Source organism: Microcoleus sp. S36a_B3 (assembly GCF_036700745.1).
Classification (GTDB): Bacteria; Cyanobacteriota; Cyanobacteriia; order Cyanobacteriales; family Microcoleaceae; genus Microcoleus.
This window is the reverse complement of record NZ_JAUBPN010000012.1, coordinates 115,344-173,014: the sequence shown is the minus strand read 5'-3', so window position 1 is coordinate 173,014 and position 57,671 is coordinate 115,344. Positions and strand designations below refer to the sequence as shown.

Here is a 57,671-nt window from a genome sequence, read left to right as displayed (position 1 = left end):
CCGTCGCCAAATAATTTTGTCTTTCCGGTTGCGCCGCCCAAGAACTTTGTGTTTCCGATTCCCTCGCCCAAGAATTTTGTATTTCCGGTTGGGCTACCTCGATTTCCTCTGCAACTTGTGAATTTTCTACAGGCTTTGCAGTGTCTACAATTATCTGAATTTCTTCGCCGTCTTTCTCTATTTTTCCACCAATTAGCAAAATCGCATTATCTACAATGTAAGGTTTCAGTTGTTCGTAAGCCTTGGGAAATACCACAGCTTTGATTTGATTAGTCAAATCTTCTAATTGCAAAATTGCCATCGCATCGCCCTTTTTTGTCACTACAAGTTTGATAGCGCTGATCATGACAATAACCGAAACTTTCCCTTTTTTCTCCGCCAACTGTGCCAGAGTCACAACATCTGGATCTTGATTAGATTCAAGCAGAAACTTGAGGGGATGTTCTGATACATAAAAACCCAGTAATTCTTTTTCTAAACGCAATTTTTCCTGTGTATCAAAATTTTTGACAGTCTTTGATTTTGGTGCAGACTCAAATTTATTCGCCGAGTTCCCAAAGCTATTCCCACCCAACAAGTCAAACAGATTACCTTGACCACTTTCTCGATCTTTCTTGCGGTCTTGAGCCCATTTCATCACCCCTTCGAGGTCGTTTACCAATTGCTGGCGGTTGGGATCGATTTTGTCAAAAGCACCACACTGAATCAAGGCTTCTAGGGCACGGCGGTTGACAGAATGTAGATTTACGCGATCGCACAAATCCGGCAGCGACTTAAACTTACCCCCTTCTTGGCGCGCCTCCAAAATATTTTCAATAGCCCCCTCACCCACATTTTTAACCGCCGAAATTCCAAACAAAATTTTATGTCTTTCGGCCTTTGTCATCTCTGTAGGAAGCGGCGTAAAAGTAAGTTCAGAGCCATTAATATCAGGGGGCTCAACGTCAATCTTCAGCTTGAGACAATTAGCAATATATCTCTGTACCTTCTCCTGATCGCCTCTGTTAGCAGTCAGCAGTGCAGCCATGTATTCTACAGGAAAATTTGCCTTTAAATAAGCAGTTTGGTAAGTGATATAGGCATAGGCCATTGAATGGGATTTATTAAAACAATATTCGGCGAATTGTAGCATTTGTCCGAACAACTCTTCGGCAACTCTTTGAGTGACACCATTTTTAGTTGCCCCATCAATAAATGTTTCCTTTTGCTTCTGCATTTCATCAGCCTTCTTCTTGCCCATTGCGCGGCGCAGCAAGTCAGCTTGACCTAAAGAATAGCCCGCCAAATCTTGAGCCATCCGCATAATTTGCTCTTGGAAACAAAGCGTTCCATAGGTTTCTTTTAAAATTGGTTCTAACAACGGATGGTCATATTTAACCACCTCTCTACCGTGTTTGCGATCGATAAATTGTGGAATCAAACCAGCATCCAGCGGGCCGGGACGATAAAGCGCCAGAATAGAAGAAATATCATCCAGACAGGAAGGTTTAATTTTTTTTACTACATCCAGCATCCCAGAAGATTCTAGCTGAAAAATACCTTCCAAATCTCCTTTTTCTAAGAGTTGATAAGTTTTTGCTACATCACCTGGTAACTTGTTGTTCCTAGTAAATGTCTCTTGAGCTCTGCGTTCAATATCAGAAGGTAAGGCTTCGGCATCGATAATTATATCTTGCGTTTGCTTAACATACTCGACTGTTTTTTGGAGAGTTGTTAAATTTTTAAGTCCCAGAAAATCCATCTTCAGCAACCCCAAAAATTCCAAGTCTTCCATGAAATATTGGGTAATCACAGCACCATTGTCATTTTTTTGCAATGGTACAATTTCATCAAGGGGTTGGGAAGAAATGACCACACCGGCCGCGTGAACGCCATAGGTTTTGTTAGTTCCTTCAATGCGAATTGCCATGTCAATCCACTGACGCACTGGAACTTCGGTGCCAGTTTCTGCATTTATGCAAATTGTATTTTCGTAGTTGTCTTTAAAATCCTGTGCCGGTGTTCCCTCGGAAATCATCACTTTGAGTTTTTCCGGTTTCCCCCGCGACACGGGAATCATTTTTGCCATTTCGTCGGCTTTTTTGTAGGGAATTCCTAGCACTCTAGCAACATCTTTCAAGACAGCTTTTGATGTCATTCTGTTGAAAGTAATAATTTGTGCTACGCGGTCTGTGCCATATTTTTCCGTAACATATTTAATCATATCGTCGCGTCTTTCTATGCAAAAATCGCTATCGATATCTGGCATAGATTTACGTTCGGGATTGAGAAATCTCTCGAACAGCAATCCGTGGTGTACGGGGTCTATGTTGGTAATGTTGAGGACGTAAGCAACTAAAGAACCTGCCGCAGAACCACGTCCTGGCCCGACGGGAATATTGTTATCTCTAGCATATTTCATGTAGTCCCAAACTACTAAAAAATATTCAGAGAAACCCATCTGCTGAATCATTTTTAGCTCATATTCTAGTCTTTGTTTGTAGACTGGGGGGATTTCGTTTTTGGTGCGGCTTTTGAGGCGTTCTAATAGTCCTAGCCAAGATATTTCTTCTACATAGGTATCGGCGGTATGTTCTGGGGGAATTGGAATTGTGGGAATCCGAGCTTCTCCTGTTAGCTCGTATCTTGATACTTTGTTTGCTACTTCTAGGGTAGTTTCGATCGCCTCTTTGATGGTTTCGTCGTCCAAATGGTCTCGAAACAGTTGCGCCATCTCGTCAGCGGACTTAAGATATTCTGTACCGCTGTAGCGCATCCGCTTGTCTTCTTCAATCAGTTTGTTGGTGTTGATGCACAGCAAAGCATCGTGGGCTTCTACGTCGTTACAAGAAATATAGTGAGAATCGTTAGTGGCGATTATTTTTATATTGAATTCGCGGGCAATTTTGACGATTTCCACATTTACCATCCGGTCTTCTTGGGAACCGTGGTCTTGAATTTCTATATAGTAGTCATCCCCAAATACTTCTTTATACCATTTGGCAACTTCGCGCGCTGTATCTAGCTTGTTTTGTAGAATCATCTGGGGAACTTCGCCACCCAAACAAGCACTGGTGACAATTAAACCTTCGGAGTATTGTTTGAGTAGGTCTTTGTTGATGCAGGGGCGGGCAAAAATACCTCGTTCTGGCATTCCCTTTAAGTGGGAAATTGTGGTGAGTTTGACGAGGTTTTTATAGCCTTGGGTATTTTTGGCTAAGACAACTTGATGGTATTTTCTTCTACCTCTAACTTTGACTTCGATGTCGCCGTTGACTACGTACATTTCGTTGCCAATTATGGGCTTGATGTTTTTATTTCGGCAAACTTTGATGAGTTCGATCGCGCCGTACATCACTCCGTGGTCTGTAAGGGCGATCGCGGGCATCCCTAATTCCACCGCCCGTTCGGCGAGCTGCTGTAGCTGAGAAGCGCCATCTAGGAGGCTGTAATCGCTGTGAATGTGCAAACCAACGAAGGACATGGCGATTTGAGATTTTAGCTTTTAGTTTTTAGACTTTCGATTGTACACTATTGCCGTTGAGAAAGATAAATTGATTTTTTATTTTACAGCATCGGCAACGTACAAAAACTGGTTTTTTGAACGGAATATATAGGTTTGAATGCTATATTTTAGATCGAAAAACCGATTTTTACCACAGGTGCAACATCTCACAGAAGAAGTCGGTAATTTAATAGCTAATTCGGTAGATTTGCTTACAAATTTGCTTGTTTCAAATAATCTTCTAAATCTTTAACGCGCTGCTGTGTAACTTTTGCTCTGCAAGAAATGTATACAGGAGCCGCCAAAGTACCGCCTTCAAAGTGTCCGGCTTCATAGCTGCAAGTTTCATCGCGAAACTTGAGCCAACTACGCTGTGCAACCGTCAATCTTTGCTGCTGTTTGCTGTTGAGTTTAGGCCGAAGTTGCTGATATAATTGATTGAGCTTGGTGTCTGCTGCTTTGAACTCTTGACTAGAACACATATTCATGTCTAGCGTGGTTTGAGGACTTTTACAGTTAGGCTGTTGGGCGACTTCCTGGAAATTATTGCTGGCTTTGCTCTCCTGCAATAATCCGCCTGCTAACACGATGGAAATTGTTGTAAATGTTGCCCAAAAAGTGCTATTTTTCATTGACTTGATACCTCTTTTAATCTTGAATTTTCTGTGCTGGTTGAGCCGATCGCCAAATCCACCAAGCCGCCGCCCACAGAGTAAAATTGCCGATCAGAGTCATCGCTGCTTGCAGGGTAACGATCCATTCTAGGGCTGGGGAGTTGTCAAAATAGTGCCAAGTGCAAGCACACATGGCGCTGACTAGGGCGGGCAGCATTCCGGCGGAAAGGGCCCACCAAGCTCGGTTTTGAGTGACTTCGCCGTAAGTCCAAATTAACCAGATGGCCGCAATCCACTCGACGACGCTAGAGATGTGAATAATCCAGGTGGGAATTGACAAAACGTGCATTTTTTGTATTCTAAAATAACAGAGAACGGGGAAGATAAAATATGTATTTATTTGTTTAAGATTGTTAACTGTTGACTGTTGACTGTTAACTGTTAACTGTTGACTGTTGACTGTTAACTGTTAAAATATTTTACGGATCGACCGCAAAAATTAGATATTGTAATACTTAGATTCCCCATTATAAATCAAGAGTAGAAATGCGAGCAATTTTGTGCGGCTATTACGGTAAAGGCAACGGTGGCGACGAGGCGCTGTTGGCATCGCTACTGCAAATGTTACCAGATGGCGTGACGCCGATCGTCCTGTCTGGCAATCCTGTCGAGACAAATCAGCGGTACGGGGTAGCTGCGCGCGATCGGATGAATGCGTTTCAAGTTCTCGAAGCACTCCGCACCTCCGACGCGCTAATCTGGGGAGGCGGCAGTTTAATGCAAGACGCTACCAGCACGATCAGCCCTTTCTATTATGGGGGTTTAATGGGACTAGCGCAACAAATGGGCTTAAAAACTGTTGCCTGGGCCCAGGGAATTGGGCCTTTAAATCGAGAGATTACCCGCAAATTATCTCAGCGGTGTTTTGCTGGATGCACCGCCGTCAGCGTGCGGGATAAAGGCTCAGCTACTTTACTTGCTGACTGGCAAATTCCCTTTACTTTAGCGCCCGATCCCGTGTGGGCTTTAGAAAATTCCCCCGTCTCCGGTTTGTGGAATTTACCAGCGCCCAGAGTTGCAGTTTGTTTGCGTTCCCATCCTACATTAACTCCCGCCCGTTTGTCAATATTAACTAAAGCTTTAGTTGACTTTCAAAAAGCAACTCGCACCTTAATTTTACTGCTACCTTTTCAAGCATCTCGCGACTTAGAAATTGCCAAGCATTTGCACGAAGCTCTGCCGAAACGAAGTGAGATACTTAGTTTAGACGATCCGAGAAAATTGAAAGGAGTATTCCGGGGAGTCGAAATGGCGATCGGGATGCGCTACCACAGTTTAATTATGGCAGCATCGGAAGAATGCCGCTGTTTTGCCCTCAGCTACGATCCCAAAGTCACTCAATTGATGGATGAGTTAGAAATGCCGGGATATGTATTATCAGAATTGCCAGAAGATCCCTATTTAATCAGCAAAACCTGGATCGAACACTACGCCAGCGGCGATGCACTATCGCCAGAAAGGATAAAATTTATTGTAGGGCGATCGCTCTTTCATAAAGAAGTATTGCAAACCGCACTCCAGCAGTCTTAGCAAGAGGTAAAATACCGTGACAGTCAGTACAGCCGACTTAAAAATTACCTGGGAAAAATTGCCAGACGATTTCATTTTAGACGAGGAACCTGTGGGAAATATCGACCAACCGCTACTCGCCGCAGCCTTGCGCGAAATCCTAGAAATCGCGGGATTAATTTTAGAACATATCTTAATTGCCTCAAATATGGGTGTTTGCGCTACATTAAACGGCAAGCTAGTTATCAAAGCCCCAGATTGGTTTTATGCCCGCAACGTCCAGCCGTTGGTGGCTCCAGGAATTCGTCGCAGTTACACCCCAAACTTAGAAGGAGAAATACCCGATATCGTCCTAGAGTTTTTATCAGCTAATCACTACGACGAATATTCAAGTAAACCAACTTTACCCCCCGGAAAATGTTTTTTTTACGAGCAAATACTTCGAGTACCAATCTATGCTATTTTTGAACCTGCGGCAGGATTGTTAGAAGTGTATCGGCTGAATTCATCGGGAAGATATGAAGTACAGCAGCCGGATACAAACAATCGTTATTGGATTGCAGGAGTTGGGTTATTTCTGGGCGCTTGGTACGGGACAAAAGCCGAAAGAACCGGATATTGGTTGCGCTGGTGGGATGAAAGCGGAGAGATGCTATTGTGGGGAGCAGAGATGGTAGAAAGGAAAAGGCAGCGATCGGAAAGACTAGCCGCACAATTAAGAGCAGTAGGGATTGAACCAGAAGCCTAATGCAATAATGAGCAATTAAAAATAGTCCCTCTGCAATTTTTAATCGCTCATTAATTAAAAAGTATTAGACAAGATCGCAAAAATCAATATTTATCTGCCTTCATCAACGGTTAAAAACTACATTCAGGAGACATCAAAATTGGGAAGAGTTAGAGTTCGGGAACACGTAAATCCCCTATCCATGAGATATCGAACATCCGCCACTGCGCCGGACTGGACTAAAATCTATGCGGACTTAAATTTACCGCTGCATCTAGATATCGGCTGCGGTAGAGGAAGGTTTTTGTGGCATATGGCGCAAATCCAAACAGATTGGAATTTTCTCGGATTAGAAATTCGGGAACCTCTGGTAGATGAGGCGAATCTGTGGCGCGATGAAAAAGGCTTGACAAATTTGCACTATTTATTTTGCAATGCGAATAGTTCCCTGAAGCCAATTTTAGAAACTTTACCCGCTGGTATTTTGCAGCGAGTCAGCATTCAATTTCCCGATCCGTGGTTCAAGAAAAAGCACCACAAACGGCGGGTAGTACAGCAGGAATTAGTCAGCGAGTTGGCTACTTATCTGGCTGTTGGCGGTGAAGTGTTTATTCAATCGGATATTGAGGAAGTAGAAGTCGAAATGTGCGATCGCTTTTCATCTCATCCCAGTTTTCAGCGTCAAAATGGCGGGGAATGGCTAGCAGAAAATCCCCTACCCGTTGCTACGGAAAGAGAAATTGCTACTCAAAAACGAGGCGAACCAGTTTATCGAGCACTGTATCAAAAATAATGCTATCTTATCTCATCGCTAAGTAATCTACTCTATGAAAATCGTAAGGTGCGCACTGCGCACCCTACAAAGTAGAATCTGTGGGTAAATCCTATTAAACCCAAGACGGCAGCCACATTCTAATTTTCCATTCCATTTGCGACAAAGGCAGTCCCAAATAGATAGGCATCCAGAAAATAAAAGCAGCCAAAACCAGAAAAACAATTGTTACCCCCATCCCTCGGAGTCGAGTTTGAGGGCTGTGCAGCCACCTGTCAACCCACCAAGCAAGTGTTAAGGCTCCAAACACAGAACAGCCCATATAATGATACAAAAATACGCAGCGACTCACCTTCATCCAAGGCAGCAAATTAGCAGCCCAATTAACTATCAAATATAACACCATCCACATTTGGGCAGTCGGCGGAAACAAAATCGGCTGCTGTTCGAGGCTGTCAACAGAAGCCACTTGGCGCGTTTGGAACCACACCACAATCCGGTGAATTAAAACTCCTGCTACTAATATTAAAGCTAAAGTGGAAAACCACCAAAGGAAAGGATTTCCCATCGCGTGAACGTCAAAAATCGTCTCAGTTGCACCGCTGGGTAAAGGTGGCAAAACCGGATCTGGTTGTGCATTGTTGCTAGCAGTTTTGTAGAAGTAAACTATGGGGCGGAGCATCAAAGGCCAACTGTACCACGTCGAACAGTAAGGATGCACGCTAGGGCCACTTTTAATGCGTTCGTGATAAGTTAAAATTTCCGTTTGCATCTGCCAGAAATTGGGAGTTGGATTGAGATGCAGGTGAGGAATCCAGCAGATGCTGTAAACTAAAATAGGAATTACAGCTAGACTCCAGCATACTTCCACAAAAGTTAGCTCAGTCAATTTTTGTACTGGACTTTCGGGCGGAAGCAGAGCGGAATTTATATCGCGAATTGGTTCTTCATTTCCTCTGTTTCCCTGAATTAAACGCACGGCCCAAGCGCAGATCAAAATGAGATAAGCCCCAAACAAGAACCACAATCCGTTCCATTTGACAGCGGCAGATGCACCGAATCCTATCCCAGCTAATACTAGCCAAAGCAAGCGCTTTTTGCCTTCAGCTTCTACGGTTTTGAGCAGAAATAATTGACCAAGTATTCCGAATAAAACTAGATAAATGTTATTGAGTGCGTAGCGAGATTCAACTAAAAATAAACCATCGCAGGCGACAAATAAAGCAGCAAGAAAAGCAAAGGTGCGGCGGCGAAGGAGCTGATAGCCGAGGGCTCCGACAACTAGGGGAATAAAGGAACCTGTGAGAGCATTTAGCCAGCGGTAATCCCAAGGGGAAAGCATTGAGCCTGTTAGGCCGTTGACGGCGGTTTTTCCGAAGGGTAGGTGAGTGCCGATCGCAATTCCGATCGCAATTATATACTGGCTCAGGGGCGGGTGAGCGTTGAAAAAAGAAGTTCGGGTGAGATAATCGTTGGCAAATTTGGCGTAATAAACCTCGTCAAATACTAGAGTGTTAAATCGCTCTAATTGCCAAAATCGGAGAGTTAAGGACATGAGGAATACGGCGAACATTCCTAAGTAAAAAATCCAAGTAGATCTGTTGAATTGTTTTTTGTGGAGTTTCATAAAGTGCACCGGAATATCGTAGATTTGAGAACCTTAATTTTAAAATACTGAGTTAAGAATTGAGAATAGCGTAAAAATTACCAAGTTGCTAAAAATATTTTTTTACGTTTCTACTGCCATTCTCTTCATTGCCTTTGAATATCTTCTAGTTCAAAATAGGTGCGTCTTGCGGTACTCGTATTACTCACTTTTCATCTCACAATTAACTGCTTCATCAAGTTTCTGAATTGAATTTGAAATGCGATCGCCCATTTAAACTAATTTCACATCATACCAAAAAAAAGCGGCTCCGCTTCCTGCAGAACCGCCGTAATAGAGGATGAAAAATCAAAACTTAACGCACTGCACCTTGAACAGAAGGCGATTCGATCGTCTTCATCAAATACAGCTTCAACAACTGCCAGCCGTTCGACAAATACAGAGGTAATTTTTGGAAGAATTGCAAGAATTTTGGAGTTTCAGAAGCAACAATTGCGGTCAACTGCTGATTGTTTTGGAGACAAACATCCAACCGTTCGTAAAACTCAGGATTGTTCACGTCTAGCATGACGGGGAATACACGGCCTGCTGTTTCGTTGGTTTTTTTGATCACTTCGATGTCGTATTCGCGAGCATCTAGACCGAGCGATCGATAAAAACCACCGCGCTGGATATCATTGAGATACATTGTCGCGAATACCGACAGCAAGAAGAAACGGCACCACAGCTTAGCGCGCCAATCGTTCAACATTTGAGGCTGAGCTCTCATCACCGCATCGAAGAAATCTCCGTGGCGGTTTTCATCCTGGCACCAATTTTCAAAGAATCGGAAAATTGGATAAATCTGGTCTTCAGGATGCGCTTTCAAGTGTTGGTAAATCGTGATGTAGCGCCAATAACCGATTTTTTCGGATAAGTAAGTGGCGTAGAAAATAAACTTCGGCTTAAAGAATGTGTAACTGCGGCTCTTTGTCAAGAAACCTAAATCTAGGGACAAACCAAAGTCCGACAGCGCTTTATTCAGGAATCCGGCGTGCCGGGCTTCATCGCGGGACATCAGCAAGAAACCTTCGGCGAGTACCGGGTTTTTGTCTTTGAGCTTGCGTGCTAATTCTTTGTAGAGCAAGAAGCCAGAAAACTCAGCGGTGCAAGAGCGTTCGAGGAATTCAATGAACAACTTGCGCTTTTCGCCGTCGATGTGTTCCCAAGATTGATCGAACTCGGCATCCCGCACGAAGTGGGTTTTGTTGTAGTCAACGCGGAACTCTTTGATAATTGCTTCGAGCTCGGCTTCATTTACCGAGATGTCCATTTTGGCCATCTCGTCAAAGTCTGTTGTGTAAAATCTCGGCGTGAGAATAGTTTCTTTGGCTGGGGTTTTCCCTTCTTGCTGTTGAGCAAAAGCGGGTTTTTTGAGAGAATCTACCATATGTTTATTGGATTTTTTGCTTATAACAACTTGCTTGTTTCGGGTGTCGGGCGGGTGAGGTCGATCGCTCTCGGTTAGTCCGGCCAGCACCGGTAGCCCGAACCGCGTGGAATCCAACTCAAAGCTGGTGTAATTTCCACGCCCTCCAGTGTACCAAGTTCTCGACCCCGAAAATATGTTGTTGGCGTTAAGAATTGCTACGCACAATTACTTATGGGCATGGAGCATGGGGCATGGAGCATGGGGCCTGGGGCCTGGGGAATTGGTAGTAAATAACCAATAACTTCGGAGAATGCACAAATATCTGCTGGTGTCAAACTGTTCAAACACCAGATAGAAAGTACAAAATGTATAAAGGGACTCCAATTATTAGAATAACCAGACAGGACGGTCATAAAATGAGCAATTTAGGTGTTAGTTACCTGTTATGGGCTGCTTGTTTTTTCGGCCCCTTCGGACTCCACCGTCTCTACAACGGCAAGATTGGCACGGGTTTGCTGTGGCTGTGTACCTTTGGCTTGTTTGGGTTCGGGCAATTGTTTGACTTGTTGCTGCTACCGAACATGGTGGACGAACACAATGCCAGTCTCAGGGGCAAACTCGGCGTATCTCCCCAAGGTATACCGCTATCTTCCACCAGCGGGGCGATCGCCTCGACATACACCAAGCAAACCTCCGAACAGTTAGGGATTAAACTGCTGAGGGCTGCTTATAGCAGGAACGGCAGATTATCTGTTACCCAAGGCGTGATGGCAACCGGCGCTACTTTTGTCGAAGTGGAAGAAGCTTTCACCGCCATGCTCAAAACCGGTTATGTCAGCATTGAGAACGACCCAGTAACTGGCGTCGTGCTCTACCACTTTCACGAACTCTAAGCAGCAAACAAGCGGAGATTTAAATGTAGGGTGCGTCAGCAGGGGGATTTGGCGTGTTGTTAGAGAAGCTAACGGCTGACCCACCCTACGGGAATTTGGCCGCTGCGAGTGCGCCAGCCGGGGGATTTGGCGTGTTGTTGGAGAAGCTAGCGGCTGACGCACCCTACTAATGAAACATTTGTTGTTACAGAGTCGAGCAAGCGAGCAAGGCAAAATCGGCTAGAATGTTTGTTTGTCTATACAATCTCAAAGTATTTAGCGTCATGGCAGTCCCTAAGAAGAAAACCTCCAAATCCAAAAAGAATATGCGTAAGGCCACATGGAAGCGCAAAGCTACTGTGGCAGCTCAGAAAGCTCTGTCCCTAGGCAAATCGGTTCTGACTGGACGTTCCAACAGCTTCGTGTATCCCGGCAATGAAGAGGAGGAGGAAGAGTAAAGCGACTAAAAATTAACAACTGGCATTTCTGATATTTTGCATCATTCTCGGTTAACAGGCCCGATGGCTGTCCCACAACACATAAATTGGGTTGTGGGGCAGCCGCGGATGGCCCGCCCCTCAAGGAAAAGTTGAGAATGGTTTGACATACTCACCATCTTGAAGGAGTGGTGATTTTTGACGGTTCACAGCGATGTGCTACCGCAGTAGTCTGACATAAGCTCCCCGGTTAGAGTCGTGCCGATGCCCCATGCCGACTCAAATCAACTTCTGTGGCAATTTAATTCGTGTATCAGTGCATTCAAGGTTTGACTCTGCCATTGCCTTACATCTGCTTCAGGCTCGGTTTCTTGCTTAAGACTAAGCAATATAGACTGCAAAGTTGGGCGGGTTGTTTAGACGACTCACATCGAAAGCACAAGCCGTCCTAGAAGGACGGGGCTTGAGACTCATTTCTTCGGTCAGATATCAGTTAATCCTTCTTTGCAGCCGGTAAGATCAGCATGGCATCGCCAAAGGAATAAAAGCGGTACCGATGCTCGATCGCTCTTAGGTACAAATCCAACAGCCGAGGCCTTCCAATCATCGCGCTTACCATCATCATCAAAGTAGAGCGCGGCAAGTGAAAATTAGTAATTATCCCGTCTACAACCCGCCACTTGTAGCCCGGATAAATAAACAGACTTGTCGGGCCGCAAAAAGGCTGCAACGAAAAATCGCCGCTCGCGGCAACCGCTCCCTCTAAAGCTCGCACTGCTGTTGTACCTACGGCAAAAATCCGCCCGCCTCTAGCTTTAGTTTCGCGGATTTTCTCCACAGTAGCGGCGGATACTTCCACCCATTCGTTGTGCATTTGGTGAGTCGTCACGTCTTCCACCTCCACCGGGCGAAATGTCCCTACCCCGACGTGGAGGGTAACAAAAGTTTTTTCGATGCCCCGCTGCTTCAAGCGGCTGAACAATTCTTCGGTGAAGTGCAAGCCGGCTGTGGGGGCTGCCACTGCCCCCGGCCGATCGGCATACACAGTCTGATACTGTTCTGGCGCAGCTTGGGAGTTGTCGATGTAGGGCGGCAGGGGTACGTAGCCGTATTCGTCAAAAAACTTCGCCAGAGTCGCATCTGTGGGGATGTCAAACTCCAACAGCCGTCCCCCGGTTGCCTCGTCCCTCTCTATAACTGTCGCAGTCAATCGCCTCGCGAGGTCATCCCCGTGGGGAAGGCAACAACAAGGGCCTGCTGCTGCGGAGTCATTACAGTGCGGATCGAACTCAATTTTTGCTCCCAACTTTAAGCGTTTCCCCGGTTTAACCAAAGCCAGCCAGCAGTTGTGCTGCCGTTCTTCCATCAACAATATCTCCACAGCCGGGCCGTTGGGTTTGTGCCCGTAGAGCCTCGCCGGCAACACGCGGGTGTTATTGAGTACCAGCAAGTCTCCCGGTTCCAACAAGTCGGGCAAATCCCGGAAAATCCGGTGTTGGTAGCTGCTGGGAGAATCTACAGCCAGCAAGCGAGAACTATCCCTCGGTACTGCGGGATTTTGGGCAATGTACTCGGGCGGAAGTTCGTAGTCGTAGCCGTCCAAAGACCAGTCAATCTCTGTCATCGGGTAAATTCCTGTACGATCGATCTGTCAACTGGGTAACAAATTGGGTAAAAACCCCCATCCAAAGTCGGGTGCTTTTCCCCTTGTGGTCGCGGGTAAAGCCCGCGAGGATAGAGGTGTAGCATCAGCTTTGCTCGAAGGATAGTTATGGAATACCTCTACTACATCGCCAATACTAGCCTCACTCTGAGAGTGGTGGATTACCTGCGCGCGGCTAGTCATCTTCCCTTGCAATTTATCACTGTTATTCACCAAATTGACGGCTGGGTGGTGAAGGTAAAAATGAGCCAATATCTAACTCCCCAAATGCACGGGGATTTTCGGGCTTTTATGAACGAACTCGGGATTCCTTACGATCCTGAAATTCGCTTGCAAATGGCGCTGTGGAGTTTGGAAACCGGACAGTCGCCGCTAGGCGTGATGCGCCGCTACCAGGTGGCGGTGGTTTGTCACGGCAGCCCCGACCGTAAAGAAATTGAAGCGTTTCGCCAGCAATTTGTCAAGGGTCTGGGATATTGCCCGGAAACTCTCGCCTAGATTGCTACGCATATAAATTAACTGTGATGACAGAACAGGAGAGGGAGAGAAGGGGAAAGCGGGAGAAGATTTAACGCTTTTTTCAGCTCCGTTAAAGCTCAAGAGAGAAATGCGCGACAGCCTAGGCAAGTTAACAATTAAAAATTACCTAGTGGCATTGCTTTGAGATTTTACCCTCTAAATTTTAATTATATATTTTTAATTGCTAAAAGCGGAGCGAATGTATTCTTGCAGGGTGAGTCGGTAGTTTCCTGCAACGGCGGATTGAGAGTTCGCTGCTGTTAATGGTGGTAAGATTTGCTCAGTTTTTTGTTGTGAAGGTTCGCACCTGACTAGGGCGACATCAAAGCGACAAGAATTATTTGTTAAATCTGGACGAGTGCTTAAAAATATTTCGGCTGTTTGCCAAAGTTTGGCTTGTTTTGTGGTGGTAACAGCCAGCATTCCACCAGCATCCCAATTTCCCCGGCGGCGAGTTTTTACCTCTACAAATGCTAATGTTTGGGAATGGGAAATGGGGAATGGGGAATGGGGAATGGGGAATGGGGAATTTTCGTTACCTCTGTTGATTTCGCTTTCTTCATCTCTTCCGAGGGCGATGATGTCAATCTCTCCCCAGCGACAGTGCCACTGCCGGTGCAAGATTTCCCAGCCTTGCTGCTGCAACCAGTCGGCGACTAAGTTTTCTCCCAATGTGCCGATATCCCTAGAGTTGGGGGATTCGGGGGAATTGGAGTCAACCGTCGCGATCGGGCGATTCCCTACGGGATAGCTACGCTTGACGCGCTTTCTGGTAGAATTCAATTCTGAACTGTCACGGCTGCCCATTAGCTTTAACTTATGAATTCTCGAATTCGCCAACATCGCAAAAATATTTATACTTTCTTGCTGAGTTTTGTTATTTTAGCAGTAATTGTCGCTGGGGCGATCGGCATTAATCCGGCACCTGCTTTTGCTTTGGATCACGACAAAGAAATCCTAGTAGGCGCTGATTTTACTGGTCAAGTTCTGACTGACGACAGCTTTAATAAAGCCAATCTTCGCAATAGCAATTTTACTAATGCAGATTTGCGAGGTGTCAGCTTTTTTGCTGCCAATATGGAAGAAGCAAATTTAGAAGGGGCGAATTTCACGGGTGCTACTTTAGATTTGGCTCGCATGATGAAAGCAAATTTAACTAATGCTATCCTTGAGGGTGCTTTCGCTTACAATACCAGGCTGGAAGGAGCTATCATTGACGGTGCTGATTTTACAGAGACACTGCTGCGAGACGATATGATAGAAAAACTTTGTAAAGTGGCAAAAGGTACTAATCCCGTGACGGGTAGAGATACTCGCGAAACTCTTTTTTGCGATTATTAAAAGGCTAATTAAACAAAACTTACCCCGCCTGCGGGGTAAGTTTCATGTAAACTCTCTGGCAGTCGGGCGATCGGGCTTGCTCCACGGCCCGATACATGACTACAATATCAGCGAAACCCCCAGCCAATAGAAGGCTTTATATGGTTTTTGGTCAAAGCAAATCTCAGGACGCTGAGCACAATGGCGAAATCCAGGTTAACGAGTCGATAGTCGCAGCGCTGTCAGATTCGGATACTGAGCCCATTAACGCTCCAGTGTCGCTTCGGAGTAACCTCGTAGAATTAGAATTAGATTTGTAATTTGTATTAAGAGTGAGGAAAATGGGTTTCGATACTTTGATCCAGCAAACAGAGAAAGGTAGAGGCGTTTTTGCCAGCCGAGGCTTCCGTAAAGGTGAGACGGTGGTGGTTGGACGCCGAGTCGATATCTTGCCCGAAAGAACTACTCACTCGATTCAGATGGACTTTGACCTGCATATAGAATTAGATGAACCGGCATTATTGATCAATCATTCTTGTAGCCCAAACACAGGGGTTCGGAATAATCAATTCGGAGCCTACGATTTCGTGGCATTGGTTGATATTCCTTCGGGAAGCGAGATTACATGGGATTACTCTACAACAGAGTACACTTTCATTGACATTCCCAAATGTTGTTGTGGCTCCGCCGAATGTCGATCGAAGATCCTTGGATATAAATTTCTCCCTGACGAAATCAGGAAAACGTATGGTGAGTTTATCGCCGATTACCTCAGAGTAACGGCATCTAAAACCGAACTTCCCCCGCGCGATCTTAAAGTTCCTAGTATTGCCCCCACCAGTAGGGCGATCGGGCTTTAGCCCCCCCCGGATACATGACTAGAATGTCAGCGAAACCCCCAGCAAATCGAAAGCTTTATGCTGTAAAGGAGTTGGGGTCGTCAGGTCGAAACTAACTGAAACACCCGCTAGTTTAGGCTGCACTCGATTTTTAGCGATGTCGATAAATTAGTCACTAACGTCCGAAAACTTTGAACGGGAAACTTCTCCAAAGTACGCTTTGTTGAAGCTTTCCGTTTCGCCGGATTGGCAGACAAAACCTTGACAATTACCGAACCCGACTCAGAAGCATCTAATATCAAATCCGCGCTTCATCCTCCTGGTAAAATCGAGTTAACATTCAACACTCAACCATGATTCAGTTTTTTGACCCCGAGTTAACTCAAATCCGGTAGCATCGGAATAATAAAATCGAGTCAACAGTTAATACTCAACAATCCTATCAAATCCGGTAGCATCGGAATTAATATTACCACAGCTTTCGAGACCGCGAGTGCCTCGTGTCCCTACAATTAATCGCGGTAGGGACACGGCACTGGGGTGTCCTCTATATAATTCCGGTGCAACCGGAAACGATATCAAGTCCTAGATTTTTGATTGTTCCTAACAAGGACTTTAGTCCTGAACTTCTAGAAATTTACCCCCCAAGGTACGGATGTTAAATCGTAAAAATTAACTTGACGCAGCCGCTCTAATTCCTTGAGCCATTCTTGTTCGGCACAGAATTGTTGGTGATATTCTATAGCCTCTTCGCCACTGCTAGCGGCCTTGGCTTTTTCCCACATATTGAGTGCAATCCGGCGGCGCTTCATGCTGATAATTTGCTCGATACAGGCGAGGGCTGATCTAATTACTAGAGGTGCGCGATAAACGTTTCTTTCTGAGAACTCATTTAAGTGAAATAAATGGGAGATTTGATTGAGCTGATTGGGATATTCAATGAAACTATCTTGCAATTTTAATATTAACTCTGAAGGTGCTACTTGTAAAGACATTTTGTGCAATATTTCAGCATTCACAATCTGGTGCCACAAAAATCTGTGGTGAGAAAGGCTAAACTGCACGTCTCTAGCTTCTATTGCTTCTCTGACATCTTGGCGGTATTCGGGACAGTGCAAATAAATCTGCAATAATTGCGCTTCTGCTTCTTCTAAAAGACTGCGGGCTACGGCAGATAAGCTTGATTTTGAGCTTTTGTTTTCGCCGCTTGCACGCTGCTTTTTATATTGTTTGTTCGGCTTCAGCTTGTTTCTAATTAGCAGGGGCATTGTCAAAGATTCGTCTTGACTCTGCCGCTTTGCCCAATCGCTGACTACTTGATTGAGCAAGTTTTCAGCAATCATTTTTGTGAGTCTAAAATCTCCTTTGCTGAGAATTTCGGCGCACTTTTGCAGGTAATGTGCTAGCTGATTGTCGTCTGTGATATTGGTTAATAAATTAATAATTTTTTTTGTGACTTGCTGGGAAATATCGGCTTGCTTCAAATCTTGATTGACGAGCATTTGTTGCAGTTGCCAGTCGAGCCACAACGGAGCATTTTCCAGCAATTCTCGATATTGTTCTGGGGAGTATGTTTTGAGGTATTCGTCGGCATCTTTGCCGTCGGGAATGTTGAGTACCCGCAGTTGCACTTCTCCTTGATAAGCGAGTTTTTCTATTTCTCCAATAGCGCGTTCTGCTGCTTGAGTTCCTGCTTTGTCGGCGTCGAAGTTGAGGATAATTTGTTTGGAGTCAGTGTAGCGCAATAACTGCCGCACTTGGTTTAAACTTAAGGCTGTGCCAAGGGAAGCGACGGCGTTGGAGATGCCGGCGGCCTGAAGTGCGATCGCATCAAAGTACCCCTCTACAACCACTGCGCGATCGGCTTTGCTAATGGCTGTTTTCGCCGTATCTAAGGCGAATAAAGTCTTGCCTTTATCGAAGAGTTCTGTTTCGGGAGAATTGAGGTATTTCGGCTGTTCGTCGCCGAGAGCTCTGCCGCCGAAACCGATGACTCTGCCTTGGGTGTCGCGAATGGGAATCATAATGCGATTGCGGAAGCGATCGTAATAGCCGCTGCCGCCATTTTTTCGGGGTACAATTAATCCAGCTTGTTCTACTAATTGCGCCGGATAGTTTTTCTGTTCTACTAAATAACTGTAAAGTGCTTCCCAACCTTGGGGTGCATAACCTAATTGAAATTGTTGGATAGTTTCTTCGCTTAGCTGGCGCTCTGATTTGAGATATGCTAAGGGTTCTTCTCCTTGGGGTTGTCGCAAAGCGTGTTCGTAAAAGTTAGCTGTTAGTGCTGAAATTTCATAGAGTTGTTCCCGCAGAGAAATTTGCCGCTGCAATTCTTGTCGGTGTTCGGGTTCGACTGTTTTGACGGGGACTTGATAATTTTTAGCTAATTCTAATACTACTTCGCTGAAAGGCCGTTTCTCCAATTCCATGAGGAACTTAAAAGCATTGCCGCCTGCACCGCAGCCGAAACAATAATACATTTGTTTGCCGGGACTGACAGTAAAGCTGGGAGATTTTTCGTCGTGAAAAGGACACAAACCTACAAATTCTTTGCCGCGTTTTCGCAACACGACGCGACCGGAAATAACGTCTACTATGTCGGCTCTTTGTTTGACTTCTTCGATTGTTTCTGGATGCAGCCGGGGAACTTGCATAGGGCTATTTTAGGCAAATTGAAAGTATAGCGGAAGGAAGAAGGAAGTTCGGCAACGGATTATGTAACGGATGTGAAGAAGGAAGAAGGAAGAAGGAAGAAGGAAGAAGGAAGAAGGAAGAAGGAAGAAGGAAGAAGGAAGAAAAGCCAGGGTTTTAGCAAGTGAGAAAGTGTTAATTGTCTTAGGGCTTGCTATATGTTTATTTTGAGCGATCGCACTTTAGTAAAGCACAAAACTGACTTTCAGGAATTGCACAGAAAAAATCAAGCGTTCCGGTTTTTTGTACCAGGGCTGATCGCTGCTAATATGTGTTTTCTTAAAAAGCCAGGTTTCTCCGTAAGGCATAACTTTATTGTAAGATATTTACACTAACTGTAAGGAGCATCGAAAATAATGCGAATTTTAATGATGGGCGGTACTCGGTTTATTGGGGTTTATCTTACTAAGATTTTAGCAGCACAAGGGCATGAAGTGGTGTTGTTTAACCGGGGCAACAAGCCTGTACCGGTTGCGGGCGTGAAACAGATTCAGGGCGATCGCACAAATGTCGAACAACTAAAAGAAAAGTTATCGACGGTCGAGTTTGACGCTGTTTTTGACAACAACGGCCGCGAACTCAGCGATACAAAGCCTTTAGCTGAAATATTTAAAGGGCGGGTGCAGCACTTTGTTTACATGAGCTCTGCGGGGGTTTATTTGAAGTCGGATCAAATGCCTCATATTGAAGGGGACGCTACTGATCCTAAAAGCCGGCATTTGGGTAAATGCGAAACCGAAAATTACTTGGCCGAGTCCGGTTTGCCTTGGACTTCGATTCGCCCAACTTACATTTACGGCCCCCAAAATTATAACGATTTAGAGGCTTGGTTTTTCGATCGCATTGCGCGCGATCGCCCGATTCCGATTCCCGGTAACGGAATGCACTTCACGCAGTTGGGGCACTGTCAGGATTTGGCTAAAGCAATGGCGGCGGTTTTGGGCAACTCTAGGGCGATCGGGCAAATTTACAACGTTTCGGGCGATCGATTTGTCACCTTTGACGGTTTAGCCCGCGCCTGCATTCAAGCGGCAGGCAAATCCCCTGATGCTATTAAGATTGTACACTACGATCCGAAACAATTTGACTTCGGCAAAAAGAAAGCTTTTCCGATGAGATTACAGCACTTTTTCGCTTCAGTTAATAAAGCTGTCACCGATCTTAACTGGCAGCCGGAATTTGACTTAGTTTCTGGATTAAAAGATTCTTTTCAGAATGATTATGTAGTTTCGGGGCGGGACAAAGCTGAGATAGATTTTTCAGTCGATGACGAGATTTTGAAAGCAGTTTGAAGTTAAGTTATAGTGGGAGCATCTCACTAGCAAAAATCTAGCACCCGCCCTAACCCTCCCCTTAGTAAGGGGAGGGAACAAGAAACATACCAAACAGACTGTCACAGTAAGGTTTGCAGCCGTGTTAATTCCAAATCTCTCAGGAGAAAAATAACATGAGATTTATCAATCCCAAAATAGATTTTGCATTCAAGAAAATATTTGGCTCCAGCCAAAGTACAGAGATTTTGATTAGTTTCTTAAATGCCATACTCTATGAAGAAGAATCGATCATTAAAAGCTTAGAAATCCTCGATCCTTATCTTGGCCCTCAAGTAGCCGGAGCTAAAAATAGTTACTTAGATGTCAAAGCGCTACTTAATGACGGCACATTTGTGATTATTGAAATGCAAGTTTTGAAGGTACAGGCATTTGGCAAGCGAGTTTTGTACAATGCAGCAAAAACCTATGCACTCCAATTAACAAGAGGAGAACTATACAAGCAATTGCGACCTGTGATTGCTTTGACTATCACTGATTTTGAAATGTTTCGCGGCGAGCAAGATGTGATTTCGCATTTTGTCTTCAAAGAAAGAAATCGCTTGTCTGATTATCTACAAAATGACATTGAGTTAGTATTTGTAGAGTTGCCAAAATTTAAGAAAGAATTGGATCGACTGGAAACTCTTACGGACAAGTGGATTTACTTTATCAAAACTACTGGCACTTTGGATGAAGTACCTCAAACAATGATCACAGTCCCGGAAATTCAGAAAGCCTTTGAAATTGCCAATCAAGTTAGTTTGACACAGGAGGAATTTAACATATTACAACAGCAAGAGTTTTTTGCTCAAGATCAAGAGGGTTCAGTGGCTTTAGGTCGGGAAGAAGGCAGGGAAGAAGGCAGACAAGAAGGCAGACAAGAAGGACAAGTAGGGTTAATTATGCGTTTGCTAAGTCGCCGTTTAGGTCAAATAAACCCGGATATTGAAAGCCGCATTCGCCAATTGCCGATCGACAAATTAGAGAATATTGCAGAAGCCATGTTAGATTTTTCTAATGCCGAAGATTTAACAGCTTGGTTGGAAGCTAATTCTCCAAAAGACTAGGAATATTAGGTAAATCTCATGCTTGGAATCACACTCGGCAATCGCTACAGTATTATCCGTCACTTGGGAGGCGGCGGATTTGCTCAAACTTATTTAGCTGAAGATAAACAGCTACCAGGCAATCACCTCTGTGTCGTCAAGCAGCTTAAACCTCAAGCAACTGATCCGCAAACTCTACAGGTAGCCAGACGTTTATTCGATACCGAAGCACAAGTTTTGTACAAATTGGGAAATCACGATCGCATTCCCCGACTTTTTGCTTATTTTGAAGAAAATCAAGAGTTTTATCTCGTTCAAGAATTTATCGAAGGTCACGATTTAAGTCAAGAAATTACGCCCGCTTCTCCGGGAAATGCCGGAGGGATGAAAGAAGATCGAGTCATTTGTATATTGGAGGAACTTCTCGAAATCTTAGATTTTGTACACCAGCAAAATGTGATTCACCGCGATGTCAATCCCCGCAATATCCTCCGCAGAGATAGAGACGGAAAATTAGTTTTAATTGACTTCGGCGCCGTCAAAGAAATTACTACTCAAATCACCACGTCTCAGCCCAAAAATAGCTTGAGTGTCAGCATTGGTACTCCCGGTTATATGCCCAGCGAACAAGCTCACGGCAACCCCAAACTCAGCAGCGATATCTATGCCGCAGGTGCGATCGCAATTCAGTTCCTCACTGGCATAAATCCTCACCAAATGCCAAAAAACCCCGATACAGAGGAAATTATTTGGCAGGACAAAACATCCGTCAGTCCTGAATTTGCAAACATTTTAGATAAGATGGTAAAGTACGATTTTCGGCAACGTTATTCTAGTGCAGGCGAAACGCTGCAAGCTATTAAAGAATTGAAAAATTCTTTCAGCGGTACAGTTCCTGTATTGCCTCCGGTTGCTGCTGCGAATAAGACTGTAAAATCCCGAAAAAAACTGTATTTAAAAATATTGTCGATCGCGAGTTTGATTGGCATCAGTATTATAGCATCTATTTATGGTGTAAACACTTTTAATTCTGCCAATGCAACTGACCTGTACAACCGAGGCAATACTCTTTACAATTTAAGCCGATTTGAAGAAGCTCTTGCCGCTTACGAGCGAGCAATAAATCTCAGGCCAGAGTATGCGGAAGTCTGGCAGGAAAAAGCAAAAACTTTGTACACATTAAAAAAATACCAAGAATCACAGGCAGCTTATGATCAAGCCATAGAATTAAAGCCGGAATACTTAGAAGCTTGGACGGGACGCGGTTATGCTTTGGATAAGTTGCAACAGTCTCAAGAGGCGATCGCATCTTTTGATAACGCTTTGAAAATCCAGCCCGACTATGCCGCCGCCTGGGAAGGCAGAGGCGATAGTCTGTTAGATTCGCAGCGGTACGAAGAAGCGATCGCATCCTACGAAAAAGCGGTACAGTTTCAGCCCAATTTGTACGGTGCTTGGTACAATCGGGGACAAGCTTATCAAAAATTAAAACAGTACGATCGAGCCGTAGAATCCTATGAAAAAGCAGTTGAAATTAAATTCGATAATTCTGAAGCTTGGTACAATTTAGGCAATGTTTTTCTCGAATTAAACAAAAACCAAGAAGCTTTTGAAGCCTACGAAAAAGCCGTGCGGTTTCAGCCCAATTTTTATCAAGGCTGGTACAGTAAAGGCATCGCTTTGCTGAAAATGCGCCGACATGAAGAAGCGGTAGAAGCTTACGAAAAAGCTGTTAAATTAAAACCTGATTATTATCAAGCCTGGTACAGTTTAGGTTGGTCGTACCACGAACTACGCAAGTACGAACAAGCAATTCAGTGTTACAGCAGAGCCTTAGATTTAAACCCGAAAGAATCTCAAGCGTGGTACAATAGAGGCAATGCTCAGTACAATTTGCAGCGGTACGAAGATGCGCTAGTCTCTTACAATGAAGCCGTCTATGTCAAGCCTGACTACTCGGAAGCCTGGTACAGCCGTGGCAATGCACTTGTGGCGGTAAAAAGATACGAAGATGCGATCGCCTCCTATGACAAAGCAATTCGCTACAAACCGGATTACGGAGCCGCAATCGAAGCAAAAAAGCGGGCCGAAAGTCAGCTAGGAAACGATGCCCAACAGCTCAAACAACAATAATTAATTCTTAAGTAAATTTGCTATTACTTCTTAGTCCGCGAAAGCGGACTTTGTTTGACAAGAAGCGATTTCAATCGCCGAATGATAATGGAGATAGGTGAACTTTCACCTAACAGCAGGACTAATTACCGTAACGCGGCGGCTGTCTACCAACATCGGCCAAAAACCTCGATCGCTCAATGCTTTTACCGCAGCAGTAGCGGCATTTTGATCCGTGGTATAAGCGACGAATAAAAAAGGACGCTGGCCGTAGGAAGCCAACCCTACTTGCGTGCCCAATACTTGCTTGACTTGGGTGGCTAATTCCGGTTGATTGAAGTAATCCACTAACACTGCATAACCGGGGCCTAGGGCTTGGGGATTGAACCCAATATTGCCAGTTTGAGGATTGGCGATTGGTTCAGAACCTGTTGCTGGTTCAGGGTTGTATACGGGCAAATTTTGAGGAAGTGCCGCTGCGGGCGATCGTACTACATAAGCTTGTAATCCGACAACATCTTCGATATATTTAACCCAATCGCTAGCAATTTGCGAGTCGCGAAAGCCACCAATTCGCGTCACCGTATCGTTGATGTACCGACAAACTGTATTGTCAGTATTTCCGGGAAAAGAGCGTTTGGCTTTTTCTTGCTGTTCTGGTGTTCTGGTGACAATTAACAGTAGATATTCGTCGGACAGCGGCGGTTCGCAGCTCGACTGAGCTTTAACAGAACTCGATAAAATTGTCAAGGTCAAAATAGCGATCGTCGTAGCAGAAAATAGGGGAAAAAAGACAAAGAAATTGTACAATCTTCCCGTTAATTTTCCTAGCTTCTCTGTAGATTTTTTTGCTAGTTGATTCATGCTGTCTGTAGCGAGGCGAGGGCATCGGGAATATTGGCTGACGGTGCTTGAAACTCACCTGTCAGTACATATTCTAATCGGAGTTTCAACCAGGTAATGAAAACAGGATCGATGGAAATAATTGCTGCAGCGGGTTGAGGGCATTTTGCTTTGACTTCTGCCATTGTCGGCGCTTCTAGAAAAGCTGGCTGTTTGACCAACCAGAAGTCTATTTGTTTTTCTTGTTCGTTGTAGTTACGAATTCTTTCTTTAAACACTTCATCAAGGGCTTCTTCTTCTAGTAAAAAGCGTTGGCTGGCTAAAACGTAGTAGTAGGTTTGCATTTTTGTCGGTTGTTAGGGGTTAGCTGTTAGCGGTTAAAGTCGCCCGTACTGGCCAGTTTTGCTGGTCGGGGCGGGTTTGCCGAGTTGCGGCAGTTTGAGAGTTCTAAACTCTTGTGCCGTTTACTTTACCTTATTTGTTGTCATCTTGGGTAGGTGCAGAGCAAGTCGCCTCATAAAAATCTTTGGTGGTGAGAGTTCGGGGAGTTGTGAGAGTTGCGAGAGTTGCTGGTTTTTTGGGGATTTGGGCGATTATTTTTCGGGCTGGTGATTTTCGGGAAAATTTAGGTGACAATAGGAAATTAGATGGAATTGCACGTTGAATAATTACCAATTATTCAGGCAATCTGGGAGTTGTTCAATCTGATTGGGAGTGCTTTGCATATAAAAACGCTTGAAAGAGTTTTTGATTGTGAGCCCTAAAAAAAGGCTTTCATGGCGAGCGAACTGCTTGCGGGAAAATCAAGGGTTTGTGACTACTACCTAAAAACAGTCCTGACTATTGTATTAAAAATGTAAAATGTGTGGATTGATTTGCTCTGACCGAAATAGCGATCGCCCCGCTGTCACTTCCCCCATCCCACCAAAAGCGATCGCCCTCCGCCCCTGCTCAAATAAGCTCAACAAATCAGCTAAATTTGTTGCCCAGGGAATGCAGCCAAAGGCTAAACTAATCTAAGTTTTACCATAAAATTTTCTCCCCGTTCATGAACATCGCCTATCTAGTCAACCAATACCCCAAAGTCAGCCACAGCTTTGTCCGCAGAGAAATACTCGCAGTGGAAAAATGCGGCATAAAAATCGCACGTTTTTCGATCCGATCCTGCGAATCAGAACTCGTTGATGAGGCCGACAAACTAGAGCAAGAATTGACTAAAGTAATCTTAGGAGTTGGTGTACAGGGGTTAGCGTGGGGTTTGCTGCGCGTTGCCGCAACTAGACCAATTCGATTCATCGAAGCTGTGCGGTTAATGTTCCAAGTTGGCTGGCACTCGGAACGGGGGATTTTGCTGCATCTAGCTTATTTAGCAGAAGCTTGCATTCTTTTAAATTGGTTTGCAGAATCCGGTACAGAACACGTTCACGCTCACTTCGGGACAAATTCCACAACTGTTGCCATGCTGTGCCGCGTGCTGGGCGGCCCGACTTACAGTTTCACCGTTCACGGCCCTGAAGAATTTGATAAAGCGACTCTTCTTTCCTTAGACGAAAAAATTAAACGATCGACCTTTGTAGCAGCAGTTAGTTCCTTCGGTAAAAGTCAGCTTTTTCGGTGGTGCGATCGCACTTTTTGGTCAAAAATCCACGTCATACACTGCGGCGTAGATGCTGCATTTTTAGCTGCACCCTACGTCCCGATACCCGCAGCACCGCGCTTAGCTTGCATTGGCCGCCTCAGCGAACAAAAAGGTCATTTGTTATTGCTAGAAGCTGCTAGCAAGTTAGCAGTTCAAGGCTTGGAGTTTAAATTGGTATTTGTTGGAGACGGGCCGCTGCGAGCTGAAATTGAACAGCAGATTGCACAACTAAATCTGCAAAACCATATAGAAATTACCGGCTGGGCCAGTGGCGATCGAGTTCAGCAAGAAATTTTAGCTTCACGGGCAATGGTATTGCCTAGTTTTGCTGAAGGTTTGCCCGTCGTAATTATGGAAGCCCTCGCTCTCAATCGGCCCGTAATTAGCACCTATGTTGCTGGCATCCCGGAACTCGTAGAACCCGGTGTTTGCGGTTGGTTAGTTCCTCCCGGTTCCGTAGAAGCATTAGCGGTGGCGATGCGCGCAGCATTGGAATCACCTTTAGAAAAGCTAGAAGAAATGGGGAAAACAGGAGCAGAACGGGTAGCTAAACAACACAATGTCGATTTAGAAGCCAAAAAATTAGTAGCGCTGTTTCAAGGATCTATTGAACAATCATTATAAGATAAAAATACCAGGCGGTTTTAACCGCCGTCTTCTCTTTAGTCGGCGTCCGGCGGACATTGTTTGTATAGGATCGGTTTCAACCGCCGTCTCCGATCGATGATCCGATCGAGGATTTGTAACTTTTTAAGGAATAGGAACAGATTTCAACAACTTATCAACAATCGCCTTAGCCCTCCTTCCGCCCGCCGGAATCAACCGGTGAGAAAGTACGTGCGGTGCCAAATCCTTCACATCATCCGGGGTAACATAATCCCGCCCGGAAATAAACGCCAAAGCCTGGGAGGCCCGGTGTAAAGCCACCGCACCCCGGGGACTCACTCCCAGAGTAATCTCTTCATCCTCGCGGGTCGATCGCACCAAATCAACAATATACTGCTTCAAAGAGCCTTCTACCTTCACCGCAGCACACAAGCGGCGCAATTCCTGCACCTCAGATAAAGAAATACAAGGCTGCAAATCCTCAACTGCAAAAGTATCAGACAGCCGTTCCAACATTTGCAACTCTTCCAACGCTTCGGGATAGCCCAAAGTCAAAGACAAAGTAAACCGATCCATCTGCGCTTCCGGTAGCGGAAAAGTGCCTTGATATTCGATCGGGTTTTGAGTAGCAATCACAAAAAACGGTGCCGGAACACTCCGAGAAATTCCGTCTACTGTCACCTGCTTTTCTTCCATCACTTCCAGCAAAGCTGACTGAGTTCGCGGTGTCGCCCGGTTGATTTCATCAGCAAGCAAAACATTAGCAAAAACTGGCCCGGGCAAAAATTCAAACTCTCCGCTGCGGGGATTCCAAATATTAGTACCAGTGATATCCGTCGGCAACAAATCGGGAGTGCACTGAATCCGCTGAAACTTCCCATCGATCGATCGCGCCAAAGACTTCGCCAGCAGAGTTTTTCCTACACCAGGCACGTCTTCCAGCAGCGCGTGCCCGCCCGAAAGCACGGCTACCAGCACCAAGCGAATAGCATCGGCTTTGCCAACAATAGTTTTGCCTAGATTTTGTTTGAGCCGCTCAATATGTTGTCTCATATCCCTGATTTCTAATTGTTAATTGCGAATTGCTAATTGCTAATTGTTGAAAAGATATCAAGATTGCCAAAATCTTGAGTCTTTGCCTTGCGGACTTCGTATTTGTACAACTAGAATTTAGTCTGACTCATCTTGCACCATTTTTAAAAGCGATCGCCTGTTCTAGATCACATAATTATTAGACTTTAGCAGTTAAGAGGCTTCTAGCAATATCGCAATCTGCCTGAATTTGAGTTTTGAGAGATTCCAGAGAAGCGAATTTTTGTTCGGGTCGCAAAAACTCTACCAAACTCGCACTCAAGGTTTGACCGTACAAATCCCCAGACCAATCTAACAGGTGAACTTCCACAGTGGGTTGTAGGCCGTCTACTGTCGGGCGGCAGCCAACATTCATCACCCCATTGACAAAAGATAAATTTGATGCTGTGCCGGGAATTAGAGATTTGGGATTTTCCTGCTGATAGGAAGAACTTTCCTCATTCATCTTTTCCCATCCATGCTTCACCGAGACTCGCACCGCGTACACGCCAAAACGTGGCAAAAATTTTTCCGGCGGCAGTTCGATATTAGCAGTAGGAAATCCGATCGTCCTGCCGAGTCGCTGTCCTCCAACCACAGTCCCGACTAAAGTGTAGGGTCTGCCCAGCAACTGATTGGCTTTTCTGAGGTCGCCGGATGCCAGACCTTCTCGGATGGCAGAACTGCTGATCCGATCGCCCTCACCGCAATTATGCAGCGGTACAAGAGCAACATCAATACCGTAACCAGAGGCGATCGACTGCAAATCCACAGCCGTCCCCGCGCGTCCCCGCCCGAACCGAAAATCAACCCCCACGCTAATTCGACTCGCTTGCAGTTGTCGCACCAGAATTTTTTCGACAAACTCGTCAGCAGTCAAGGCCGCCAGTTCTCGATCGAACGGCAGCAGTACCAGTTGTTCAACACCCATTGCTGCGAGCAATTCTACCTTTTGGGCCAGAGGTGTCAGCAGTTTTCTGGGTTTACCTGTAAAAAATTCTTGCGGGTGCGGATCGAATGTCACTACAGTGCTGTAAAGCCGATCGACCCCATTAGAATCGATCCCACAGAAGCTGTTACCCACAGCCTGACCGAGGGCGATCGAACCATTGAAATTAAGGCCGCTGTCGGCTGTATCGGGCGGTGCTGCTGAGTCGTTATCCCAGCTTGCCGGAGGTTTGCTTTCCAAATTTGCATCTTGGCCAGGGTTTGAGCGCGAGGATTGCGCCGACACCGAAACAGTCGCAGAATTTGATTTAGGCGATCGATTTAAAATTGGCTGCACGACTTGTCGGTGCCCTAGGTGCAAACCATCAAAGTTTCCCAAGGCAACGGCAGTTGGAGTCAGAGCAGCGGTACAGGAAGAAGTTAGCAACACGCTTTACATTTTGACATAATTAGCCCGCGTGCGATCGAAGCGTAGATTTGAGATTAAAGATTAAAGAATTGAGGCGTTGCTGAATATAGGTATGAATTCAAGATCTCCCAATTGCTATAAGCCAAGTATGGTGAATTTTGTAACTCCCTAGAAAAGTTGATTCATACCGTGAATCAGCAACGCCAGAATTGACTCTCGCGCTGCGAGAGTCTCGTAGCTCGTCTTTAGGTAAGTAAGGTCAGCCATAACTTTGAAATTTCCGACCTCAAGATTTCAGAACTTGCAGGCCAATCTCAAATCCCTCAGACAAGCACTTTAGGCGCTTGCACCGACTTCTTCAGATATCTCACCCGGAGGCAGCAACTGTAACGACAAACCTTCCCGGGCCATCAAACTGTTCGGGAACCTTTGAGCCACCTGCTCTCCCACCTTGTCTAAAAACTCGTCATTGTGTAGCGGGTCGTGGTGAAAAATCACCAGCTTCTTGACATTAGCAGCCTTTGCCACCTTCACCGCTTCCTGCCAAGTCGAATGTCCCCAGCCAACCCTGCTAGACTTTTCCGCATAATACTCCTCATCAGTATAAGTAGCATCGTAGATCAGCACCTCAGCATCCCGAGCCAAATACAGCACATTTTCGTCTAAACGATCGGGAAAATGTTCGGTATCAGTCACGTAAGCCGCCGCATAGCCCCGCCAGTTCACCCGGTAGCCCATAGCTTCCCCCGGATGGTTCAACAAAGCAGTTTCCACCTTGATGTCTCCGATTTCCAGCGGTTTGCCCACTTCTATATCGTTAAATTTCAGGTCGGCCCCCATAATTTGCAGAGGCACGGGAAAATTGGGGTGAAGCATCTGGTCGTTTAGCCGCTGCTGGATCGTAGCCTTATTAGGAGCCACTGCCCCATAGATGTGAAAACAATTACCCTTAAGAAAAGCGGGGACAAAAAATGGGAATCCTTGAATGTGATCCCAGTGGGAGTGAGTAAAAAACATATGAGCTTCTACGGGCATCTGCGACAGGAGAGTTTGTCCCAAAACCCGCAATCCAGTACCGCCATCAAAAATTAGGCGGCTCTCACCCACTCGCATTTCTATACAGGGTGTGTTGCCCCCGTAACGTACTGTTTCGGCTCCGGGAGAGGCTATGCTACCTCTAACGCCCCAGAAGTGAACCGTGAATTGGTTTTGCATACTAGACATGGGTTTTCCTGCAAGATTACTCCGGCGAGCCATCGGTAAAATGTTTACATATTGGTAAGGGCTTTGCCGTCAAACCTCTGTTCTTTGACTGTCGAGTTTTGCACGATCGGTGTCAAGCATTTCGTTTGCCAGAGAATCTAAAACTGTTGAGCTTGACGACAGGATAAGAAATTACAACGTAGACTGATGAAGTCTCGATCGCAACTATTATTTTCTTTTCTTCACTAGCCTAACCCTTGCAGACACAATTTGAAGCAGAACTTGGGCCTGAGTCTGGTCTTGCAGTCTATATTTCTCCTGCTTCCGCCCTTGCCGGTACAAGCTGCTGCAGTCGGTTTTGGCGCTGCAGGTTTACGGGCTGGAACCAGGGGAAGCGGCTTGGATGCTATCATTATTACGGTCGATCGACCGTAATATCGAGATATCGGGGTTGGTTGGCGATCGGGCGCGACGCTTCCTGCCCCATACTAGAATTACGGCTAATTTACCAGACTTGATTTTTTCGGATTCTTATTCAAAAATCTTAGCAGTTTAGGAACGATCCTGCTATGGGTTTTCCCACAAGACTGTTGCAATTCTGGGGTTTCACCTGCGGCTGTCGATCCAAACGCTCAACCTGCGAACACAGCCCGATTGGACATCCGGGCACAGCGACGATTTCTCGGGCCCAGGCCCCAAAGGCTAAATTTGCGTCGCGTATTTTTTGGGAGACTGCTTGTCGGCCCGCGGCGCGGTGCGATCGCCCGCACTGTCTCAAAAGTGAGTCAGAAATATTCGCTGTTGACCTGTATTCGTACTTTTTTTAACAATCTGCAATTGCTGGATTTTTTGTAATGATGGCTGGGAATTCAGCGCAGTTGAGGTGTTCACCACGACGGGTTTTAATTTCCGATGATATCATAAAGGAGACCAAGATTGCATCAATATTCGATCGGTTAACGCCAGATTTCAACCGGATCGACACCGACCGACGCAGATCGTTCAATATTGTCTGCTATTGAGTGCAACTCAAGTCTAGTGTCAGAGTCTTGTTTTCCGAGCATTTGAATCCGTGCTAAAAACGCCGGGATAAATGTAAGTTACTTATCAAAAAAGTTACTATGAATCAAGTTAAAAAAACTACAACCAAGCTGAATAGATCGCCAGTGCAAATATCCGATCGCACTTGGCAACTCAGTCAGCTCCCCCCCCTCGACCTGTCTGAGGATATCACTGATGCGCGAGGTTTGAGAGAACTCAGTCTGGACGATCGCTCTAGAGGATTCCCAGAGACTGCCCAAACAAGATATTTCCGGGCTGAGGCCAAGACCGATCGGGCCCGATCGCCTGTGGGTTCTATCGGCTTTGTCAAGTGGTTGCTAGATCGTTTGACTCGATCGAAAGGTTGGCTGACAGTTATCACCCTGGCAGCAATTTGGGCGTTGTCGAACAGTCAGTTACTGTTTTCGACAGGGCTCGGAATCGCAGCCATGATGCTGGTTTACCGAGGAGAGTCGCGGGAGTGGCAATGGCTGCGATCGCAAGTCGAGCAATTTTGGGATAGCCCGAACCGTCGGTTTATTTTAGCAGCGGGCACCGGCGGCATTGCTACCTTGGGCGCTTACATGAGTTTGGCGATTTGGGCGGACTCAAGCAGCCACTGGATGGCTGCGAGCCTGATTTTGCAAAACTTTGGCACGATCGCCATTGCAGGGCTGCTGCTGCGGCAAGCGCTGAGTATGGGAGCCTCAAAAGATGAAGCCACGGTCGATCGCATCCTGGCAGATTTGACCGATGCTGACCCCGTGAAGCGTTTGATTGCAGTGCGGCAAATGACCGATTTGGTAAATAACGGTGGGTTTTGCCATCGGAGTTTTGTCAAAAATCAGCCCGCCAAGCCAAGGAACAGGATAGCCCTAACCCGTGCTGCCGAGTGCTTTCGCCTGATGCTGAGTCAAGAACCGGAAGCTTTAGTCCGCAATGCCCTTCTCGAAGGTTTGCAGACTTGGGATGATACCTATAGCACCAGTTCAAAATCCAAAAATAAAGTCATCGACTATTAGCTGACCGTCAAAAGCATAAAAAGTAATTCGATGAATATTCGGAGCTTTGACACGCAGGGGTGTGCTAGGGGCGATCGGAGAATTAGAGCCTACCAGATTCGGTGCAGGCATTTCATCCTGAACAATTGGGTGTCCGTCAATGTCGCAAGCCGATAAAACAGTTCGCCGCGAACTGGTGACAAGTCCTGACACGCTGCGAACAGGATGCTTGAAAGTTACTTCTATCAATCCGCTTTTTGGCGCTCCCATTAGCACTGTTCTCCCAAAACTGGTGAAAAATGCTGGGTTTGAAGGTTGGATGGCGACAGCATTGCTAAAAGTCACCCCCCAATGTGCAAACTGGTGTTCTACTACTTCAAAGCATTTCAAATCTTCTAAAGCTAGGCGGACGATCGCCGGTACCGTGGCGCGCGATCGCACGTCTGGCCCAGCGCCCGATCGTTCGGGAATGGCGACTAAAGACTTTTTGCCGTTTAAATCCATGCTTCGACAGGCTGTATCAAATTCTGCAAACCCGTCCGATCGAAGACTCTGTGCGTCAACCATAAAACCCTCGCGATCCCGTTTCCTGAGCAGTTGCATTTTTAGTAAATCTCCCTGAAATTGGTTGTTTCTGGTGTTTGGGAATTGATAGTGGCGAGGCGGGAAATTGCCAAACCTGCAACGCCGGAATCGAAAACCGATCGCCTCTAACAAGGACTTTCAACCTCAAAATCGACTGCTCCGCAAAATATGGTAATTAATTATTCTTGATTGGCTCACGGCAGCAAACCAGCGGTCGGTTTAAAAGCGAAATCGAATACTCCTGCTTTCGAGCTTGGCGAACCGACTCGGTGCTTTTGAGGGGTCTTACCCATCATTTTGCTATTATCTCCGATCGACGGTAGGCAAGCAAGGGTGAAGATAACTACAGGGCAAAAGTCCCCAAAATCGCACAACTTAGTTGCTGTCCGTAGTTTCAGGCTTGATTTGTACTAAAATAGATTGAAATCAATACTTAATCTTTACAAAAACTCCGCTAGCTTTGCAACTTTTTTAAATTGAGGCCCGGCTGCGGAGGAAAATCTAAAATCTAATAGCGATTGAGGTTTACTTATGCTTATGCCCCTCGGCTTCGGTCAGCGATCGATAGTTACTTCTCTCGGCAGAATGGTATACTACACTGCTGAAAAAATGCCTGGGCTCGAATTGTCTGCCCCGGCATCTGAAAACAAACCGAATTTGGTATTTTTCCACGGTTTTGGGGGCGGGTCTAGTGCCTACGAATGGTCGAAAGTTTATCCGGCTTTTGCAGCGGAATATCGAATTTTAGCACCGGATTTAATCGGTTGGGGGCGATCGGAACATCCGCCGAGAAATTATCAAGTCGAAGACTATATCACAACTTTGATTGAATTTCTGGAAAAAACTTGCGACAGTCCGACGGATGCGATCGCTTCTTCGCTGACAGGGGCGATCGCGATTCGAGCGGCGATCGCCCGCCCGGATCTGTTCAAATCGCTTATTTTGACAACACCAAGCGGTTTGTCGGACTTCGGACAGGATTACGGCAGCAGTTTCTTCGCTAAGCTAGTCAACACGCCAATTTTAGACCGTTTGCTCTACAGTACGGCCATCGCCACAGACGGCGGGATTCGCAGCTTCTTAGAACAGCGCCAATTTGCCGATTCGCGCCGCGTCTACCAAGAAATTGTCGATGCTTACCTCGAATCTGCCTTAGAACCAAATGCAGAATATGCCGCCCTGTCTTTTGTGCGGGGAGATTTGTGCTTTGATTTGTCGCTGTACATCACTCAGCTAACAACGCCGACAGCGATTATTTGGGGAGAAAAATCGCAGTTTACCAGCCCGGATATCGGCCAGCGATTGGCCAATCTCAACCCCGAAGCAATCAAAGTTTTTCAATCTCTGGAAAATGTGGGTTTGACTCCGCAGTTGGAAATTCCGGCTGTGACTGTTGGCTTAATTCGACAATATTTAAGGGTGCTTTCTCAAGGGTGAAGAAGTCATTAGTCATTAGTCATTAGTCATTAGTCATTAGTCATCAGTCATTAGTGCTGTCGCCTCCGAGCTTTCCGTACAAAGTCATCAGGAAGAAGAAAGAAGGAAGACGGAAGACGGAAGACGGAAGACGGAAGGGGGGAAGAAGAAATATGAATTCCCTCTTCCCCCCTTCCCTATTATAGCGGTTCGATCGCGTTGTGAGGTATGCGCGCGGAAGCCGACAGAACCTCATAGGAGAACTCGAAATGCTAATGACTAATGACTAATGACTAATGACTAATGACTAATGACTATTCTTTGACTCGCACGTCGATGACGCTGGCATTGAAAATGTATTTTTTGCCTTCAAGTTCTAGGGTAGTGCCAATTTTAACCTTCGTATTTCCTAAAACCGGGCCGTTGTCAGTAATTTGACCTTTTCCTTCTAGGGTAAACATCATATTTCTGCTGAAGGATTCTTCTTCTCGGGGATCGGGGAGAGCTTTGAGAGTACCGTTGGGCTGGGGAACTGCGAGGGTTCTGGTGATAGTTTTGACGGATTTGATCGTAATCTGACCGGCGGGCTGGTTGCGGATAACTACGTTGATTTTATCGCCAGCTTTGAACAACTCTGGGAAGTTCGTGCCTTTGAGTCCGATCGCAATTGCATCAATCTCTACAGATTTAACACTAGCGCCGCCGACTTGGGCGACGGAACCGCCCGATGTGCCGGGAAAAAAGAAGATGCCGACTGCAACTAGCAGCACAATCATTGCGGCACATACGTCTAGAATGCTGAGTTTGCCGAACAGCCGGCCTTGAGAATCTAAAATTTTCATAAATCGCCTATAAACGGACAGCGACAGGAGTATCTGTACAAGCCAAAAGATATTACCACAACGATCGCCCAAAATCCGCAGGACTTACAGAGTCGGTGAGGGGTGATGGGGTGATGGGGAAGAGGGGGAGAGTGGGGAGATGGGGAGAGTGGTTAAAATTTGGCAACAAGTTAAAATAGCAACTAAGCAGCGTTCTATTTCGTCTGCCGATTTAGTGACTTTTGAATTTTTCGTAAAAAAAAAAGAATACCGGGCGGTTTCAACCGCCAGAAAGTCAAACAAAACCTGCCGACGCCGGTTGAAGAACGGACGGTTGAAATTACATTATTTTCTTCAGTCTCTTAGAGAGGGACTTTGTTGTTGTAAATCCGGTTTCAACCGCCGTCTTATCTCCATCTTTCATCTTTTCACCCGCTCAGCTTCGCCCTTATAGCCATCTTCCATCTTCCTGATGAGGTGGGACGGAAAGCTCGGGGGGGACAGCACTAATAACTGATGACTAATGACCAATGACTAATGACTAATGACCAATGACTAATGACTAATGACCAATGACTAATGACTTCCTTTAACACTTATCAATTATGTTCAAAAGTTTTTGGTTGACTTGCCGGCATACTTGTGGCCGGGGGATTTATCTGTTTCTGTCGCTGATTGTGACTGCGGGTATCTGGGTGGTTTCCCCGGAACCAACACAGGCGTTTTCTTTGCCGGAACTGATTTTTCGGGGGATTCAAGTTATTCAACTGTCGAATATGTCCGATCGCCAGGAGGTGACTGTTGGCGGACAAATCAATCAGCAGTTGGCGGGGGGAGAAGTAAAAATTTACCGCGATCGCGCTGCTACAGCATATATCAACCGCATCGGTCAGCGGCTGGCAGAGCAAAGCACTCGCCCTAATATTCCTTATACTTTTCAGGTGATTGATGACGACAATATTAATGCTTTTGCGACTATGGGCGGTTTTGTTTATGTGAATAAGGGTTTGATGGCGGCGGCGGATAATGAAGCGGAATTAGCCAGTGTTATGGCCCACGAAATCGGGCATATTAGTGCTCGCCACTCGATTAAACAAATGCGTCAAATGGCGATCGCCTCTGGTGTAGCTTCGGCGACTGGGCTCGATCGCTCTGCGGCGGTGCAGATTGGCGTGGAGTTGGCTTTGCGCCGCCCCCACAGCCGCCAAGCTGAGTACGAGGCGGATCAGTTGGGATTGGAAACTATGGGGCGAGCGGGCTACGCTCAATCTGGGATGGTTGATTTTATGAAAAAGTTGCTCAATCAGTCTTCTCCACCGAGTATTTTGAGCACTCACCCGGCTACGAGCGATCGGATTGCTGCCATCAATGGGGCGATCGATCCGGATCTGGCTAGCGGTGAAGGTTTGAATAATGCGGCTTACAAGCTGGAAATTGACCGACTATTGCGATCTTCCTAGCAATTCTCTAATTGTCAAAGGCGAACTCTTCTCTTTTCTTTTGTTCTCTTTTCTTTTCTTTTCTTTTCTTTTCTTACTTAGCGATCTTTGCGTCTTCGCGGTTCGTTAAAAAACAAATCTATTTGGTAGAGTGCGTTAGAAACAAGTGAATTTCGATTTTGTCGATCGAACTCAAACTAACGCACCCTACAACTTAATTTAACCCTGCTGCTGAACAACAGGGTTAATCTGACTTTTCGGGAATGTAATCTGTGGCTTCAATTGTCGGACAACTTCGTCAAACGGCACAATTCGGACTTGATTGTTAAACACATTTACTTGATAAACTCTGCGGTAGTTGAGGTCAAATCCAGTCAGCCAGCCGCTTTTGGGATGATAAGCACCCGTGTCAATATCCAACCACCCTTGGCCCCTGACTAATTCCCCAGGCCTCACACCCTCAAAGGTAAAAGTGATCGTGTGACCGGTAATAATTAATTTGTTGGGAAAATACGGTTTGGATATCGTGTGAAATTCTTTGCGAATCCAGCACAGTTGTTCGCTAGACTGTTCGTTAATTGGCATAGCCGGATGCACGCCCGCGTGTACCAGCCAGATATCGCCTAAGTCAATGTACGTAGGGAGCGATCGCAGCCAATCTAAGTGTTTGTACGGCATCATCCCTGTCTCTTTGTAGCTGGCGACTGTCGCCTCCCCGCCACTGTACATCCAAAATTGCCACGCCCGCATATCCACCTGCGGCCCCGACAAAGCCTCCAGCATTAGTTGTTCGTGGTTTCCCAGCAGAGTTTGGTAGGGGCTGTGCTGCACAAAATCTAATACCTGAGCGCTTTTGGGCCCGCGATCGATTAAATCTCCCAAAAAATAAACGCGATCCTTCAAGCTCGGGGCAAGTGCCTCTAGCAAGAGCATTAAGCCGTCGTAATGCCCGTGTACGTCCCCGATAACAATGCGTCGGTACTCCACTGTGTTTATCCGCTTCCCTGACTCAAAACCCCAATTACTTGCTTATACCATCTGATTTTGATGCTATTTCCTTCATTCTTTAGGGAGGAGGGGTCTCACCCATTATAGTCCTTGCGATCGAGATTCAGTAATTTTCCCTAATATCTGTTTGTCTTGCTACAGATAGCAAAACTGGCAAGCTTTTCATTGGGTTTCTGCAACTGTTATTACTGAGTCAATCTATTTTAGATACTTCGACTTCGCTCAGTACGAGTTTGAGATTTTAGATACTTCGACTTCGCTCAGTACGAGTTTGAGATTTTAGATTTGAGGTTTACTCGACAGTTATTTGTCGATAAATCAACTCGAAAATAACTCACTTATGTAGGGTGCGTCAGTCAAGATCTATCTATATAAATCACAAATAATCCTAGCTGACGCACCCTACAATACCACGATCGAGCGTTAACAAATCTCACTGAGTCAAAGCTTTGAGAAAAGTCTGAAGTTCTGCCAAAAAACTTTTCTTTTTTAGCGGTTTAACAGGTGCGTTGGAATTTGGATCGACGGTTCCCAAAGCTTTATTTAAAATCCGCTCTAAATCGTCTCCGACGGGTTTTTGGGCGGTTTCAGAAATTAGTTCGTATTCGTCATTTGTTTCCAGCCAAACTTGCCAGGGTTGCGGGTAACAGCGGAATAAAGCCGCATTGTCTAGGGGCCTGATGTAGTAGGAGGATTCGATTTTGTTGAGGAATCGATCGCGCAATTGGCGGGCTGCATAGCCTATCCCTATAGTAGCAACATCTTCGAGTCGCGGGTTGAGTATAATTACCGGACGCCCCCCCGTCGCTAAGTAGAGTTTTTCGACTTGCGCCACTTCTACCGCCGCCGGATTCACTAACAAAAACAGTTCGTCTTCCGGTGCTATTTTCTCTTCAATAGGGGTGCGGCTGCTACCCAAATCAGTCACTTTAAACAGTGTTTCTCCCCAGTCGCGACGGGCGAGGGCCGCCGCACCGGTATCGGGAAAAAAGACTTTGACTCCAGAGTGAATTTCCTCAAATTCTGGGAGAAATTGTTGGGCGATAGACTGTGCTTGCAGTGCTATTTCGGGAAATACTAATTCGACTTGCAGGAGATTTTTGCCGTCCGAGAGGGCGGCGGCTGTTGCACTGCGCGATTGGGCGATCGCCTCGTTGAGATCCTTTGGCAGTTCTGTCATCAATCTTAATTATTTTTACTCGACTTCTCTCACTTTAATTTTACCGCAATAAGCTAATCAACACTAACATTCTATATCAAACAATAATCCAACCATGAGTGAGGTGCGCTTCAGACCAGCCCCAACAAACACTTTAAATGTGCAAGCGTTTAAGCTACAAAAGCTAACACTGACACGGGCGAGCCTGAGCCTCCCAACAAACGTAATATTCCGATAACCAAAGTGATATCAGCAGCAGGTAACAAGTGGAGATTTGCTAGATTTTCCAGCACTATTCGCTGCTTTCCCAATACCATTTTGTTAACCGCAAAACTTTCATCTTGTCCTGGATCTACTCCGTGGGTGTCGGTTCCTATTCCAGCGACTGAGCGTTCTTCCAGCAAAAATTGAGTTGCTGCTTTGCCAAATCCGGGAAAGTGGCAAATTCCGCCTGCATCTGGATTGAAAAATGCTTGCTTGTTATCCCATTTTTCTTGCCATCCAGTATACAATAAAACTAGATTTTCCGGTTCTATAAGTTTGTGCTGTTGTTCCCAATTTAATATATCACTTACAGTTAAAGTGTAGTCTGGATTGGCAACAGTTGCCTCGCGGATGTCGATCGCAATTGCGGGCGAAACTAGCGACTGCGGCTCGTAATTATCAACACTCGCGCCTGCTGGATCGAAGCTGTTGGGTGCGTTGATGTGAGTGCCGCTGTGTTCTCCTATTGAAAATTTTCGTAGGAAATAGCCGTGTTTTTCTATTTGAGATACGGTTTCAAATGCGATCGCCGGATCTCCGGGCCAGATGGGAATATTTGGATGAATTGCATGGGTTAAGTCGATAATGTTTCTGTAGGCGATCGTTTTTAAATTGTTTGAGTTAAAGTTGTTTGTCATCGGCAAAAATTAAGAATTTCGGCGGTTGAAAGCGCTCCTTGTCAAGCACAAATGAATCGGCAGTTGAAACCGCTCCTTGTCAAGCGAAGTCCACTTCTAGCGGACTAAAAGCTAGCTGACAATTCGATCGAGCGCAGCTTCCATCACGTCCTTGGTTTGCCCGGAAACAGTATACACCAAAGCTTCTCGATAAACTCTCCCGGCGGGGTGCTGCGTACCGTTAGCCGCACCGCCGGAAACTACAACTGCTGCGTGCCCGCAACGCACCGCTAAGTCAATGGCTGCGGCTCGGAGCGCTAATTGTTCTGCTTTTGAGCTATGTTGAGATTGTCGGAAATTCTGTTTTAGCCGATCGAGCTTTTGCTCCAATTTTTGGCAAGTCGTCGCCATCACAGGCGAATCTTTAGCAGTCGCCACTGTTGCAATTACATCCAATCCCGCTCTAATACAGCCAAAAGTAGCCGGCACAGAATTCAGGATATTTTTGCTGTCGTTTTCGGCTATCCACCCGACAGGTTTAACCGAAATTATTTCCGATTCATGCAGCAACCAATTATCGAGAGTTGCTGTCACAGTATTAGTCGAGTTCATGGCGATTAACTGCATGATTTCGCTGACAGCTATTTTACCATATTCACGATCGATATTGGCAAAAGGTAGCACACCAAAAACCGCGCGATTGTCTGGAAGTAGCGCAGCCACAATAAACTTTTGAAACAAGCCAAAACCTGTAATCCAAGGAATATTCCCCGACAGTAAATAGCCATCCTTTGTGGGAGTTGCGGTGACAGCCGGATTACCCGTTAGCGAAGCCCTCGAAGAGGATCGCCTCAAATGCGAAAACCCAACACCTAAGCGTAACTCTTTTTGGGCGATCGCGCCCAAGTATCTATTTTTTAGCATTTCATTGTCACTGCTGGCAATCATCGCAGTTGCGCTGTGGTGCTGAGTTTGCAGGAAACCCAAAGCCCCAGAATATCGAGCCGTCAATTCCTGATATTCGTAAAAAAGCTCCGGTGGAATGTCCGCACCGCCCCATTTTTGGGGAACTCGCAACGCTAAGAGCGATCGACTTTCCAACCCAGCAACTGCTATTTTCAGCGCTTCCGAGTCACCGTCGATAACTTCGGCGCGGGGTACAACACACTCTTTAAGATAACTTTTTGTGCTGTGGAGAATTTCTTGAAAATCCATTTTTTATGATTGTTTTAAAATTGGCCTTACTATTATTTCGGAAAGCCCCACAACTAATACAAAATATGAGCCACCCCTTTTATGATTCGGCGGTTGAAACCGCCAGAAAGTCAAACGATGTCGGCCCCGACTGGTTCATAAAGGGGAGCCCAAACCCGGATTTAGTATATAGCGGTTCTCAAACGTTGTGAGGTATGCCCAATCCCTCCGCTTCGCTCCGCCCAATGCCCAATGCCCACGAGAGTACCTCATCTTTCTGAGAAATTCTATAACTTATTTCCACACTTTCCAAGGAGCCTTCCCTTCATCCCAAAGTTCGTTTAAATACTTGTATTCTCGGTAAGTATCCATTGCAAAGAAAAAGCCCTCGTGACGGTAAGCCATCAACTGTCCCTCTGCCGCCAAACGCTGCATCGGCTCCTGTTCTAAAACACAATCATCCCCACCCAAATACTCAAATACCCGGCGGTTAAACACAATATATCCAACACTAATCCAACCGTCTATTTGAGGTTTTTCAGTAAATTCTACTACGCGGCTATCGCTGTCTACATCCAAAATTCCAAAGCGCGAAATCGGGCGAAATGTAGTCACAGTTGCTAGCTTCCCGTGAGACTTGTGAAACTCCATCAATTGATCAATATTGACATCAGCAACTCCATCACCATATGTCACCATGAAATTCTCGTCATCGATATATTTTTCGATCCGTTTCACCCGTCCTCCCGTCAAGCTTTCTGCGCCAGTGTCAGCCAGCGTTACATGAAAATCTTGTTCGCGATGTTCCTCATGATAGGTAATGCTATTTTTGCGTCCCAGACAGACAGTAAAGTCATTGTTCATGGCTTCATAATTGAGGAAATATTCCTTAATCATGTTCCCGCGATAGCCCAAGCACACAATGAAGTTTTGGAAGCCGTAGTGGGCATAGATTTTCATGATGTGCCAAATAATCGGACGCCCGCCGACATCAACTAAAGGTTTTGGACGAAATTCTGTTTCTTCTCTGAGACGAGTACCGAGGCCGCCAGCGAGGATAACTACTTGCATTTTTCCACCTTTTGAAAGCTCATCAATTAATGTATCATCAATTATTTGTATTTTTTAAAATAATTATTAACATTTTTTCGCGGTTAGTGAAGCTTTGTGAAGCGCAGAAATCATCCCCTATGCTCAATAATTCTAGGGTAAGTACCGCTCACCTTAAATTTATGAATAATCGCCATCGCAGTAATTCTAGGGCGATGCACCGCGCACCGTATATTAAAATGCTGCGCGCAATTCTTAACTAACTAATGGTAAAATATGAAGTAGAAAAAAAATAGTATATAACTCTGCAAATGAACATAAGAAACAGCAATGAGAACTCAATTTGATCGTCTCAAACAGTTTTTAGGTATCATAGGCGCGATCGCCTCAATAACAATCTTATTCCAATCGGCAATACCTGATGTTTACGCCACGGTTATTGGGTCGGAAATTTCCAGCATACCACAAACCACTCTAGCTTTTGTGCCTAGCATACCGGGCGGCGGATTGGATGTTCACGAAGCTGCGGGAGGACATACTTTAGAAAGACACGTTGGCAAAACAGAAGCACAACTAGCACAGCGACTCGCAAGCGAAAGGAGAATTTCTGCCGCATCTTCCTTTACTGACCGTTCCGTCGCCGAAGCGGCCATTGCGGAAGCAATGAACAGAAACCAAAGTGCGATCGACTCCTGGGTTAAAAGTCGAGGAAATCGTTATACGATCGACTATAACGCCAACAGAATAATTGGCATTACTTTGCGCCGCCGCGCATCGAAAGCAACTTCAGCATCTCGCCTGAAAATCGTCCTCCAGCGCAGTGCCAAATTACCTCCCGGATACTTTATTCTCACAGCTTATCCCGAATGATCAATCAATTTCCTAATTTAACCCAATTTTTCAGTTCCTACTTTCACCAAGACTGGCCGCTAGAAGCTGACACTCCCAGCGATGTAGTGAACAACTACCTGAGCAGCGAACCGCGCGAAAGTGTTGAAGCTGCATCGCAAGAGCTCAGCAAACTGCTAGAAATGCCGATCGCCCCAGCCGACTTAGAAACATTCATCCTCGATGAATTAGGCTGTTACTATGACCCACAATCGGAAAATCAAACAGTCAGAGAATGGCTGGAATCCGTGCAAAAATCTTTGACAAATCCACATAATTCGGCGGTTTAAACCGCCGAATTCTACTCGTTCCCGGCTCTGCCTGGGAACGCATATCTGGAGGCTCTGCCGACCTTTTCGTTGAACTATCGGGCGGTTTCAACCGCCATATTACCTAACCGTCAATACATAACCTTCATGAACCTTGAAATTAGGAATAACATAATTCAAGTTATTTCCCCCAACCCAAATAGTGTCTTCTTTGACAGTAATAAGTTTTGGCACAGCGCCTTCTAGATTGTTGGGAATTTTCTCTAATTTCAGAGTAATCTTTTGATTCTTTTCAATACCTAATTGCCGCAAATTTGCCAGCGTCAAGGTAACGGTTGTGGCCGAGGAATAATTGCGATCGAAATAACCTAAAAGTACCTGTGCTTTACCTTGAGGAGTTGACTTGCTGGCTAAAGCGACAAGGCGATCGTTATCCGATCGGCTCAGCACCCGCGAATTCACTCCGTCAGCATAAGCTTTGTATGTCCACCAAGCGGCCCTAGGCTCAAAAGTATTAGGCGTAACCATCCCACTCAGCGTATTGTTGAAGCAATTGCTAACTTTTTGAACTCCGGTTGTATCCCAACAAGCCCTACAAGCACCATCAGCTTTTGCATACTCCAAGTTATACAAATAACCTAAAATTTCCCCCGGCTGATATTGAGCTAATTCCCCAACAATTTCGTTAACGTAAATTTTTTGCAATTTCAGTTCCCTGTAAAAAGGACTTTGTTGAAAATTGCGTTTGGCATCGATTACGTGGTCGTCCACAAATAAAATTATCGTATCGTTGAGTTCGTGCCAAGCTAGGAAATTTACTTCTAGTTTGTTGGCTTTGCAGTAATCCAAAAAGGCGGCGAGGTATTCTTTGTTGTAAGTGCTGATGCTCGGCCCGCCAATCACGGCTGTTGGCCCCAATTCTTCCCGCAAGATTTTGTAAGCTCTTTTGTAGGTTTCAAAGAATTGTTCTCTGCTACCATTCCAAAATGGATTTTTTAAATCGGGTTCATTCCATACATCCCAAATAATTTTTTTGCCTTTATTTTGCTGGGCTAACTGTCGGATGAATGCTTCCCACGCAGGGTAGTTTTGATAGGGCCAGCCATTAGGATTGCTGCCGTAGCCCCAGAGGTCGCTAACTAATAGTTGAAATTCGGCTCCGCTGGCAATTACTCGATCGTAAATGTCGAGTCTTCCCGCCCGCCACAGCTTCGGCTGCAAGGGTTTGATTAAGTTGTCTGGGGGCTTGCTGGGGTCGATGCCGTGCAAGATGCCGCTCATGGACGTTATACCGACGGCTGGTTGTCCAAAATCTACTGTGATGTTCGATCGCATTTGGGCGATCGCTCTTTGCTGCCCAAAATAGGCGATTAACAGCATAGTTACCACAGCCAAGCAAATTGGCAGCAGCTTGTTAATAGGTTTGAACTTGAAGGTGAATTGCATATTGTATTTGCTGGCGAAGTGAACAACAGGAAGCAATGACAAACCTTAGTAAGTTTGTAGTGAGGACTTTAGTCCTTCCTAAAAGATTTTAGATAAGAAAGACTTGCATTTTTTACGACAAGCCAAGAAAGAATGCAAGTTCTTACTACCAACTAACAAGGACTTGCATTCCTTACTGCAAACCATTTTTTAGAAATGGGAACGCACAAAGTCTTAACGAACAGACAAGGCAACTTCAAAACCCTGGATTGATGCTATCAATTCTTGCCAAGCTTCAGAATCAACTAGCGAGCGAGTATCAAGTTTAACGCCCTTTTCGGCAGATAGTGTCACAAAATTCGTGATCCAGCTCAAAATAGTTTCCGTTGTAAACAGCGGCGTGCATTTCCATGATAACTGCAACTTCTCCGCCATCCCGGACATATCTCCGCGATCGAAAGCTTGCCATGCCTGCCATACTAGATAATAGTAATTGAGCATACTGTCAACTTGCTGAATCTGCTTTTGGACTTTTGGGGCTACCGCAAATTTATCTCGATTGCTGCTAGCAGATAAGACTTCTGCGATAACTTCTGCGTATTCCCCAAGCATCCGTTCTTCCTTGAACATTTCTGCAGCCCGCAGTTTGCAAGCTTGTCCTGCAAGCCTCCGCAATTCGGGGTTTTGTGCCCAGAGTTCTATCGTTTCTGCTAACTCTCGCGCTGTCTGTTTAGGGTCAATTTTGGGATCGGCGATTAACTTTCCGGTGTCTCCCAACTCTTCGGGAATACCGCTGACTGCTGTAGCAATTACGGGCAGTTCTTTCGCCATTGCTTCCATAATTGCTAGCGGCATTCCTTCGGATTCGGAAGATAAAATAAAGATGTCGCTGGCGTCCAACCAATCGGCAATATCCCACCGCTGTCCTAAGAATTTAACTTGTTCGGTGACTCCTAATTCGCTAACAGTTGCTCTCAATTCCGGCTCCATATTGTCGTGAGTGGTAGAACCGGGGCCGGCCCACACAAAGTATAGCTGCGGCCAAATTGGCAGATTTTTCAGTTGGGCGATCGCCTGCAATTGATACTGATATCCTTTAATTGGAGTCAGTCTCGCCGCCGTGAAACAAACCACAGCTTCTTCGGGGATGCCTTGTTCTCGGCGCAAGCGTTGGCGGTTGGAAAGATTGGGCGGTTCAAAATAACTGTCCGGCCTGCCGTAATAAATAACTTTTCCCCGTTCCAGAGGTGTTTTAAACAAACTCTTGAACAAGTTTAAATTTTCGTGGGAAACAGCGATGACGGATTTGGCTAAATCGTACTGATAGGCGACTGCATCGAAATAGGGAACTTGATCGCCACGGTTGAAATGTTGATAAGTGCGATCGATATAACCGAGAGTAATTACATAAGGTATGTTTTGCTTAATCGCCACTTGTTTTGCAGCAAAATTTGCGATCGGCCAGCCATCGCTAAAGATAATTAAATCCGGTTGAGCTTCTGCATAAATTCTTTCAGCATCCGCACAATTGTAAGCAATTCGCAAAAACTCCTTCATTGTGTCGAACTCCAGCCAAATATGCTCGATACCTAGCTGCTGCTGTTCGGTAATTAAAGGATTAGAAGTTTTAGTTTGTACGCTAGTAACTCGGTAGCCGTCGGCTGCTAATTTGCAAAGCAGCGAGTGGTTGAATTGCGCTAAACCGCCGATTCCGTGGTCTTCTGCGTACAGGAGTACGTGCCTTCCCAATTGACGGGAACTTGAACTAGGCGCTGATTTAAATTGATAGGTATTGTTGACAGCCTCTACAACTATGTCTTGCCATTCTGGTAAATTGGTCAAGGCATAAGCATCAAAACTATTGCTGTATTCTTCCGAAGAAACTCTAAAAGTTTCCAACCATTTGAAAACAGTTTCCGAGCCAGTAAAAGGAGTATAGTACAGAGATTTTTGCAGACACTCGACCATCTCTGCCAAATATCCGTCGCGGTACATCCGCCACGCTATCCACACTAAACATTTGTAACGTTCTGCCTTTTTTAATTTGCGAATGCGATCGGGCAAATCTGGTCTGGCAAAAAATTGCTCCATCACAATTTCCATACTTTTCATCACTTTTTGCCCGCCGGACATCAAATTTTTATCGTGCTGGCGGTAGCAGGTTAATACCTCTTTCAACCAAGCACATTTGCAGCCTTTTAAAGTCAAACGCAAAGCAAAATCTAAATCTTCGGTTGGCGGAAAGCGAGGGTCAAAACCGCCCAGACGTTCCCACCACTCGCGCCGCAGCATCATCGCGCTGGGACGCACGCTTTTGTACAGAACAAAGGTTTCTAAATCTAAGTTGGGCGAGTCTTCCCAAGGGACGGATGCGTAGATATCTTTTCCGGTTTCATCAACCATCAACCAGCCGTTTTGTACCATCCCTAAAGAGGGGTCAGCTTCAAAACAAGCAATTTGTTTTGCAAGTTTTTCTGGCAGAAAAAAGTCGTCAGCATCCAGAAAAGCTAAGAATTCGCCTTTGGCAATCTGGCAAGCGCGATTCCGAGCTATTGCTGCGCCTTGATTTTCCTGATAGACGTACTGAATTACATCGCGGTAAGCATCTAAAACTTGGCGAGTGTTGTCTGTAGAACCGTCGTCTACGACTATGATTTCCCAGTCTTGGTAAGTTTGATCGATCGCGCTTTCTAAGGCATTCACAATGTAGCGTTCGCAGTTGTATGCCGGGATAATGACGCTGACTCTGGGTGTTTTTGAGGAAAGTATGCTAGCCATTAACTTTTTCCAGTCCGATAAATTTCTTAATATTTCAAAGTCGATTGTACGTCGGTAAACTAGGGCAATAGAAGCCAGACGTTGGAGCCAATTTGTGACTGTTTTTTTTGCTGGATAGGGACTGTAGCGGAGAGATTTTTGAAAAAAATCAACCGCCTCAACTGGATAGTTACTATAGTACAATTGCCACGCCATCCAAGTCAATGCTTCGTAGAAAGCCGGATTTTCTAATTCGCGGATGTGCTGCGGTAAATCGGGGTTGGCGAAAAATTGCTGTTTTAAGGTAATAAAAAGATTTGCTTGTTTCAGGGCTTTTTTGATTGATACATTTTTGTCGTGCTGGCGGTAGGATACTGTGATTTGAGGGAGCCAAGCTGCTTCGCAACCCAGCACTGCTAAACGCAGCACTAAATCTGAATCGTCTACTGAATCAAACTCTGAGTTAAACCCGCCGGCCATTTCCAGCCACTGGCGCGAAAACATCATGGCGCTGGGAAGTACGGGCATTTGTACTATCCAAGTTTCTAAGTTTAATTTGGGGAAATACAGCCAAGGTGTGATGTCGGAAATTGCGTCGCCTTGCTCGTTAACTAAACGCCAGCCACTGTTGACAATTCCTAATGATGGTGAGGAGCGAAACAGTGCTATTTGTGCGGCTAATTTATCGGGTAAAAAGAAGTCATCTTGATCTAAAAATGCTATAAATTCGCCTTTTGCTTCCTGAATTCCTCGGTTGCGGGCGGCTGCTACTCCTCGATTTTCTTGATATACATAGCGAATTTTGTCCAGATAAGGCTGCAATACCTGATGTGTCTCATCTGTGGAACCGTCGTCTACAACGATAATTTCCAAATTTGTAAAAGTTTGCCCGATCGCGCTTTCTACTGCTTGCGCGATGTAGCGATCGCCATTATATGCTGGTATAATTACGCTGACTAGCGGTGTTTGATTAACTGTTGACATTATTTGATTCGCTGTTAAGTATAAGGAAGAAGTCATTAGTCATTGGTCATTAGTCATTGGTCATTAGCGCGAACGTCCCCGCTCGCGAACTTTATTAGTCATTGGTGATTAGTCATTGGTGATTAGTTATTGGTCATCAGGAAGAGGCAAGCAGGAAGAAAAATACATCACAATATCGATCGCGATCCGTATTTGGCGTTTGATTAAGTGGATTTACTTAACTGGTTGCTATTTTAGTGTAATCTAAATTGGTTTTTCTTCTACTTTTGTGCAAATTCACTTAAAGTTCGATCGCACAAATGCCCAGCAGGCGCTCCGGTATTTACAGTAAAGCAGATGTCTGTGTACAATCTGGAAATTAGACAGGTTTTGCTCTACAATCATACAGGTCATTATTACTCAACAGGAACGCGGTAAGTGAATTCAGAAACAGCAGCGCTTGATTTGCAACAACAGGCAGAAATATATTTAGCTTTTGGGAAGTTGGAGGAGGCGATCGCACTTTGCCACCAAATTCTCGCATCGCACCCCGATTCTGCCGAGACTTGCAAAACCCTAGGGAAGGCGCTGCAAGCTCAGGGCAATCTAGAAGACGCAAAGTATTGGTATAAAGTTGCGATCGCCCACAAACCCGATTTTGCCGAAGCTTTTGCTAACCTCGGCACGCTCAGCGCTAGTTTGCAACAGTGGCAAGAGGCGATCGCCTTTTACCAAAAAGCTATCTCCCTGCAACCCGACTGTGCAGGATTTTACCGCAATTTGAGCCGCATATTTACCCAACTCGGTCAACCAGAAAAAGCAGCAGACTGCTCCTATCAAGCACTCATGGTGGAACCGATAGAAACAGCCTCAGAATATCTAGATTTAGGTAATATTTTATTGGCGCAAAATAAAATTCAAAAAGCCATAATTTGTTATCGTCGCACCATTTATTTAAACCCTAGTTTTTGCGAAGCTTACTGCCAATTAGCCGAAGCAGCCACCGAGCTAAAACATTGGGATGAAGCTATTTTAAGCTACCGTCAAGCTATTAAAATTCAACCAGATATTTCGGAATTTCATTACAAACTCGGAAGAGTTTTTCAAGAGAAACAACTCTGGAACGAAGCCGAAAAAGCCTATCGCGAAAGTATTGAATTGAATCCGAATTCATTTTGGTGTTATTTTAATTTAGGCGCAGTTTTGCTAGAGCTAGAGCAATGGCAAGAAGCTTTAATTGTCTACCGCACTGCTGTTGAAATTAACCCTGATTTTTCTTGGTCTTACTACAGCATCGGCGAAGCTTGCGGCAAATTAGAAAAATGGTCGGAATCCGCCGCAGCCTACCAGCAGGCTGTTGACTTAGATCCGAATTGTTCTGGCTTTTTTCACAAGTTGGGAGAGGCGCTTTTTCAACTAGAAAAATGGTCGGAAGCTGCCACAGCCTACGAAAGCGCGATCGCCCTTAATTCCGATTTTTTTTGGTCTCATTATAACTTAGCTTTGACTTTAGTTAAACTCCAGGATTGGTTGGCGGCAACCTTCGCCTACCAGCGGGCGATCGAACTCAATCCAGATTTTTTTTGGACTTACCACAATTTAGGAGAAGCGCTGTTGAAAACCCAGCAGTGGAAAGCAGCCGCTACCGCTTATGAGCGTGCCATTGAACTCAACCCAAATTTTGCTTGGTCTTATTACAATCTAGGCGATGCTTTGACTGAAATGCACGACTGGAATAAGGCTGTTTCCGCTTACCTTTGCGCCTTACAAATCGAGCCTTCTTTCCCAAAAATTTACGCCAAGTTAGCCGCCGCTTTGAGCGAAAAAACTCCAGCAAATTTAGACTCCGCAACCAGCTACTATCACCACGAATTGCAACCGCTGCACTCTCCAGAATTTTACTGCGAAACCGCCCAAAAGTTTGTTGATGGCGATCGGCTTGACGCAGCGATTGTTTTGTACTTGATGGCATTAGAAATACGGCCGGAAGATGCAGCAATATCTGCAAAATTAGCGCAAATATTGGATCAAAAACATCAAAGTGGCGATCGCAGTTTATTATTAGAGTTGGAAATTGACGATATTCGCGATCGCTACATTGCCCGAGTCGTCAAAAATCAGACTTTTGCAGAAGTCGGCGGCTTGTGGGGAACCGTCAACGAAAAAGTATCTGTAGCAAGCAAATACGGTGCAGTTTCTCTAACAATGATTGATGTCACCCCCGCATCACAAGAAATTTGGCAAGATTTTCGCGATCGTATGGCAAGTTTAAATATTGCTAATTATAATTGTATTAGTCGAGATATAACTCAGATTCAGCCCGCAGAAATTGGCGAACCTTACGGTGTAGTCCACTGTGCAGGAGTTTTGTACCATCACCCCCACCCTTTGCAAATTTTAATGAGCTTGCGTCAAATAACAGGGCAGTATTTAATCTTAACTTCAGCTATTACCCAAGAAGTTATAGAAAACGAGCGGGGGCGCTACGAAATTCCAGCTTCTGGGGTAATCTTCATTCCCGCTTTGAGCGAAGCAGAACGCTCTATATTAGCAGCTTACTGGCAGCAATACACCTACGGCACACCAATTCTTGGAGTAATTGAGAAAGCAGTTTTTGACATCAACGACTTTGGACCGTGGTGGTGGTTGCCTACAGCTTCTGCTTTAGAATCTATGTGCAAAGTAGCTGGATTTAAGGTTTTAAATAAAGGATTGACTTGGTACAATAACGCTTTGACTCTGCTGCTGGAGATTTGAAGATTGGTAAACGAAGACTCACAGCAATTGCACAAAGCAAACGGCTAAAAAACTGGTTTATGAGCGAATTATTCGTTTGATTTGTCCAATATTTCTACCAAAAAATCGTTTGTTTTGTCTGAGCAAAAAATCAAGTGTATCTACCCCAAGATGGTGAGGAATTTCTTACTGAAAATATTCCTAAAAACTTAATTCTTCCTGCTTTCCTGTTCTTTTTATTTTTTGCTTCTTCCTTCTTCCTTCTTCCTTCCTTCCTTCCTTCTTCCTTCTTCCTTCTTCCTGATGACTAATGCCTGATGACTAATGCCTGATCGCTCACCACAACAAAAACGGATCGCGCGTGCGATCCAATCTTATTGTTTTCAATCCATCGGACACGATATCACCAATAACCAATAACCAATAACCAATAACCAATAACCAATAACCAATAACTAATAACTAATGACCAATAACCAATGACCAATAACCAATGACCAATAACCAATAACCAATAACTAATGACCAATAACTAATGACCAATAACCAATGACCAATAACCAATAACTAATAACTTTATACTGAGGAAATAATCAATGAATAATAACCCACAAGAGATAGAATTAGGAAACATTTTAGTAGTAGACGATACGCCAGAAAACCTGCGCCTGTTGTCTACGATGTTGACTCATCGGGGGTACGCGCCCCGCTGCGTGATTAACGGGCAAATGGCTCTCAGAGCCTGCAATTCCAATCCTCCAGATTTGATTTTGCTCGACATCATGATGCCGGAAATGAACGGCTACGAAGTCTGTCAGCACCTGAAATCCGAAGAAAAAACTCGGGAAATTCCCGTAATTTTTATCAGTGCTAAAGATGAAGTATTCGACAAAGTAAACGCTTTTGCTGTGGGAGCAGTTGACTACATCAGCAAGCCGTTTCAGTTTGAAGAAGTGCTCGCACGCATCGAAAGTCATCTCACCTTGCGGAATTTACAAAAACAGCTAATACAACAAAATGTGCTGCTTCAAGAAGAAATCAGCAGCCGTTTGGAAGTCGAAAAAAATATTTACGAAAAAAATCAAATTTTACAAGAAGAAATCAGCCACCGCCTCGCCGTTGAAAAAGCTCTACAAGAGCAAAATTTGTTGCTTCAAAAAGAGATTGCAAACCGCCAGCGCGCCGAATCTGCTCTATTAAAATCTAACCAAGAATTGGCGCGCTCAAATGCGGAACTCGAACAATTTGCTTATGTGGCTTCTCACGACTTGCAAGCGCCTTTAGGAACCATTGCTAGCTACGCTCAACTTTTAGAAAAGCGCTACAAAGACCAACTCGATGACCAAGCTAGTAAGTTTATCGGCAATATTGTTCAGGGCTGCACGAGAATGCAAACTTTAATTGACGATTTGCTGGAATATTCGCGAGTTGGCCGGAGTCAGAAACCTTTTGAACTGACAGATTGCGATCGCGCACTCCAGCAAGCAATCGCCAACCTGCAAGGGGCGATTCGCGACACTCAAGCAGTTGTTAGTTACAGCGAATTACCAACGGTAATGGGGGATTTTTCTCAGCTCGTGCAGCTTTTTCAAAATTTAGTTAGCAATGCGATTAAATATCGCCACGATGCACCGCCTGTGGTTCATATTACTGCTAGTCAACAAGATGAAAACTGGTTATTTTCGGTCTCGGACAATGGAATTGGGATTGCTGTGAAGCATCAAGAACGCATCTTTCAAATTTTCCAGCGCTTGCACACTCAAAGAGAATATTCTGGTACAGGTATTGGTTTAGCAATTTGTCAAAAGATTGTGCAGCGTCACGGCGGATGTATTTGGGTGGAGTCTGAACCTAGTCAAGGTTCAAATTTTCATTTTACTATTGCTTAATCGAGACATGATGCAGGTATTTATGTGAAACTTAGAAGGCAAGCTAAACTTAATTAAATCCGCTATTTTAAGGCAGAAACTAGAAGGTATAAGTTAAATTTTAGGTTGAAATCAAAAATGTTTTGCGTTGACAGCGGAGTAATTTTGTGATATGATTATAAGTCTTCAAGACGTTTTTTGTAGCGATCGCTTACAGCACAATCTCACACCGCCCAAAAACAGATACAAGCGCCCGACTTAAGTTGTGGAACGCCCCAACATTGAGATTCAAGTTCAAGTTCGCGGATTCATCTGCTGCAAGTAAATCTAAAATCTTCAATGCTCCAATCGCAAATCGACTGACTGCTAATGTATCTGTAGGTGGAATTCAATAACTGCCCTGGCAATAAAAGATCAAATCCAAGTTAGCTTGACAAATTTTTGATTAATAAATATTATGAAAGCAGTTTTTAACTTAGCTGTGCCTCCTACCTCCTTTAAAGTTTTGTTGGTAGAAGACAACTCTCAGGAAGCTGAGCTTATTGAAGATTTGCTGTCAGGAATGAGCGACCGGCAGCAGATATTGCTGACGAAAGTAGAGCGTCTCAGCGAAGCGCTGCAGCGATTGAGTCAAGAAACTTTTGACATAATTTTATTAGACCTTTCACTGCCTGACAGTCTGGGAATCGAGACGGTGGCTCGGGTGCAAGAGTACGGGGTAAATGTGCCGATCGTAGTTTTGACGGCCCAAAACGACGAAGAGCTTGCCCTGCGGTTAATTTCGGCGGGCGTACAGGATTATTTAGTCAAAAGAAAAATCGATGGCGAACTGTTAATTCGATCGCTCCGTTACGCCATAGAACGGCAGAACAGTCAAGATGCTTTACGAAAAAGCGAAGAAAAATATCGCTCGGTGGTGGAAAATTCTTTGATCGGAATTGCTATTATCGCTCCAATTCTTGACCCCGCAATGGGTGAAAATTGCAATTGGATAGAAGTTAACGATGCGCTGTGCAATTTGCTGGGCTACGAGCGCGAAGAACTTTTGCAAAAAAACTGGATCGAGTTGACTCATCCAGATGATTCAAGCACTAACATAGAACAATTATCTCAGATTTTAGCAGGTACGAGCGACGGTTACATCTGTGATAAAAGATGGTTCAAAAAAGACGGCGACCTAGTTCACACGCGAATTTCGCTGCGCTGCATCCGCGGCCGAGATGGCTCGATCGACCGGATGATTAAAGTAGTGTTGGACGTGAGCGATCGCTACCGCTATGAAGCCAAATTGAAAGCGTCAGAAGAATTTTTAAACCATACCATAAATGCTACGCCAGACCCAATTTTTGTCAAAGACAAGCAGCACCGCTGGATTATATTAAATGATGCTTTTTGTCAGTTGCTCGGCAAATCGCGACAAGAACTGATCGGGAAATCAGACTACGATTTTTTTCCCAAATCAGAAGCGGATGTTTTTTGGCTCAAAGATGAAGAAGTATTGACTGGGGAAATTTGTTTAGAAAATGAAGAAAATCTCACAGACACCGCAGGCCAAGAACGGATTATTTCTACCAAAAAAAGCGTTTTTAAAAAAGCAGACGGCAGTAAAGTAATAGTTGGTACAATTAGAGATTTTACCGAATACAGACGGCAGCAAATAGCATTGGAGCAAAGCGAATTTAGATTTCAAAAACTGGTGGCCAACCTGCCGGGAGTAATTTATCAATTCCGAAGGTCAGTAACTGGAGAAATGTCTTTCCCCTACGTTTCTTCAGGTAGTCGCGAACTGTACGAATTAGAGGCAGAAGTAATAGAGCAAAATGCAGAAATAATTTTCTCCGGTTTTCATCCACAGGATCGCTTGGATTTAGAAACATCTATAGCAGTTTCAGCCGCTACGCTGGAACCTTGGCAGCAGCAGTGGCGACAGATTATGCCATCAGGAAAAGTTAAGTGGCTGCAAGGAGCCGCGAGACCGGAAAGGCTCAATAATGAGAGCAAATCTAGGAGCGAAGGCGATATTCTCTGGGACGGTTTAGTGATCGATATTACTGAGTTAAAGCAGGCACAAGCAGAGCGCGATCGCTTTTTTACGATTTCCTTAGACTTGCTTTGCATTATCGGTTTCGACGGCTATTTTAAACGTTTAAACCCTGCTTGGTCAACGGCACTGGGCTACAGCAATGCTGAACTTTTTGCCAAGCCGATGCTAGAATTTGTTCATCCCGACGATCGAAAAGCCACCGCAGCCGAAGGAGCCAAACTAATCGCCGGTACGCCCAGTATCTGCTTTGAAAACCGCTATATCTGCAAAGACGGTGCTTACAAATACCTGCTGTGGACGGCATCGCCATTTAGCGAAGAAGGTTTAATCTACTCAGTCGGTCACGACATTACTTCTCGCAAACAAGCTGAGTCAGAACTTCAGCGGCAAGCAGTAGCTATGGGCGCTGCTTATGACGGTATTGCTATTTTTAACGATCGCAAAGAATGTATTTATTCAAACGATGCTTATCTGAAAATGTACGGCTTGACTAGCGCTAGCGAACTGCACGGAAAGACATGGGAACTACTCTACAGCCCCGCAGAAATTCAATATCTTGAATGTGAAGTAATGCCGAATTTCCTAGAAAAAGGGTACTGCAATATAGAAGCGACTGGTCAGCGCCACGACGGTACTAAGTTCCCTCAAGAATTGTCGCTGACAATGCTTGCAGGCGGCGAAATAATTTCGATTGTTCGCGATATTACTAATAGAAAACAGGTAGAATCTGCACTGCGATCGAGCCAGCGCCGCTATCAAACTTTGGCAGAAGCATCGCCAGTTTGCATATTTCACAGCGATGCGTTTGGCAATTGCCTTTATGTGAATCAGCGGTGGAGCAAAATCACGGGATTAAACGCAGAATTGGCAGCAGAAACTGGCTGGATGAATGCCATTCATCCCGATGATGCGGAACGGGTGAAAAATGAATGGTATCGAGCAATTATTGACAAAATTCCTTTTAAATCAGAATACCGCTTTCAGCATCCAGACGGTCGTGTAGTTTGGGCGATCGGTCAGGCGATCGCAGAAATCGGAGAACAGCAGGACATTAAAGGCTATATCGGCACTATTACAGATATTACCGATCGCAAACAAGCCGAATTAAACCTGCTGCGGGTGACTCAAGCCGTAGAAAGCACCAGCGACGCGATCTGCATTGCTGACTTGAGAGGGCGATCGATCTATCACAATCAAGCCTTTGTTCGGCGGTACGGCTACACAGCAGAAGAATTGAACGCAGCAGGCGGAGCAACAGCAATATACTCCCAAAATCAAGTGTTGCTAGAGATGTTTAAAACGATCCGTAAAGGCAAATCTTGGCAAGGCGAAGTCAAAATCAAAACTAAAAGCAACGAACCACTGACAACTTTATTTCGCGCCGACTGTATTAAAGATGAAACTGGCAATTTAATCGGGTTAGTGGGAGTAATTACCGACATCACTGAACGCAAAAAAGCCGAGATGGCGCTGCTGCAACAATTAAGGCGAGAAAGGCTGGTAGTTGCCATGCTCGATCGCATTCGCTCCTCCCTCAATTTAGAAGAAATTCTCACCGCTGCTGTCGAACAAGTGCGACAATTTTTGCAAACAGACCGCACAGTTATTTACCGTTTTAATCCCGACTGGAGCGGTTGTGTCGTTGTGGAGTCCGTGGCAAACAATAGAATTTCCCTGCAAAATTTTAACAATATTGACGGCTGTTTTAAAGAGAGATTTGTTGAGGTTTATCAGCAAGGCTATATTAGATCGATGGAAGATATTTACCGAGAAAATTTGACAGAATGCCATATGAAATTTCTCGAAGGATTTGAAGTAAAAGCTAACTTAATAGTACCGATTTTACAAGCACGAGAAAGCATTTCCCATAGCCAACCCACCGCTGAAAATAAGCTTTGGGGACTGCTGATCGCCCAGGATTGCAGCGGCCCCCGTTCCTGGGATTCCTCAGAAATAGAAGCGCTGCGACAACTGTGCGTGCAATTGGCAATCGCGATCCAGCAATCGACACTATTTCAACAAGCACAAACCGAAATTGCCGATCGCAAACAAGCAGAAGCCGCCCTCCAACAAGCAGCATTAGCCGCAGAAACCGCCAACCGCGCCAAAAGCGAATTTCTCGCTAACATGAGCCACGAACTCCGCACGCCTTTAAACGGAGTTTTAGGTTACGCTCAAATCCTCAAAACCGACAAAGACTTAAGCTCAGATCACCAAGAAAGTCTCACCAACATTCAACAGTGCGGCGAACACTTGCTGATGTTAATCGACGATGTTTTAGACCTTTCCAAAATAGAAGCTAGAAAAATGAAACTCTACCCAGAAGAGTTAAATTTTCTAAATTTTACCAAAAATATTGCCGATCTGTTTCAGATGCGAGCATCTCAAAAAGCAATTTTATTCAATTACGAACAAGTATCTCCCCTGCCTAGCTGCGTCAGTATCGACAGAAAAAGATTGCGTCAAATTTTGATCAACTTACTCAGCAATGCCGTAAAATTTACTAACAGCGGCGGAGTAACTTTAAAAGTCGGCTATGTCGGCACAGAAGCTTGGAATAGAGGCAGAGAAGAAAATTACGATTTCTCGATTTTGAGTTCGGAACTGAAAGAAAATTATCTGCGTTTCGCCCATAATGCAATTGCAGCCCAACACGCTTTAAAAATTCGCTTTCAAATAGAGGATACCGGGACTGGAATAGAGCAAGATAAATTAGAAGAAATATTTTTGCCATTCCACCAAGTAGGAGGAAATACCTTTGTTGAAGGCACGGGTTTAGGGCTCTCAATCAGCCAGAAATTAGCGAAACTGATGGGCAGCGAAATTCGCGTCAACAGCATTTTGGGAAAAGGCAGCACTTTCTGGCTGGATGTAGAATTGCCTGCAGCCAAACGGTACTTAGAAGTGTCTCCTTTGCGTGACAAACACTGGCTTGTCGGTTTTGTCGGTAACAAACGGAAAGTGCTAATTCTGGAAGAAAATCAACTAAATCGCGATTTGTTGTGCAGGCTGCTGGGGCGTTTGGGATTTGAAATTGCAGAGGCCGGGAACGGTCAAGAATGCCTCTACAAAGCAGTTGAATTTCACCCGGATCTGATTTTAATGGACTTGCGGATGCCTGTAATGGATGGCTTAGAAACTGCAAGCAGACTGCGGCAGTTGCCGGAATTAAAAGATGTGATATTAATCGCTATGTCAGCTAGCGTTTTCGAGTCTGTGCAGCAAGAGATCATCCTCTCCCGGTGCGATGATTTTCTTCCCAAGCCGATCGAAGCAAATCACTTTTTGGAACAGTTGCGCCTTCATTTGGGACTAGAATGGATTTACGAAGCATCTTCGGGAAACAAAAAGCGCAAAACTTCCAGTTTGTCACCAGTATCTGATTTTCCTGTTTATTCTGCTCTGTTAG

General features: G+C 45.1%; 43 protein-coding genes (2 of these 43 cut by a window edge). 21 read left to right on the top strand and 22 right to left on the bottom strand.

Going from position 1 to position 57,671, the window contains the following annotated elements; translation table 11 throughout:
- From QUA01_RS15410 to QUA01_RS15400, 3 genes are all read right to left on the bottom strand, one after another.
- Positions 1 to 3,463, bottom strand: partial view of a DNA polymerase III subunit alpha gene (locus QUA01_RS15410; protein WP_333090518.1) — the 5' portion only. The gene continues 440 nt to the left of window position 1, outside the view; 3,463 of the gene's 3,903 nt are visible here — the first part of the coding sequence; it begins with the start codon at positions 3,461 to 3,463; its stop codon lies off the left edge, out of view.
- 233 nt (positions 3,464 to 3,696) lie between these two features.
- A complete protein-coding gene (locus tag QUA01_RS15405) occupies positions 3,697 to 4,116 on the bottom strand; it encodes a lysozyme inhibitor LprI family protein (RefSeq protein ID WP_333090517.1) in 420 nt (139 codons plus the stop codon).
- A 16-nt stretch (positions 4,117 to 4,132) separates the two neighbouring features.
- Entirely contained in the window at positions 4,133 to 4,447 is a 315-nt protein-coding gene (locus QUA01_RS15400; RefSeq protein WP_333090516.1) for a DUF2499 domain-containing protein, read from the bottom strand.
- A 197-nt stretch (positions 4,448 to 4,644) separates the two neighbouring features.
- Between QUA01_RS15400 and csaB the strand changes: the two genes are divergently transcribed.
- The 3 genes from csaB (at position 4,645) to trmB (ending at position 7,187) form a co-directional block, all read left to right on the top strand.
- Positions 4,645 to 5,688, top strand: coding sequence for a polysaccharide pyruvyl transferase CsaB (gene csaB / locus QUA01_RS15395; RefSeq protein WP_333090515.1), 1,044 nt, complete (start codon positions 4,645 to 4,647; stop codon positions 5,686 to 5,688).
- 16 nt (positions 5,689 to 5,704) lie between these two features.
- Complete coding sequence (locus tag QUA01_RS15390) at positions 5,705 to 6,415, top strand: Uma2 family endonuclease (RefSeq protein ID WP_333090514.1); 711 nt, start codon at positions 5,705 to 5,707, stop codon at positions 6,413 to 6,415.
- 139 nt (positions 6,416 to 6,554) lie between these two features.
- Positions 6,555 to 7,187: a tRNA (guanosine(46)-N7)-methyltransferase TrmB gene (trmB, locus tag QUA01_RS15385; protein ID WP_333090513.1), complete on the top strand. Its 633-nt coding sequence runs from the start codon at positions 6,555 to 6,557 to the stop codon at positions 7,185 to 7,187.
- A 94-nt stretch (positions 7,188 to 7,281) separates the two neighbouring features.
- On the opposite strand, the gene QUA01_RS15380 is transcribed toward trmB, so the two are convergent.
- Both QUA01_RS15380 and acsF read right to left on the bottom strand, forming a co-directional pair.
- Positions 7,282 to 8,793, bottom strand: a complete 1,512-nt coding sequence (locus QUA01_RS15380) for a dolichyl-phosphate-mannose--protein mannosyltransferase (protein ID WP_333090512.1) — start codon at positions 8,791 to 8,793, stop codon at positions 7,282 to 7,284.
- Positions 8,794 to 9,127: 334 nt separating this feature from the next.
- The gene (acsF, locus tag QUA01_RS15375; protein WP_333090510.1) at positions 9,128 to 10,201 is read right to left on the bottom strand and encodes a magnesium-protoporphyrin IX monomethyl ester (oxidative) cyclase; all 1,074 of its coding nucleotides are present in this window, start codon (positions 10,199 to 10,201) and stop codon (positions 9,128 to 9,130) included.
- A gap of 398 nt (positions 10,202 to 10,599) precedes the next feature.
- Here acsF and QUA01_RS15370 point away from each other — a divergent pair, with 398 nt between their 5' ends.
- Positions 10,600 to 11,076 carry a TM2 domain-containing protein gene (locus QUA01_RS15370; RefSeq protein WP_333090509.1) on the top strand — a complete coding sequence of 159 codons (477 nt, stop codon included), beginning with the start codon at positions 10,600 to 10,602 and terminating at the stop codon, positions 11,074 to 11,076.
- A gap of 263 nt (positions 11,077 to 11,339) precedes the next feature.
- Positions 11,340 to 11,513, top strand: a complete 174-nt coding sequence (gene rpmF / locus QUA01_RS15365) for a 50S ribosomal protein L32 (RefSeq protein ID WP_194011875.1) — start codon at positions 11,340 to 11,342, stop codon at positions 11,511 to 11,513.
- A gap of 472 nt (positions 11,514 to 11,985) precedes the next feature.
- Here the strand turns inward: rpmF and queA are convergent, their stop codons facing one another.
- A complete protein-coding gene (gene queA / locus QUA01_RS15360; protein ID WP_333090508.1) occupies positions 11,986 to 13,116 on the bottom strand; it encodes a tRNA preQ1(34) S-adenosylmethionine ribosyltransferase-isomerase QueA in 1,131 nt (376 codons plus the stop codon).
- Positions 13,117 to 13,263: 147 nt separating this feature from the next.
- Between queA and QUA01_RS15355 the strand changes: the two genes are divergently transcribed.
- Complete coding sequence (locus QUA01_RS15355) at positions 13,264 to 13,653, top strand: hypothetical protein (protein ID WP_194012871.1); 390 nt, start codon at positions 13,264 to 13,266, stop codon at positions 13,651 to 13,653.
- A 198-nt stretch (positions 13,654 to 13,851) separates the two neighbouring features.
- Here the strand turns inward: QUA01_RS15355 and QUA01_RS15350 are convergent, their stop codons facing one another.
- Positions 13,852 to 14,481: a YraN family protein gene (locus tag QUA01_RS15350; RefSeq protein WP_333090506.1), complete on the bottom strand. Its 630-nt coding sequence runs from the start codon at positions 14,479 to 14,481 to the stop codon at positions 13,852 to 13,854.
- A gap of 12 nt (positions 14,482 to 14,493) precedes the next feature.
- Here QUA01_RS15350 and QUA01_RS15345 point away from each other — a divergent pair, with 12 nt between their 5' ends.
- The gene (locus QUA01_RS15345) at positions 14,494 to 15,015 is read left to right on the top strand and encodes a pentapeptide repeat-containing protein (RefSeq protein ID WP_333090505.1); all 522 of its coding nucleotides are present in this window, start codon (positions 14,494 to 14,496) and stop codon (positions 15,013 to 15,015) included.
- A gap of 320 nt (positions 15,016 to 15,335) precedes the next feature.
- The gene (locus tag QUA01_RS15340; RefSeq protein WP_333090504.1) at positions 15,336 to 15,854 is read left to right on the top strand and encodes an SET domain-containing protein-lysine N-methyltransferase; all 519 of its coding nucleotides are present in this window, start codon (positions 15,336 to 15,338) and stop codon (positions 15,852 to 15,854) included.
- Between the two features lie 608 nt (positions 15,855 to 16,462).
- On the opposite strand, the gene dnaG is transcribed toward QUA01_RS15340, so the two are convergent.
- Positions 16,463 to 18,490 (bottom strand): DNA primase, encoded by a 2,028-nt coding sequence (dnaG, locus tag QUA01_RS15335; RefSeq protein ID WP_333090503.1) that lies wholly within the window; start codon positions 18,488 to 18,490, stop codon positions 16,463 to 16,465.
- Between the two features lie 393 nt (positions 18,491 to 18,883).
- Between dnaG and QUA01_RS15330 the strand changes: the two genes are divergently transcribed.
- From QUA01_RS15330 to QUA01_RS15320, 3 genes are all read left to right on the top strand, one after another.
- Positions 18,884 to 19,819: an NAD-dependent epimerase/dehydratase family protein gene (locus QUA01_RS15330; RefSeq protein ID WP_333090500.1), complete on the top strand. Its 936-nt coding sequence runs from the start codon at positions 18,884 to 18,886 to the stop codon at positions 19,817 to 19,819.
- A gap of 155 nt (positions 19,820 to 19,974) precedes the next feature.
- Entirely contained in the window at positions 19,975 to 20,907 is a 933-nt protein-coding gene (locus tag QUA01_RS15325; protein ID WP_333090499.1) for an Rpn family recombination-promoting nuclease/putative transposase, read from the top strand.
- 18 nt (positions 20,908 to 20,925) lie between these two features.
- On the top strand, positions 20,926 to 23,019 hold the full coding sequence (locus tag QUA01_RS15320; protein WP_333090498.1) for a tetratricopeptide repeat protein: 2,094 nt from the start codon (positions 20,926 to 20,928) through the stop codon (positions 23,017 to 23,019).
- Between the two features lie 105 nt (positions 23,020 to 23,124).
- On the opposite strand, the gene QUA01_RS15315 is transcribed toward QUA01_RS15320, so the two are convergent.
- Positions 23,125 to 23,862 (bottom strand): hypothetical protein, encoded by a 738-nt coding sequence (locus QUA01_RS15315; RefSeq protein WP_333090497.1) that lies wholly within the window; start codon positions 23,860 to 23,862, stop codon positions 23,125 to 23,127.
- The gene (locus QUA01_RS15310) at positions 23,859 to 24,185 is read right to left on the bottom strand and encodes an MgPME-cyclase complex family protein (protein WP_333090496.1); all 327 of its coding nucleotides are present in this window, start codon (positions 24,183 to 24,185) and stop codon (positions 23,859 to 23,861) included. Before QUA01_RS15310 ends, QUA01_RS15315 begins: the two co-directional genes overlap by 4 nt.
- A gap of 704 nt (positions 24,186 to 24,889) precedes the next feature.
- Here QUA01_RS15310 and QUA01_RS15305 point away from each other — a divergent pair.
- Positions 24,890 to 26,104: a glycosyltransferase gene (locus QUA01_RS15305; RefSeq protein WP_333090494.1), complete on the top strand. Its 1,215-nt coding sequence runs from the start codon at positions 24,890 to 24,892 to the stop codon at positions 26,102 to 26,104.
- Between the two features lie 126 nt (positions 26,105 to 26,230).
- Here the strand turns inward: QUA01_RS15305 and QUA01_RS15300 are convergent, their stop codons facing one another.
- From QUA01_RS15300 to QUA01_RS15290, 3 genes are all read right to left on the bottom strand, one after another.
- Entirely contained in the window at positions 26,231 to 27,139 is a 909-nt protein-coding gene (locus tag QUA01_RS15300) for an AAA family ATPase (RefSeq protein ID WP_333090492.1), read from the bottom strand.
- Between the two features lie 178 nt (positions 27,140 to 27,317).
- A complete protein-coding gene (locus tag QUA01_RS15295; protein ID WP_333090490.1) occupies positions 27,318 to 28,535 on the bottom strand; it encodes a bifunctional riboflavin kinase/FAD synthetase in 1,218 nt (405 codons plus the stop codon).
- 315 nt (positions 28,536 to 28,850) lie between these two features.
- Positions 28,851 to 29,738 (bottom strand): MBL fold metallo-hydrolase, encoded by an 888-nt coding sequence (locus tag QUA01_RS15290; protein WP_333090488.1) that lies wholly within the window; start codon positions 29,736 to 29,738, stop codon positions 28,851 to 28,853.
- 1,100 nt (positions 29,739 to 30,838) lie between these two features.
- On the opposite strand from QUA01_RS15290, the gene QUA01_RS15285 reads away from it, so the two are divergent.
- Positions 30,839 to 31,780 (top strand): hypothetical protein, encoded by a 942-nt coding sequence (locus QUA01_RS15285; RefSeq protein WP_333090485.1) that lies wholly within the window; start codon positions 30,839 to 30,841, stop codon positions 31,778 to 31,780.
- Here QUA01_RS15285 and QUA01_RS15280 read toward each other — a convergent pair.
- A complete protein-coding gene (locus QUA01_RS15280) occupies positions 31,748 to 32,362 on the bottom strand; it encodes a hypothetical protein (protein ID WP_333090483.1) in 615 nt (204 codons plus the stop codon). The two genes, QUA01_RS15285 and QUA01_RS15280, sit on opposite strands and share 33 nt — an antisense overlap.
- Before the next feature lie 513 nt (positions 32,363 to 32,875).
- On the opposite strand from QUA01_RS15280, the gene QUA01_RS15275 reads away from it, so the two are divergent.
- Entirely contained in the window at positions 32,876 to 33,781 is a 906-nt protein-coding gene (locus tag QUA01_RS15275) for an alpha/beta fold hydrolase (protein ID WP_333090481.1), read from the top strand.
- Between the two features lie 293 nt (positions 33,782 to 34,074).
- Here QUA01_RS15275 and QUA01_RS15270 read toward each other — a convergent pair whose 3' ends face one another.
- Entirely contained in the window at positions 34,075 to 34,602 is a 528-nt protein-coding gene (locus QUA01_RS15270) for a DUF4330 domain-containing protein (protein WP_194011245.1), read from the bottom strand.
- A 148-nt stretch (positions 34,603 to 34,750) separates the two neighbouring features.
- Here QUA01_RS15270 and QUA01_RS15265 point away from each other — a divergent pair, with 148 nt between their 5' ends.
- Together QUA01_RS15265 and QUA01_RS15260 are read left to right on the top strand one after the other, a co-directional pair.
- Positions 34,751 to 35,035 (top strand): hypothetical protein, encoded by a 285-nt coding sequence (locus QUA01_RS15265; RefSeq protein WP_333090479.1) that lies wholly within the window; start codon positions 34,751 to 34,753, stop codon positions 35,033 to 35,035.
- Positions 35,036 to 35,186: 151 nt separating this feature from the next.
- Positions 35,187 to 36,041, top strand: a complete 855-nt coding sequence (locus QUA01_RS15260; protein WP_333090476.1) for a M48 family metallopeptidase — start codon at positions 35,187 to 35,189, stop codon at positions 36,039 to 36,041.
- Positions 36,042 to 36,239: 198 nt separating this feature from the next.
- On the opposite strand, the gene QUA01_RS15255 is transcribed toward QUA01_RS15260, so the two are convergent.
- The 5 genes from QUA01_RS15255 to rfbF all read right to left on the bottom strand — a co-directional run bounded on the left by QUA01_RS15255 (position 36,240) and on the right by rfbF (position 41,333).
- Positions 36,240 to 37,007: a metallophosphoesterase family protein gene (locus QUA01_RS15255; RefSeq protein ID WP_194069461.1), complete on the bottom strand. Its 768-nt coding sequence runs from the start codon at positions 37,005 to 37,007 to the stop codon at positions 36,240 to 36,242.
- A gap of 454 nt (positions 37,008 to 37,461) precedes the next feature.
- On the bottom strand, positions 37,462 to 38,208 hold the full coding sequence (locus QUA01_RS15250) for a DUF1995 family protein (protein WP_333090475.1): 747 nt from the start codon (positions 38,206 to 38,208) through the stop codon (positions 37,462 to 37,464).
- A 149-nt stretch (positions 38,209 to 38,357) separates the two neighbouring features.
- Positions 38,358 to 39,089 (bottom strand): cyclase family protein, encoded by a 732-nt coding sequence (locus QUA01_RS15245; RefSeq protein ID WP_333090474.1) that lies wholly within the window; start codon positions 39,087 to 39,089, stop codon positions 38,358 to 38,360.
- A 111-nt stretch (positions 39,090 to 39,200) separates the two neighbouring features.
- A complete protein-coding gene (locus QUA01_RS15240) occupies positions 39,201 to 40,283 on the bottom strand; it encodes an acyl-CoA dehydrogenase family protein (RefSeq protein WP_333090473.1) in 1,083 nt (360 codons plus the stop codon).
- A 273-nt stretch (positions 40,284 to 40,556) separates the two neighbouring features.
- A complete protein-coding gene (rfbF, locus tag QUA01_RS15235) occupies positions 40,557 to 41,333 on the bottom strand; it encodes a glucose-1-phosphate cytidylyltransferase (protein ID WP_333090471.1) in 777 nt (258 codons plus the stop codon).
- Positions 41,334 to 41,642: 309 nt separating this feature from the next.
- Here rfbF and QUA01_RS15230 point away from each other — a divergent pair, with 309 nt between their 5' ends.
- Together QUA01_RS15230 and QUA01_RS15225 are read left to right on the top strand one after the other, a co-directional pair.
- Positions 41,643 to 42,182, top strand: coding sequence for an RNase A-like domain-containing protein (locus tag QUA01_RS15230; protein WP_333090470.1), 540 nt, complete (start codon positions 41,643 to 41,645; stop codon positions 42,180 to 42,182).
- Positions 42,179 to 42,490: a contact-dependent growth inhibition system immunity protein gene (locus tag QUA01_RS15225; protein WP_333090469.1), complete on the top strand. Its 312-nt coding sequence runs from the start codon at positions 42,179 to 42,181 to the stop codon at positions 42,488 to 42,490. Before QUA01_RS15230 ends, QUA01_RS15225 begins: the two co-directional genes overlap by 4 nt.
- 99 nt (positions 42,491 to 42,589) lie before the next feature.
- Here the strand turns inward: QUA01_RS15225 and QUA01_RS15220 are convergent, their stop codons facing one another.
- Both QUA01_RS15220 and QUA01_RS15215 read right to left on the bottom strand, forming a co-directional pair.
- Positions 42,590 to 43,915, bottom strand: coding sequence for a GH39 family glycosyl hydrolase (locus QUA01_RS15220; RefSeq protein WP_333090468.1), 1,326 nt, complete (start codon positions 43,913 to 43,915; stop codon positions 42,590 to 42,592).
- Positions 43,916 to 44,128: 213 nt separating this feature from the next.
- A complete protein-coding gene (locus tag QUA01_RS15215; RefSeq protein ID WP_333090467.1) occupies positions 44,129 to 47,635 on the bottom strand; it encodes a glycosyltransferase in 3,507 nt (1,168 codons plus the stop codon).
- A 417-nt stretch (positions 47,636 to 48,052) separates the two neighbouring features.
- Between QUA01_RS15215 and QUA01_RS15210 the strand changes: the two genes are divergently transcribed.
- The 3 genes from QUA01_RS15210 to QUA01_RS15200 form a co-directional block, all read left to right on the top strand.
- Positions 48,053 to 50,371 carry a tetratricopeptide repeat protein gene (locus tag QUA01_RS15210; RefSeq protein ID WP_333090466.1) on the top strand — a complete coding sequence of 773 codons (2,319 nt, stop codon included), beginning with the start codon at positions 48,053 to 48,055 and terminating at the stop codon, positions 50,369 to 50,371.
- A 575-nt stretch (positions 50,372 to 50,946) separates the two neighbouring features.
- Positions 50,947 to 52,239 carry a response regulator gene (locus QUA01_RS15205; protein WP_333090464.1) on the top strand — a complete coding sequence of 431 codons (1,293 nt, stop codon included), beginning with the start codon at positions 50,947 to 50,949 and terminating at the stop codon, positions 52,237 to 52,239.
- A gap of 436 nt (positions 52,240 to 52,675) precedes the next feature.
- Positions 52,676 to 57,671, top strand: the 5' portion of a protein-coding gene (locus tag QUA01_RS15200) for a PAS domain S-box protein (protein ID WP_333090463.1). Its footprint extends 200 nt past the window's final position; 4,996 of the gene's 5,196 nt are visible here — the first part of the coding sequence; it begins with the start codon at positions 52,676 to 52,678; its stop codon lies beyond the right edge, outside the window.

Coding starts and splice junctions, on each gene's coding strand:
- QUA01_RS15405 (WP_333090517.1), bottom strand. CDS start 4,116: ATGAAAAATAGCACTTTTTGGGCAACATTTACAACAATTTCCATCGTG.
- QUA01_RS15400 (WP_333090516.1), bottom strand. CDS start 4,447: ATGCACGTTTTGTCAATTCCCACCTGGATTATTCACATCTCTAGCGTC.
- csaB (WP_333090515.1), top strand. CDS start 4,645: ATGCGAGCAATTTTGTGCGGCTATTACGGTAAAGGCAACGGTGGCGAC.
- QUA01_RS15380 (WP_333090512.1), bottom strand. CDS start 8,793: ATGAAACTCCACAAAAAACAATTCAACAGATCTACTTGGATTTTTTAC.
- acsF (WP_333090510.1), bottom strand. CDS start 10,201: ATGGTAGATTCTCTCAAAAAACCCGCTTTTGCTCAACAGCAAGAAGGG.
- QUA01_RS15370 (WP_333090509.1), top strand. CDS start 10,600: ATGAGCAATTTAGGTGTTAGTTACCTGTTATGGGCTGCTTGTTTTTTC.
- rpmF (WP_194011875.1), top strand. CDS start 11,340: ATGGCAGTCCCTAAGAAGAAAACCTCCAAATCCAAAAAGAATATGCGT.
- queA (WP_333090508.1), bottom strand. CDS start 13,116: ATGACAGAGATTGACTGGTCTTTGGACGGCTACGACTACGAACTTCCG.
- QUA01_RS15355 (WP_194012871.1), top strand. CDS start 13,264: ATGGAATACCTCTACTACATCGCCAATACTAGCCTCACTCTGAGAGTG.
- QUA01_RS15350 (WP_333090506.1), bottom strand. CDS start 14,481: ATGGGCAGCCGTGACAGTTCAGAATTGAATTCTACCAGAAAGCGCGTC.
- QUA01_RS15345 (WP_333090505.1), top strand. CDS start 14,494: ATGAATTCTCGAATTCGCCAACATCGCAAAAATATTTATACTTTCTTG.
- QUA01_RS15340 (WP_333090504.1), top strand. CDS start 15,336: ATGGGTTTCGATACTTTGATCCAGCAAACAGAGAAAGGTAGAGGCGTT.
- dnaG (WP_333090503.1), bottom strand. CDS start 18,490: ATGCAAGTTCCCCGGCTGCATCCAGAAACAATCGAAGAAGTCAAACAA.
- QUA01_RS15330 (WP_333090500.1), top strand. CDS start 18,884: ATGCGAATTTTAATGATGGGCGGTACTCGGTTTATTGGGGTTTATCTT.
- QUA01_RS15325 (WP_333090499.1), top strand. CDS start 19,975: ATGAGATTTATCAATCCCAAAATAGATTTTGCATTCAAGAAAATATTT.
- QUA01_RS15320 (WP_333090498.1), top strand. CDS start 20,926: ATGCTTGGAATCACACTCGGCAATCGCTACAGTATTATCCGTCACTTG.
- QUA01_RS15315 (WP_333090497.1), bottom strand. CDS start 23,862: ATGAATCAACTAGCAAAAAAATCTACAGAGAAGCTAGGAAAATTAACG.
- QUA01_RS15310 (WP_333090496.1), bottom strand. CDS start 24,185: ATGCAAACCTACTACTACGTTTTAGCCAGCCAACGCTTTTTACTAGAA.
- QUA01_RS15305 (WP_333090494.1), top strand. CDS start 24,890: ATGAACATCGCCTATCTAGTCAACCAATACCCCAAAGTCAGCCACAGC.
- QUA01_RS15300 (WP_333090492.1), bottom strand. CDS start 27,139: ATGAGACAACATATTGAGCGGCTCAAACAAAATCTAGGCAAAACTATT.
- QUA01_RS15290 (WP_333090488.1), bottom strand. CDS start 29,738: ATGTCTAGTATGCAAAACCAATTCACGGTTCACTTCTGGGGCGTTAGA.
- QUA01_RS15285 (WP_333090485.1), top strand. CDS start 30,839: ATGAATCAAGTTAAAAAAACTACAACCAAGCTGAATAGATCGCCAGTG.
- QUA01_RS15280 (WP_333090483.1), bottom strand. CDS start 32,362: ATGCAACTGCTCAGGAAACGGGATCGCGAGGGTTTTATGGTTGACGCA.
- QUA01_RS15275 (WP_333090481.1), top strand. CDS start 32,876: ATGCTTATGCCCCTCGGCTTCGGTCAGCGATCGATAGTTACTTCTCTC.
- QUA01_RS15270 (WP_194011245.1), bottom strand. CDS start 34,602: ATGAAAATTTTAGATTCTCAAGGCCGGCTGTTCGGCAAACTCAGCATT.
- QUA01_RS15260 (WP_333090476.1), top strand. CDS start 35,187: ATGTTCAAAAGTTTTTGGTTGACTTGCCGGCATACTTGTGGCCGGGGG.
- QUA01_RS15250 (WP_333090475.1), bottom strand. CDS start 38,208: ATGACAGAACTGCCAAAGGATCTCAACGAGGCGATCGCCCAATCGCGC.
- QUA01_RS15245 (WP_333090474.1), bottom strand. CDS start 39,089: ATGACAAACAACTTTAACTCAAACAATTTAAAAACGATCGCCTACAGA.
- QUA01_RS15240 (WP_333090473.1), bottom strand. CDS start 40,283: ATGGATTTTCAAGAAATTCTCCACAGCACAAAAAGTTATCTTAAAGAG.
- rfbF (WP_333090471.1), bottom strand. CDS start 41,333: ATGCAAGTAGTTATCCTCGCTGGCGGCCTCGGTACTCGTCTCAGAGAA.
- QUA01_RS15230 (WP_333090470.1), top strand. CDS start 41,643: ATGAGAACTCAATTTGATCGTCTCAAACAGTTTTTAGGTATCATAGGC.
- QUA01_RS15225 (WP_333090469.1), top strand. CDS start 42,179: ATGATCAATCAATTTCCTAATTTAACCCAATTTTTCAGTTCCTACTTT.
- QUA01_RS15220 (WP_333090468.1), bottom strand. CDS start 43,915: ATGCAATTCACCTTCAAGTTCAAACCTATTAACAAGCTGCTGCCAATT.
- QUA01_RS15215 (WP_333090467.1), bottom strand. CDS start 47,635: ATGTCAACAGTTAATCAAACACCGCTAGTCAGCGTAATTATACCAGCA.
- QUA01_RS15205 (WP_333090464.1), top strand. CDS start 50,947: ATGAATAATAACCCACAAGAGATAGAATTAGGAAACATTTTAGTAGTA.